Origin of the sequence: Pragia fontium (assembly GCF_900638655.1) — a bacterium.
Lineage (GTDB): Bacteria > Pseudomonadota > Gammaproteobacteria > Enterobacterales > Enterobacteriaceae > Pragia > Pragia fontium.
Genome location: NZ_LR134531.1, coordinates 2,941,247 through 2,998,917 on the forward strand (window position 1 = coordinate 2,941,247; position 57,671 = coordinate 2,998,917).

The 57,671-nt window shown below is 45.6% G+C and carries 54 protein-coding genes (2 of these 54 running past the window's edge); 16 read left to right on the forward strand and 38 right to left on the reverse strand.

Annotated features, from left to right (window positions below):
• A protein-coding gene (locus EL341_RS12765) for an ABC transporter permease (protein WP_047781679.1) crosses the window boundary here: on the reverse strand, positions 1 to 588 show its 5' portion. Its footprint begins 183 nt before the window's first position; the window shows 588 of its 771 coding nt (coding positions 1-588); its start codon is at positions 586 to 588; its stop codon lies beyond the left edge, outside the window.
• The gene (locus EL341_RS12770) at positions 585 to 1,511 is read right to left on the reverse strand and encodes an ABC transporter ATP-binding protein (protein WP_047781680.1); all 927 of its coding nucleotides are present in this window, start codon (positions 1,509 to 1,511) and stop codon (positions 585 to 587) included. Before EL341_RS12770 ends, EL341_RS12765 begins: the two co-directional genes overlap by 4 nt.
• 313 nt (positions 1,512 to 1,824) lie before the next feature.
• On the opposite strand from EL341_RS12770, the gene can reads away from it, so the two are divergent.
• A complete protein-coding gene (gene can / locus EL341_RS12775; RefSeq protein ID WP_047781681.1) occupies positions 1,825 to 2,478 on the forward strand; it encodes a carbonate dehydratase in 654 nt (217 codons plus the stop codon).
• A 73-nt stretch (positions 2,479 to 2,551) separates the two neighbouring features.
• Here can and hpt read toward each other — a convergent pair whose 3' ends face one another.
• Positions 2,552 to 3,088 carry a hypoxanthine phosphoribosyltransferase gene (hpt, locus tag EL341_RS12780; protein ID WP_047781682.1) on the reverse strand — a complete coding sequence of 179 codons (537 nt, stop codon included), beginning with the start codon at positions 3,086 to 3,088 and terminating at the stop codon, positions 2,552 to 2,554.
• A 177-nt stretch (positions 3,089 to 3,265) separates the two neighbouring features.
• Entirely contained in the window at positions 3,266 to 3,934 is a 669-nt protein-coding gene (locus EL341_RS12785) for a TetR/AcrR family transcriptional regulator (RefSeq protein WP_047781683.1), read from the reverse strand.
• Between the two features lie 117 nt (positions 3,935 to 4,051).
• Between EL341_RS12785 and EL341_RS12790 the strand changes: the two genes are divergently transcribed.
• Together EL341_RS12790 and EL341_RS12795 are read left to right on the forward strand one after the other, a co-directional pair.
• A complete protein-coding gene (locus tag EL341_RS12790; RefSeq protein WP_074823383.1) occupies positions 4,052 to 5,263 on the forward strand; it encodes a Tm-1-like ATP-binding domain-containing protein in 1,212 nt (403 codons plus the stop codon).
• A 157-nt stretch (positions 5,264 to 5,420) separates the two neighbouring features.
• Positions 5,421 to 5,741 carry a Dabb family protein gene (locus EL341_RS12795; protein ID WP_047781685.1) on the forward strand — a complete coding sequence of 107 codons (321 nt, stop codon included), beginning with the start codon at positions 5,421 to 5,423 and terminating at the stop codon, positions 5,739 to 5,741.
• Between the two features lie 94 nt (positions 5,742 to 5,835).
• On the opposite strand, the gene EL341_RS12800 is transcribed toward EL341_RS12795, so the two are convergent.
• Positions 5,836 to 6,117 carry a YdgH/BhsA/McbA family protein gene (locus EL341_RS12800; RefSeq protein ID WP_074823386.1) on the reverse strand — a complete coding sequence of 94 codons (282 nt, stop codon included), beginning with the start codon at positions 6,115 to 6,117 and terminating at the stop codon, positions 5,836 to 5,838.
• A gap of 129 nt (positions 6,118 to 6,246) precedes the next feature.
• Entirely contained in the window at positions 6,247 to 6,516 is a 270-nt protein-coding gene (locus EL341_RS12805; protein ID WP_047781687.1) for a YdgH/BhsA/McbA-like domain containing protein, read from the reverse strand.
• A 474-nt stretch (positions 6,517 to 6,990) separates the two neighbouring features.
• Here EL341_RS12805 and EL341_RS12810 point away from each other — a divergent pair, with 474 nt between their 5' ends.
• The 4 genes from EL341_RS12810 to speD all read left to right on the forward strand — a co-directional run bounded on the left by EL341_RS12810 (position 6,991) and on the right by speD (position 9,748).
• The gene (locus EL341_RS12810; protein WP_053007640.1) at positions 6,991 to 7,314 is read left to right on the forward strand and encodes a helix-turn-helix domain-containing protein; all 324 of its coding nucleotides are present in this window, start codon (positions 6,991 to 6,993) and stop codon (positions 7,312 to 7,314) included.
• Positions 7,315 to 7,528: 214 nt separating this feature from the next.
• The gene (locus EL341_RS12815; RefSeq protein WP_047781688.1) at positions 7,529 to 7,879 is read left to right on the forward strand and encodes a YacC family pilotin-like protein; all 351 of its coding nucleotides are present in this window, start codon (positions 7,529 to 7,531) and stop codon (positions 7,877 to 7,879) included.
• 166 nt (positions 7,880 to 8,045) lie between these two features.
• The gene (speE, locus tag EL341_RS12820) at positions 8,046 to 8,903 is read left to right on the forward strand and encodes a polyamine aminopropyltransferase (RefSeq protein WP_047781689.1); all 858 of its coding nucleotides are present in this window, start codon (positions 8,046 to 8,048) and stop codon (positions 8,901 to 8,903) included.
• A gap of 44 nt (positions 8,904 to 8,947) precedes the next feature.
• Complete coding sequence (speD, locus tag EL341_RS12825; protein WP_047781690.1) at positions 8,948 to 9,748, forward strand: adenosylmethionine decarboxylase; 801 nt, start codon at positions 8,948 to 8,950, stop codon at positions 9,746 to 9,748.
• Positions 9,749 to 9,794: 46 nt separating this feature from the next.
• On the opposite strand, the gene tyrA is transcribed toward speD, so the two are convergent.
• Together tyrA and EL341_RS12835 are read right to left on the reverse strand one after the other, a co-directional pair.
• Complete coding sequence (gene tyrA / locus EL341_RS12830) at positions 9,795 to 10,916, reverse strand: bifunctional chorismate mutase/prephenate dehydrogenase (protein WP_074823389.1); 1,122 nt, start codon at positions 10,914 to 10,916, stop codon at positions 9,795 to 9,797.
• A 113-nt stretch (positions 10,917 to 11,029) separates the two neighbouring features.
• Entirely contained in the window at positions 11,030 to 12,097 is a 1,068-nt protein-coding gene (locus EL341_RS12835; protein WP_047782733.1) for a 3-deoxy-7-phosphoheptulonate synthase, read from the reverse strand.
• A gap of 252 nt (positions 12,098 to 12,349) precedes the next feature.
• On the opposite strand from EL341_RS12835, the gene btsR reads away from it, so the two are divergent.
• Both btsR and EL341_RS12845 read left to right on the forward strand, forming a co-directional pair.
• Entirely contained in the window at positions 12,350 to 13,066 is a 717-nt protein-coding gene (btsR, locus tag EL341_RS12840; RefSeq protein WP_126467931.1) for a two-component system response regulator BtsR, read from the forward strand.
• 60 nt (positions 13,067 to 13,126) lie between these two features.
• Positions 13,127 to 13,486 carry a DUF2799 domain-containing protein gene (locus tag EL341_RS12845; protein ID WP_047781693.1) on the forward strand — a complete coding sequence of 120 codons (360 nt, stop codon included), beginning with the start codon at positions 13,127 to 13,129 and terminating at the stop codon, positions 13,484 to 13,486.
• Between the two features lie 50 nt (positions 13,487 to 13,536).
• Here the strand turns inward: EL341_RS12845 and pspE are convergent, their stop codons facing one another.
• Positions 13,537 to 13,851: a thiosulfate sulfurtransferase PspE gene (gene pspE / locus EL341_RS12850; RefSeq protein WP_047781694.1), complete on the reverse strand. Its 315-nt coding sequence runs from the start codon at positions 13,849 to 13,851 to the stop codon at positions 13,537 to 13,539.
• 547 nt (positions 13,852 to 14,398) lie between these two features.
• Between pspE and EL341_RS12855 the strand changes: the two genes are divergently transcribed.
• From EL341_RS12855 to EL341_RS12865, 3 genes are all read left to right on the forward strand, one after another.
• Positions 14,399 to 15,625, forward strand: coding sequence for an MFS transporter (locus EL341_RS12855; RefSeq protein ID WP_126467933.1), 1,227 nt, complete (start codon positions 14,399 to 14,401; stop codon positions 15,623 to 15,625).
• Between the two features lie 246 nt (positions 15,626 to 15,871).
• A complete protein-coding gene (locus tag EL341_RS12860) occupies positions 15,872 to 16,213 on the forward strand; it encodes a hypothetical protein (protein WP_126467935.1) in 342 nt (113 codons plus the stop codon).
• Between the two features lie 901 nt (positions 16,214 to 17,114).
• A complete protein-coding gene (locus tag EL341_RS12865) occupies positions 17,115 to 18,227 on the forward strand; it encodes a fimbrial protein (protein ID WP_053007641.1) in 1,113 nt (370 codons plus the stop codon).
• A gap of 130 nt (positions 18,228 to 18,357) precedes the next feature.
• Here EL341_RS12865 and guaA read toward each other — a convergent pair whose 3' ends face one another.
• Both guaA and guaB read right to left on the reverse strand, forming a co-directional pair.
• Positions 18,358 to 19,935: a glutamine-hydrolyzing GMP synthase gene (guaA, locus tag EL341_RS12870; RefSeq protein ID WP_047781697.1), complete on the reverse strand. Its 1,578-nt coding sequence runs from the start codon at positions 19,933 to 19,935 to the stop codon at positions 18,358 to 18,360.
• Between the two features lie 158 nt (positions 19,936 to 20,093).
• The gene (guaB, locus tag EL341_RS12875; RefSeq protein ID WP_074823397.1) at positions 20,094 to 21,563 is read right to left on the reverse strand and encodes an IMP dehydrogenase; all 1,470 of its coding nucleotides are present in this window, start codon (positions 21,561 to 21,563) and stop codon (positions 20,094 to 20,096) included.
• A gap of 171 nt (positions 21,564 to 21,734) precedes the next feature.
• Here guaB and xseA point away from each other — a divergent pair, with 171 nt between their 5' ends.
• Positions 21,735 to 23,090: an exodeoxyribonuclease VII large subunit gene (gene xseA / locus EL341_RS12880; RefSeq protein ID WP_074823400.1), complete on the forward strand. Its 1,356-nt coding sequence runs from the start codon at positions 21,735 to 21,737 to the stop codon at positions 23,088 to 23,090.
• Between the two features lie 23 nt (positions 23,091 to 23,113).
• On the opposite strand, the gene EL341_RS12885 is transcribed toward xseA, so the two are convergent.
• From EL341_RS12885 to EL341_RS12895, 3 genes are read right to left on the reverse strand one after another with little or no spacing between them, the layout of a single operon-like run.
• Positions 23,114 to 23,920 (reverse strand): aminoglycoside phosphotransferase family protein, encoded by an 807-nt coding sequence (locus EL341_RS12885; RefSeq protein WP_126467937.1) that lies wholly within the window; start codon positions 23,918 to 23,920, stop codon positions 23,114 to 23,116.
• Entirely contained in the window at positions 23,917 to 24,144 is a 228-nt protein-coding gene (locus EL341_RS12890; protein ID WP_047781701.1) for a zinc ribbon domain-containing protein, read from the reverse strand. The genes EL341_RS12885 and EL341_RS12890 overlap by 4 nt, the downstream gene beginning before the upstream one ends.
• 12 nt (positions 24,145 to 24,156) lie before the next feature.
• Positions 24,157 to 25,113, reverse strand: coding sequence for an AEC family transporter (locus EL341_RS12895; RefSeq protein WP_126467939.1), 957 nt, complete (start codon positions 25,111 to 25,113; stop codon positions 24,157 to 24,159).
• A 405-nt stretch (positions 25,114 to 25,518) separates the two neighbouring features.
• Between EL341_RS12895 and EL341_RS12900 the strand changes: the two genes are divergently transcribed.
• A complete protein-coding gene (locus EL341_RS12900) occupies positions 25,519 to 27,327 on the forward strand; it encodes a monovalent cation:proton antiporter-2 (CPA2) family protein (protein ID WP_071845497.1) in 1,809 nt (602 codons plus the stop codon).
• Between the two features lie 300 nt (positions 27,328 to 27,627).
• On the opposite strand, the gene der is transcribed toward EL341_RS12900, so the two are convergent.
• The 11 genes from der to EL341_RS12955 all read right to left on the reverse strand — a co-directional run bounded on the left by der (position 27,628) and on the right by EL341_RS12955 (position 45,237).
• Positions 27,628 to 29,115, reverse strand: coding sequence for a ribosome biogenesis GTPase Der (gene der / locus EL341_RS12905; RefSeq protein ID WP_074823410.1), 1,488 nt, complete (start codon positions 29,113 to 29,115; stop codon positions 27,628 to 27,630).
• Positions 29,116 to 29,267: 152 nt separating this feature from the next.
• Positions 29,268 to 30,449, reverse strand: coding sequence for an outer membrane protein assembly factor BamB (bamB, locus tag EL341_RS12910; protein ID WP_047781704.1), 1,182 nt, complete (start codon positions 30,447 to 30,449; stop codon positions 29,268 to 29,270).
• 10 nt (positions 30,450 to 30,459) lie between these two features.
• Complete coding sequence (locus EL341_RS12915) at positions 30,460 to 31,065, reverse strand: YfgM family protein (RefSeq protein WP_047781705.1); 606 nt, start codon at positions 31,063 to 31,065, stop codon at positions 30,460 to 30,462.
• 14 nt (positions 31,066 to 31,079) lie between these two features.
• Positions 31,080 to 32,354, reverse strand: a complete 1,275-nt coding sequence (gene hisS / locus EL341_RS12920; RefSeq protein WP_047781706.1) for a histidine--tRNA ligase — start codon at positions 32,352 to 32,354, stop codon at positions 31,080 to 31,082.
• 146 nt (positions 32,355 to 32,500) lie between these two features.
• Positions 32,501 to 33,616 (reverse strand): flavodoxin-dependent (E)-4-hydroxy-3-methylbut-2-enyl-diphosphate synthase, encoded by a 1,116-nt coding sequence (ispG, locus tag EL341_RS12925; RefSeq protein WP_047781707.1) that lies wholly within the window; start codon positions 33,614 to 33,616, stop codon positions 32,501 to 32,503.
• Positions 33,617 to 33,662: 46 nt separating this feature from the next.
• On the reverse strand, positions 33,663 to 34,616 hold the full coding sequence (gene rodZ, locus EL341_RS12930) for a cytoskeleton protein RodZ (RefSeq protein WP_126467941.1): 954 nt from the start codon (positions 34,614 to 34,616) through the stop codon (positions 33,663 to 33,665).
• Positions 34,606 to 35,358, reverse strand: coding sequence for a type IV pilus biogenesis/stability protein PilW (gene pilW / locus EL341_RS12935; protein ID WP_114986948.1), 753 nt, complete (start codon positions 35,356 to 35,358; stop codon positions 34,606 to 34,608). The genes rodZ and pilW overlap by 11 nt, the downstream gene beginning before the upstream one ends.
• Positions 35,359 to 35,439: 81 nt before the next feature.
• The gene (locus EL341_RS12940) at positions 35,440 to 36,606 is read right to left on the reverse strand and encodes a bifunctional tRNA (adenosine(37)-C2)-methyltransferase TrmG/ribosomal RNA large subunit methyltransferase RlmN (RefSeq protein WP_047781709.1); all 1,167 of its coding nucleotides are present in this window, start codon (positions 36,604 to 36,606) and stop codon (positions 35,440 to 35,442) included.
• A 333-nt stretch (positions 36,607 to 36,939) separates the two neighbouring features.
• Positions 36,940 to 37,371: a nucleoside-diphosphate kinase gene (gene ndk / locus EL341_RS12945; protein WP_047782737.1), complete on the reverse strand. Its 432-nt coding sequence runs from the start codon at positions 37,369 to 37,371 to the stop codon at positions 36,940 to 36,942.
• A gap of 301 nt (positions 37,372 to 37,672) precedes the next feature.
• Positions 37,673 to 40,024 (reverse strand): peptidoglycan glycosyltransferase PbpC, encoded by a 2,352-nt coding sequence (gene pbpC / locus EL341_RS12950; RefSeq protein WP_408634861.1) that lies wholly within the window; start codon positions 40,022 to 40,024, stop codon positions 37,673 to 37,675.
• Between the two features lie 260 nt (positions 40,025 to 40,284).
• Positions 40,285 to 45,237 carry an alpha-2-macroglobulin family protein gene (locus tag EL341_RS12955; RefSeq protein ID WP_074823421.1) on the reverse strand — a complete coding sequence of 1,651 codons (4,953 nt, stop codon included), beginning with the start codon at positions 45,235 to 45,237 and terminating at the stop codon, positions 40,285 to 40,287.
• 485 nt (positions 45,238 to 45,722) lie between these two features.
• On the opposite strand from EL341_RS12955, the gene EL341_RS12960 reads away from it, so the two are divergent.
• The gene (locus EL341_RS12960; RefSeq protein ID WP_074823426.1) at positions 45,723 to 46,160 is read left to right on the forward strand and encodes a DcrB-related protein; all 438 of its coding nucleotides are present in this window, start codon (positions 45,723 to 45,725) and stop codon (positions 46,158 to 46,160) included.
• Between the two features lie 194 nt (positions 46,161 to 46,354).
• Here the strand turns inward: EL341_RS12960 and pepB are convergent, their stop codons facing one another.
• From pepB to trmJ, 10 genes are all read right to left on the reverse strand, one after another.
• Positions 46,355 to 47,650 (reverse strand): aminopeptidase PepB, encoded by a 1,296-nt coding sequence (pepB, locus tag EL341_RS12965; RefSeq protein ID WP_164720464.1) that lies wholly within the window; start codon positions 47,648 to 47,650, stop codon positions 46,355 to 46,357.
• A gap of 103 nt (positions 47,651 to 47,753) precedes the next feature.
• A complete protein-coding gene (gene iscX, locus EL341_RS12970) occupies positions 47,754 to 47,954 on the reverse strand; it encodes a Fe-S cluster assembly protein IscX (RefSeq protein WP_074823432.1) in 201 nt (66 codons plus the stop codon).
• A gap of 21 nt (positions 47,955 to 47,975) precedes the next feature.
• Positions 47,976 to 48,311 (reverse strand): ISC system 2Fe-2S type ferredoxin, encoded by a 336-nt coding sequence (gene fdx, locus EL341_RS12975; RefSeq protein WP_047781715.1) that lies wholly within the window; start codon positions 48,309 to 48,311, stop codon positions 47,976 to 47,978.
• 2 nt (positions 48,312 to 48,313) lie between these two features.
• Positions 48,314 to 50,164, reverse strand: a complete 1,851-nt coding sequence (gene hscA, locus EL341_RS12980; RefSeq protein ID WP_126467943.1) for a Fe-S protein assembly chaperone HscA — start codon at positions 50,162 to 50,164, stop codon at positions 48,314 to 48,316.
• Positions 50,165 to 50,176: 12 nt separating this feature from the next.
• A complete protein-coding gene (gene hscB, locus EL341_RS12985) occupies positions 50,177 to 50,695 on the reverse strand; it encodes a co-chaperone HscB (RefSeq protein ID WP_074823437.1) in 519 nt (172 codons plus the stop codon).
• Positions 50,696 to 50,821: 126 nt separating this feature from the next.
• A complete protein-coding gene (iscA, locus tag EL341_RS12990; RefSeq protein ID WP_047781718.1) occupies positions 50,822 to 51,145 on the reverse strand; it encodes an iron-sulfur cluster assembly protein IscA in 324 nt (107 codons plus the stop codon).
• Positions 51,146 to 51,170: 25 nt separating this feature from the next.
• Entirely contained in the window at positions 51,171 to 51,557 is a 387-nt protein-coding gene (iscU, locus tag EL341_RS12995) for a Fe-S cluster assembly scaffold IscU (RefSeq protein WP_047781719.1), read from the reverse strand.
• Between the two features lie 54 nt (positions 51,558 to 51,611).
• A complete protein-coding gene (locus tag EL341_RS13000; protein ID WP_114986952.1) occupies positions 51,612 to 52,826 on the reverse strand; it encodes an IscS subfamily cysteine desulfurase in 1,215 nt (404 codons plus the stop codon).
• A gap of 47 nt (positions 52,827 to 52,873) precedes the next feature.
• A complete protein-coding gene (gene iscR, locus EL341_RS13005; RefSeq protein WP_047781721.1) occupies positions 52,874 to 53,377 on the reverse strand; it encodes a Fe-S cluster assembly transcriptional regulator IscR in 504 nt (167 codons plus the stop codon).
• A 203-nt stretch (positions 53,378 to 53,580) separates the two neighbouring features.
• Positions 53,581 to 54,357, reverse strand: a complete 777-nt coding sequence (gene trmJ, locus EL341_RS13010) for a tRNA (cytosine(32)/uridine(32)-2'-O)-methyltransferase TrmJ (RefSeq protein WP_074823440.1) — start codon at positions 54,355 to 54,357, stop codon at positions 53,581 to 53,583.
• A 169-nt stretch (positions 54,358 to 54,526) separates the two neighbouring features.
• Here trmJ and suhB point away from each other — a divergent pair, with 169 nt between their 5' ends.
• Entirely contained in the window at positions 54,527 to 55,330 is an 804-nt protein-coding gene (gene suhB, locus EL341_RS13015; RefSeq protein ID WP_047781723.1) for an inositol-1-monophosphatase, read from the forward strand.
• Between the two features lie 136 nt (positions 55,331 to 55,466).
• Here the strand turns inward: suhB and EL341_RS13020 are convergent, their stop codons facing one another.
• The 3 genes in view from EL341_RS13020 to EL341_RS13030 are tightly spaced (at most 25 nt apart) and all read right to left on the reverse strand, a layout consistent with a single transcriptional unit that may run on beyond the window.
• A complete protein-coding gene (locus EL341_RS13020) occupies positions 55,467 to 56,225 on the reverse strand; it encodes a glycerophosphodiester phosphodiesterase family protein (RefSeq protein ID WP_074823445.1) in 759 nt (252 codons plus the stop codon).
• A gap of 25 nt (positions 56,226 to 56,250) precedes the next feature.
• Positions 56,251 to 57,249, reverse strand: a complete 999-nt coding sequence (locus EL341_RS13025) for a nickel/cobalt transporter (protein ID WP_232036561.1) — start codon at positions 57,247 to 57,249, stop codon at positions 56,251 to 56,253.
• 11 nt (positions 57,250 to 57,260) lie between these two features.
• Positions 57,261 to 57,671: the 3' portion of a DUF1007 family protein gene (locus EL341_RS13030; RefSeq protein WP_047781726.1), read on the reverse strand. Its footprint extends 225 nt past the window's final position; 411 of the gene's 636 nt are visible here — the last part of the coding sequence; the start codon falls outside the window, past its right edge; its stop codon occupies positions 57,261 to 57,263.

Consider the following 57,671-nt stretch of genomic DNA (forward strand, 5'->3'; position numbering starts at 1 on the left):
TGGTGGCAACAGGGTTAACGAGTAAAATACGCCCCCCAGATAAGTCAGCGGTGTTAACACAAAGGTTGGCACAATACTGATGTCATCGAAAGTTTCAGCAAAAATGGCATTAACCAGCCCACCCAAAGAGAACAGCACCGACGTCAACAATAACGTCACGGCAATCACCCACCATGAGTGCACTTCCAGCGAAACAAAGAACAACGAAACCAAAGTTACCAAGACACCAACACAAACTCCCCTTGCCACCCCACCACCGACAAAGCCGAGAATGATAATGTGGGTCGGCACCGGCGCTACCAGCAATTCTTCAATACTATGCTGGTATTTAGCACCAAAGAATGACGACGCCACATTAGAGTAGGAATTGGTAATCACCGACATCATAATCAAACCAGGAACAATGAACTGCATATAGTCCACGCCCTGCATGTCACCAATACGAGATCCAATCAGATTACCGAAGATAATAAAATAAAGCGTCATGGTAATCACTGGCGGTACCAGCGTCTGAACCCAGATACGACCGAAACGGGTGACCTCTTTGACCCAGATACTTTTTAGCGCGACCCAGTACAAATGAATCATTCCGTCTCTTCCTTATAATCATTAACCAAATGAACGAACAGTTCTTCGAGTCGGTTGGCTTTATTACGCATACTCAGAACGGATACACCCTGGGCACTAAGCTGAGCAAATACACTATTTAACCCCTGCTCTCTCTCTACATCGACTTCCAGCGTCGCCGTGTCAATCAGGCGGCTAACGTAGCCATCCAGCTGAGGAATAGGGCTTTTAGGCGCTAAATCAAGAATAAAGGTTTCTGACTTCAGCTTAGACAGCAGTTCGCGCATTGAGGTATTTTCTACCAGCTCACCCTGACGAATAATGCCAATATTACGGCACAGCATCTCTGCTTCTTCTAAATAGTGAGTGGTCAGGATAATGGTAATCCCTTGCTGATTCAGCTCTTTCAGGAATTGCCACATCGAACGACGCAGTTCAATATCTACGCCTGCCGTCGGTTCATCAAGAATCAGCAATTTTGGCTGATGCATTAAAGCTCTGGCGATCATCAAACGGCGTTTCATACCGCCGGAAAGACGCATCGCTTTCTCGTTGCGCTTTTCCCAAAGCTCCAGTCGCTGCAGATAAGTTTTCGCTCGATTAAGCGCTTCCTGACGAGGAACGCCGTAGTAACCGGCCTGCGTCACCACAATCTGCATGACGGTTTCAAATGGATTAAAGTTGAATTCCTGTGGAACCAGACCGAGCTGGCGCTTGGCATTCACCAAATCATTATCAATATCATAGCCAAACACCCGAACCTGGCCGGACGTTTTGTTGACCAAAGAGCTGATAATACCGATGGTTGTGGACTTTCCTGCTCCGTTAGGACCAAGCAGCGCATAAAAATCGCCGGCTTCCACGTTCAGATTTATGCCTCGCAACGCTTTCACACCACCGGCGTAAACCTTACTCAATTGCGATAATTCCAAAGCGTATGTCATAAATTAGGGATTACCTTGTGTCAGATACTAAAAAAGACGATGAACTGAAATCTCTCTGACTTATATCGTAGTTCATCCGGTACATCTATACTTAATAGATTACAATTAGCACTATAGAAACATTTTTTTCAGGTATAAAATAAACTGATTATCGTTATCCCTCAACACCATAAAGGGACAACATCAGGTCCGCTTTCGAGCAAACAATCATCCGCAACTAACATCAGACTATAGTTAATCAGTGGTTCGGTTTTGAAAAACATGACCGTTACCTTATATTAACGCCATTGCAAACTGTGAGCTATTAAACTGTATGAAAGAAATTGAACGACTAATGCATAACAATGAGGTCTGGTCAGCCAGTATCAGTAACGATGATCCAGAGTTTTTTGAGCGTCTGGCATTGGCACAAAAACCACGTTTTCTATGGATTGGCTGCTCTGACAGCCGAGTGCCCGCCGAACGCTTAACCGGTCTGGAGCCGGGAGAACTGTTTGTTCATCGTAACGTTGCCAACCTGGTGATTCATACCGATCTTAACTGCCTGTCCGTTGTGCAATATGCCGTTGAAGTGCTGGAAGTAGAACACATTATTATTTGTGGGCACTATGATTGTGGCGGGGTTACCGCAGCAATTAATAATCCAGAACTAGGACTGATTAACAACTGGCTACTGCACATTCGCGACCTCTGGTACAAACACAGCTCATTAATTGGCGAATTTCCACCAGAAAAACGTGCCGATTTGCTCAGTGAAATTAACGTAGTTGAGCAAGTCTATAACCTGGGCCATTCCACTATTGTTCAGTCTGCCTGGAAAAGAGGTCAGAAAGTTCTGGTTCATGGTTGGGTATACGGTATGCAGGATGGAAAATTACGCGATTTGGAAGTCAGCGCTTCCAGCCGTGAATCACTTGAACTGTTATATCGCAAGGCTATTTCCACTCTGCTGGCAACAGATAAATAACCCACACTATCGTTAGTGGCTAAAATGGAACGTGATTAACATGCACGTTCCATTTTAATTATCTCAAGCGATCTTATTCGTCCAGCAATACCACTTTTCCGACATAAGGAAGATGGCGATAGCGTTGTGCATAGTCAATGCCGTAGCCCACAACAAACTCATCTTCAATAGAAAAACCGATATAATCAATCGGTACCTGAATTTCACGTCGGGAAGGTTTATCCAACAGAGTACATAGCGCGACTGAATTCGGCTCTCTCAGTTCCAGAATTTCCCGCACTTTAGTCAGCGTATAGCCGGTATCGATAATGTCTTCGACAATCAAGACATCTTTACCGCGGATATCTTCATCCAAATCTTTCAGAATTTTAACGTCACGGTTGCTACTCATGCTGCTGCCATAGCTGGATGCCGTAATAAAATCGACTTCATGATTAACCGTAATCATACGGCACAGATCGGCCATAAAAATAAAAGAACCACGCAGCAGACCGACCAAAACCAGCTCTCGACCGCTGTCACCATAACGTTCATTAATCTCTGAGGCGAGTTCAGCAATACGCGTTTTTACGTCTTGCTCGGTAAGCATAACTTCAACAATGTGTTTCATAGTGAAAAACCGATCAGGATCACCGATCGTATTATCCTTTTGGACGGAATAGAAAGCGCATGAGTTTAACACAACTCTGCTATTGGTGCGATGTGTTGCTTTAACAACAAATGAGGTAGGTAACTATTTGTAATGCTAGACAAGATGGCCGGTTAGCGTGATTAACCGGCCATAAAATCAATTTTTGATTCCGGCATCTTCTTCAACCTGACGGACAATTGCTTTGCCCATCCATTGAACAACATCCTGAATTTGATCGGAATCCAGATTCCAAATGTCTTTAAACACCAGAAACACTTCGGAACCATAAATCAGAGAAAACGCGTGCTTCATACGTTCTAAATCATCTGAAGCCACTTTGTCTTTCATCGGTTCTGCGGCAAGCTCAACCAAGCGCTTGCGATTACCCCGAACAAATAACGTACTCTGGTCTTTCTCTTTATCCAGCTTCTGTGAGCGCAGGTCGGCCCACTGTTGTAAAGAAACCTGAAGCGCCGCGCGTAATGCCCCTTCATGTTTTTCCAACTGAGGATAAGCAAACTCCAACAGCGCTGAAATACGCTCACCAACGGTATTCTCTTGGGGAGCCCATTCCTGAATTGGCCCTAAACTTTCATCAACAATCGATGAAACCAAAACACTCTGGGTTGGAAAGTAGCGATAGGCCGTTGCACGTGAAACACCAGCTGCATTTGCCAATTCCGTGATCGAAGGAAACCACCCTTGTTCAAGCATATCCATCGCAGTGGAAATTAGCTTGTTAAGTGTACGAGCACGGGCACGCGTTAAAACCGGCTGCTGTTCATTTGAAGCGACTTTTTGTCCGTTCTGTAAGTCATTTCTCATTTTTTATACGATACCCCAGTCTCATTTTGGCTATTATGCATACATGCGTTAAAGTATGTAGCGTTCACTAGTTTTACACCCTCGTCTAAATAATTTCAGAGCCAAGGAAGTGTTACGATGAAAAAGAAATCGATTTATATTGCCACCACTTTTGATACAAAAAGTGAAGAGGCTTTGTACATTCGGGACCTGATTAATGCAACTGACCTTTTGGTCACTACCGTTGATTTATCTACAAAATCTGCAGAAAATGACTTTGACTCCACTATTTCAGCTCAAGAAGTGGCACGCTTTCATCCACTGGGTGAAAAAAGTGTGTTCTGCGGTGACCGCGGAAAATCAATGGTTGCCATGGCTCTAGCGTTCCAACACTTCCTGCTATCACGCGACGATGTTGCAGGTTTAATTGGTCTAGGGGGCTCCGGCGGTACCGCTTTAATTACCCCGGCAATGCAGGCTTTGCCTATTGGCATTCCCAAATTAATGGTTTCTACCATGGCTTCCGGTGACGTGGCTAACTATGTTGGTGCCAGCGATATCGCGATGCTCTATTCCGTTACCGATATTGCCGGATTAAACCGAATTTCTCGTCAAGTATTGGCTAATGCCGCTCATAGCATGGCTGGCGCGGTTAAATACTCAGTTCCTGAAGTCAAAAACGAAAAACCAGCGTTAGGATTAACCATGTTTGGCGTAACGACGCCTTGTATGCAAGCTATTTCGACACATCTGGCAGATAAATTTGACTGTCTAACCTTCCATGCCACCGGAACCGGCGGTATGGCAATGGAAAAACTGGCGGCCAGTCATCTACTCGACGGCATGCTGGACATCACCACCACCGAAATTTGTGATCACCTGTTCGGTGGCGTGTTGGCCTGTGGCCCAGATCGTCTGGATGTCGTAGCAGCCACTAAAATTCCTTATGTTGGCTCCTGCGGTGCACTGGACATGGTCAATTTCGGCAATCCTGAGACCATTCCCACCCACTATAAAGATCGCCTGTTTTATTCCCATAATGCACAGGTCACCCTGATGCGTACTACCAAAGAAGAGAATCAAAAGCTGGGCGAATGGATCGGTCATAAGCTGAACGCTTGTGAAGGTGAAGTGCGCTTTTTAATCCCTGAAGGTGGCGTATCAGCCTTGGATGCCCCAGGGCAGCTATTCTGGTCGCCGGAAAATGATGCCGCATTGTTTGAAGCATTGGAGAAAACGGTTATTCAAACCGAGCGTCGTCGCTTGATCCGCGTCCCTTACAATATTAACGAACCACAGTTTGCAGAAGCCGCCGTGGCCCAATTTAACGAAATTTGGCATAAGAAATAAGGTATTTTTAGAGTGCGAGTTCAATCGGGTGTTTACCAATAGAAATCGCACTGATAGCTCGCCGTCAATTCAGACGTATTGCACATTAATTTTATCAGGCTAAGCACCCGCGACCTGTTTGCGGGTTATAAATATTTAAGATCAAGGAATCGAGATTATGATGAAGCATATTGTGTTACTACAGTTCAAAGAAAGTCATACGCCAGAAGAAATCAAACATGCCTTTGCTCTGCTTGAAGGATTAGGCAAAACCATTCCTCAAATTAAGTCATTTAAATATGGTAAATACGACAGCAATGAAGGCATGAATCACGGTTTCGATTATGGCTTTGAAATTGAGTTTGATAATGCAGCAGACCGGGATATCTACCTATTCCACCCCGATCACGTTGCAGTGGCGGGCCAAGTCATCCCAATGTTAAGACATGGTACTGATTCACTGGTAGCCTTTGACTACGATCCTGCTAAAGGCCTGTAATAGCCGTTTGGCAAACGATAAAAATCCCCTCCGGTATTATCCGGTGGGGATTCAGATAGACTCATATAACTTGTTATATGTAACGTTTTATCTATTACTTTTTATATAGCTGTGCTGAAATCCGCCAATAGGGAGAGGTGTCGTAAGATCTTGCACCAATAATCCGATAATATAGCGCCCCCTGCTTTTCCGCTTTAGTCTCAATAGCCTTTACCGCTTCATCCAGCGTATCGGCCCTTACCGTCTCAGCAATCACTCCCATACTCTGGAGATTCATCTTTTCAACCTGATCGGTATTGATAACTTCGGTAATGGCATAAGCAGTATTGATGCAGAAAGTAAGAAACATGGCATACAGAATCGCGAACGCTTTCATTTTTCTGCCCCTTCAAGGATTCAAATACTGCTTATCATACGCCGGAAAAATCAACGGATAAAAATATTATTCCTCAGTGCTAGTTCTCATCTCCCCTGCGAACCTTATCACTGGATTTCACTAAAAATATTAACGATAGATTTCTGCTGATACATGCCAGCTATTCGAGTTATCAGGAGATTCTGCAGCAATAACGCGATAGTAAGAGGCATTTTCGCTTTCAGCCTGTTTAGCCAAGGCATTGACTGCATCATCAAGATCGATAGCCTGAACCGATTTTGAAATAGACCCCATACTTTGTAATTGGCTGGCCTGCTGGCTGGTAACCTGAGTTGCTGCATAAGCTGAACCGACGCTAAAGGTTAATAACAGAGCGGCTAGAGTTGTTGAAACTTTCATGATGTTTACCTTCGTTGCTTATTTAAAATATTTGAATATCATAATAAAAATAACTTAAATTACGATAGAAGAATAAATCAATGCATTGATTAAATTGATGAATTAATAAAAATCTAAGTCAATTTAATTCAATCTATGCAAGGATAATAAAACTAAAAATGTGATCCAGATTAGCTTTTAATGCTCATTTTTTTTAACATATGTACAAATAACCACCAAAAAAACCACGCTTTCCAGCCCTGCTGCCCCTCGGTATTCCTTTGACTTTTAATGCTGTTTAATTTGACTCTTTTCCTTGCTTAAAATACTGTACCGTACAGTACCAAATGTGAGAATGATAATAGAAGATTGGTAATAAATTAGGCTGCAACCGCCATCTGTATATGTTGAGTTATAGCCATCAGATGCCACTACAAGCTGAAATAATCTTAGCCAATCGACGCCGGTTCTAAAATCAACAAAAGGTAATGAGTTATGCTTCAAACCACCATTATTAAAGAGTTAGTCAATTGGATTGAAGGTCATCTGGAGGAGCCATTAACCGTTAAGCGGGTTGCAACTAAATCAGGTTATTCCCAATGGCATTTACAGCGGTTATTTAAAGACACTACCGGTGATTCTCTGGCTTACTATATTCGTAAAAAACGCTTACAAAATGCCGCTTCAGAGTTAAAACAAAGCAAAAGAACCATCGCTGATATTGCCTACCAATACCAGTTTGATTCTCAACAGAGTTTTACCCGAGCCTTTAAGAAAATGTTCTCTACAACGCCATCAGATTACCGTTATCACAGTTAAAGATAAACGAGGAAAAAATGATCGGTAAAATAGGAAAAGTCATGGTTCATCATCATCCGAAAAGATGAATCTGACTTTCCCAAGCTGACACATCTAACATCATCAGCCAAAGTAGACTAAAACTCCACCATTGGTAGATAGCCGAACAAAAAAGTTTTCTCAATGCATTACAATATGCTAACGTCATAACATTAATAAAATTAATGTCGATATAATGAATAATAAATCTATTTTTACCCTCCCATTACTACTGCTGTCACTTGTCGGGTTTTCATCAACCTGCCAAGCGCTAACAGAATCGGAAGCTGAAGAATTAGCCGACCTTACCGCAGTATTCTTCTATCTGAAAAGAGAGTGCGGGTACCAAGACCTGCCTATCCCCGAGATCAAGCGAGCGTTGATCTATTTTGCACAACAAAACCGTTGGGATTTAAGCAACTACAATCAAATCAATATGGAAGCTCTGGGGCAGTCCAGCTATAACGATTTAAAAAAAATCCCGATTCCTCAAGAGATTAAGTGTAAAGCCCTATCCAAAGATTCATTCGGTATCATGGCCCACTAACGGCCGACAGTGCTTTACTCTTTTGTCCTTACTCCACCGTGATCTTAAAAACCAGCCGATTAATTATCTGAGAAAACAAATGAATAGCCATTAATCGTGCATAACGACAGTGAGTCCGTTATTATAACGCGCTCACTTTTTTGTCCGATACAAAGGATTCGCGGTAATGTCTGATAAAGAGATCTGGTTTGAAACGCTACATAGCGGCTTTGGGCAGTTTTTTTCCATTAAGAAAACCTTATATCACAATAAAACCGACCATCAGGATCTGATCATTTTTGAAAATGATGTTATGGGTCGCGTTATGGCGCTGGATGGCGTCGTGCAAACGACAGAGCGCGATGAATTTATTTATCATGAAATGATGGCCCATATCCCCATTTTCGCTCACGGTAAAGCCAAGCGAATCCTGATTATTGGCGGTGGTGATGGAGGAATGCTACGCGAAGTCTGTCGTCACCAAGGCGTAGAGCACATCACCATGGTGGAAATCGATGCCAATGTGGTTGAATTCTGCCGTGAATACTTGCCACACCACAGCGCGGGTTCCTATGAAGATCCACGGTTTAATCTGGTAATTGAAGACGGCGTTAACTTCGTTAACCAAACCGAGCTGAAATTCGACGTGATCATCTCCGACTGTACCGACCCTATCGGCCCAGGAGAAAGCCTGTTTACCTCTGATTTCTATCAGGGCTGTGCCCGCTGCCTCAATGAAAATGGCATCTTTGTTGCCCAAAATGGTGTGTGTTTTTTACAACAGGATGAAGCCGTTAATAGTCACCAAAAGCTCGCCAATTACTTTGAAGACGTCAGCTTTTATCAAGCAGCCATTCCAACCTATTACGGTGGAATCATGACTTTTGCCTGGGCAAGCCAGAACCCTCAATTACGTCATCATCAGTTAACAACTATAGAATCCCGATTTACAGCATCAGGCATGCACTGTCGCTATTACAATCCGGCGATACACCTTGGTAGTTTTGCCTTACCGCAATATTTACAAGATGCATTATCCCAATAATAATATCTCTTTCTATCAACCTGAACATAAGGCGGTGACCCAAATTGCATAAGCTAAAACTGCACGGCTTCAATAACTTAACCAAAAGCCTGAGTTTTTGTATTTATGATATCTGTTATGCCAAAACGGCCCATGACAGAGAGCAATACATTGCTTACATCGATGAACAATATAACGCGAATCGGCTAACTGAAATCCTGAGCGAAACCTGTTCAATTATTGGCGCAAATATTCTCAATATTGCCCGTCAGGATTACGATCCTCAGGGCGCCAGCGTCACTATTTTGATTAGCGAAGAACCGATAGATCCCAGCCTGGTAGACCAGTCTGAACATCCCGGTCCGCTGCCTGATTCAGTCGTTGCCCACTTGGATAAAAGCCATATCTGTGTTCATACTTATCCTGAAAGCCATCCCCAAGGCGGGCTCTGTACTTTCCGGGCAGATATCGAAGTGTCGACCTGTGGTGTGATTTCTCCGTTAAAAGCGCTCAATTATCTGATTCATCAGCTTGAGTCCGATATTGTCACTCTGGACTACCGAGTACGCGGTTTTACTCGCGATATCAGTGGCGTAAAACACTATATCGACCATCAAATTAACTCCATCCAGAATTTTATGACGGCAGACATTACGTCGCTTTACCATATGGTGGACGTAAATGTTTATCAGGAGAATATCTTTCATACCAAGATGATGCTGAAAGAGTTCGACCTCGATCATTACCTGTTTAATGCTAAGCCGGAAGATTTGGATAAGAATGAACGCCAATATATCACGCGTTTGTTGCGTAAAGAGATGCAGGAAATTTACTACGGTAGAAACATGCCTGAAGTGACGATCTGACGCTACGCAGCGCCACGCCCGACGGGCGTGGCAACATTAACATCGTTTATTGTCGACTATCATTAGCCTGACGCAACAGCGTACGACTTTCATTTAAGAAGTGTGTCGCGTAATCCCCAAACCACGCTTTCACCTGATTAAAGTTATCGATAAACTCCGCTTTATCGCCATTCTCCAACCAACCAATAGCATCACCAAAGCAGGCATAATAACGTTTAATCAATGCCAGGTTATCTTTGGACGACATAATGATATCCGCATACAGCTCAGCATCTTGAGCAAACAGGCGGCCAATCATCGCCAGTTCCAAACGATAAATCGGTGAAGACAGCGCTAACAGCTGTTCAAGCTGCACCTTCTCATGGGAGAGGTTTAGCCCATAGGTAAAGGTAGCAAAGTGACGTAATGCCTGAATAAATGCCATATTTTTATCGTGTTCTACAGCATTGATCGCCTGTAGCTTGGCACCCCACACCTGAAGCTGCTGTAAAAACCACTGATACGCATCTGGCTGACGTCCATCACAATAAGCAATAACCTGCTTAGCCAAACTACCCACATCAGGGCCAAACATCGGGTGCAAACCGAGTACTGGTCCGCTATGGACGTCCAACATCGCCTGCAATGGCGGACTCTTCACCGATGCTAAATCCACCAGAATACACGCCTCTGGTAGCTTAGGCAGTCGCTGAATAACCTGTTCAGTAATATGAATCGGTACGCTGACCATCACCATTCCTGCTCCAGAGAGAATGCTTTCAGCATCAGGCCAGTCATTCTGCTCCAGCACGCGAACCTGATAGCCGGAGAGCTTAAGCAATTTACTGAACAGCTGTCCCATTTTGCCCTGACCACCAACAATCACGATCGGCCCCATCTCCGGCTTTAATGTCTTAAAGCCTTTATCGTTTTCACTGGTGTACGATTCACGCATAATGCGACGCAGCACATCTTCGATTAAATCAGGCGGCACACCAAGTTGCTGCGCTTCTTCACGTCGAGAAGCCAACATACTGATTTCACGTTCAGGAACATAAATAGGTAAACCATATTGGCTCTTTACCTCTCCGACTTCTGCAACCAGATCCAACCGTTTTGCCAGCAGTTTTAATAACGCTTTATCAACTTCGTCAATCTGATCGCGCAGGGTCGTCAGCTCAGCCACCATTTGTCTTATATCTCCTAAAACAGAACGCAGTATGCTCTTATTCTAATAAGCACTTCGTCGCCCAATGGCGACGAAGTTCGATAAGTTAATATATCAATAAATGTTGATAAAAATCACTGACAAACTAGCTCTCGCTGTTTTAACTCCTGATGTACACGACGCAGCAAAGTATCGGTGGTTTCCCAGTTGATACAGGCATCCGTCACGGAAACACCGTAACGCATATCGCTGCGCGGCTGTTCTGATGATTGATTACCTTCATGAATATTACTTTCTAACATCAGACCAATGATCGAGCGATTACCCGCTTTAATCTGTTCCAAACAGGAATAAACCACCTCTGACTGGCGACGGAAGTCTTTATTCGAATTACCGTGGCTACAGTCAATCATCAGTGCAGGATTCAAGCCCGCCTTTTTCATCTGCTCTTCACAGGCCTGAACATGTTCGGCCTCATAGTTAGGGGTTTTACCACCGCGCAGAATAACATGACCGTTTGGGTTACCCTGCGTTTGTAGCAGACAGACCTGACCGGACTGATTAATCCCCACAAAACGGTGGGGCATTGCAGCCGCTTTCATCGCATTAATGGCTGTACCCAAGCTGCCATCGGTGCCATTTTTAAAACCGACCGGCATAGAAAGACCTGATGCCATTTCACGGTGGGTCTGAGACTCGGTAGTACGTGCACCAATCGCTGACCAGCTAAACAGATCGCCCAAATATTGTGGACTGTTAGGATCCAGCGCCTCGGTGGCTAACGGTAATCCCATTGAAACCAGTTCAAGCAGGAGTTTGCGAGCCAAATGCAAACCATGTTCAACATCGAAAGAACCATCCATATGTGGATCGTTAATCAGCCCTTTCCAACCAACGGTAGTTCTTGGCTTCTCAAAATAGACGCGCATAACAATAAATAGTTGGTCTTTAGTTTCATCGGCTAATTTCTTTAATCGGTGAGCATACTCAATCGCCGCATCCGGGTCGTGAACCGAGCAAGGGCCACAAACCACCAACAAGCGCTTGTCACGCCCGTGTAAAATATCCGAAATAGTCTGACGAGAAGCAGAAATACTCCCTTCATCGATAGCGCTGAGTGGATACTTAGCTTTTAGCTCTTCTGGCGTAATCAAAACCTGCTCGTCACTAATATTGACGTTATTTAATTTATCTTTTTGCATGATCATTTTTTATTCCTTAAAACCATCCAACCCAACAAGGTTAAAACACCAGATATTGAAGAGAATATAACACTACCAGCCAAGTGTAAACTTTATAATCCATTAATGTAAACATATTTTTACTATCAATTTTACAGTAGGATAAAAATGAGAAAAAATCGCTAAACAAGCGGAGACAACATTTATCTTAACTGGCTGAAATGCACAGATAGAGACTCTCATGTTAAACTAGCCAAAATCGGTGGAGGAAATATGTTTAGAGCGCTTATTGTTGATGATGAACAACCGGCCAGAGAAGAATTGGCTGAATTACTTGCTGAAGTAGACGACCTCACTGTCGTAGGCGAGTGCAGCAATGCTCTGGAAGCTATTCAGGCGATTCATCGCCTACAGCCGGATGTGGTTTTTTTGGATATTCAAATGCCAAGAATTAGCGGATTAGAGATGACCGCAATGCTCGATCCTGCCACCATGCCACATATTGTGTTCACGACCGCTTATGATGAATATGCCATCAAAGCTTTCGAGCAAGATGCTTTTGATTACCTGCTGAAACCCATCGATTATCAAAGGCTATCTAAAACCATTGAGCGGTTAAAAAATGCCAAATCCGTAAATAATAGTTTACACATCATTAGTGATATGGCACTAAAACATATTCCTTGTTATGGGCACAATCGTATTTTTTTACTTCGTCTGGAAGAAGTTGAATATCTCAGTTCAGAAATCAGTGGGGTACATGTCGTTGGTATTCACCAAAGCGGCTATACTCAGCTCACATTGAAAATACTGGAAGAAAAAACGCCCTTTGCTCGTTGCCATCGTCAACATCTGGTTAATCTCGATCGAGTCAGCGAAATTCAACTATTGGATAATGGTGCTGCCGAAGTCATTACCCGGGCAGGTAAACATATTCCTGTCAGCCGGCGTTACTTAAAACCGCTAAAAGAACAGTTGGGTATTGTGTAAAATATGACGACCTGCTGCGCTGAATAGTTTTGCAAATAAAGGCTCACCAAAGGCTATAAGATGAAAGACATTATCGCATTGATCCTTACCCTAACCCTGACCGGTTGTTCTTCTGAAGGCACCATGCCTGGCGATCTAGAGACTCATGCCCCGACCTCTAAATGGTTTGATATTGGCTATCAGGAAGCCGCATCGGGCAACGATATAAAAGAGGATACGGTTCTGTCCGAATGGTATGGCGAAGAAGATATCAATCGCCAAGCCTATCTACAAGGCTATGCCAAAGGCCAGACAGTGTTGTGCAAATCAGAAAATATCATTGAACTGGCTAAAGCCGGAAAAGAATATCCTGCGAGTTGCAATAGCGTTTCTAACGCTGAACAGCTTAAGCAGGGCTGGCGGCAACTCGTAGAAAAATAATCGATATTAGTTACCGCAGCTCCCTATTAGGGCCACACCGAAAATCAGTATTATTGACTGATTTTCGGCTGCGCTATCTGGTTAATGCCGCCTTCATTAAGCACGTTGGTATAACCCATCTCTAACAACGCCTGTTGAGCCAATCCCGATTGGCGCCCGGAATTACAATAAAGATGAACCGTATCGTCTTTGTTTTTAACCTGACTAGCCACTTCAGCAGTTAACTGTTTGAGTGGAATATTAATCGCACCCTGAATATGTTCAGATTGATATTGTTCCGGTATACGAACATCAATCCAATACTCTGCGGCTAAAACAGAAGTGCTACACAAGAACACGATCAACAGTAAACCTTGTCTGAACATAAAATATCTCCCTGAAAAACAAACCCAAAACAAAAAAGTAATATAACGTCACCGATAGATTAAATAATATCATGACAAAAAAATGTGATCGGCGGCAGCCTCTATGACTGGCTTATTCCTTTATCGATTTACCCTGCCAATAAGGGAGGTAGGAAATGTTGTCTCTGCGATATAACCTTCTAAATACCAAAAAATTAATTTAATTCTGTATCGTTGATAAAATTTTTTGATAATTAAAAATTATTTTATTGATGAAGCAATATCAAATAAAATTAAAAAATCATTTAAATACATAAAGCTATAGAAAAACCAGCCATATAAGTCAATTATATTTAAAAATAGAGCGCTGACTGTCAAATTAAACTAACCAATAATCAGCAATTGATCCCCATCACACACGATCCGTGCTAAAAACATTACTTTCTCTATATACGCAATACTTTCCTCTCCCTTGAGTTTAGGAGAAATATGAAAAGGTTACATTTAGAACAATAAATATAATTCCATTAATTCCTACCTATTAAAACCTGCTATAAAGGAATGCCTTATGAATAATAATAGTAAAAATACATTGATGCCCTACTGGATTAGAATGGTCATTATATTCTTCCTCGGTTGGGTCGCCATCTACGCGGGAAGAACCGTTCTTAGCCCCATAATGCCGATGATCCAGACTGATTTCGGACTATCAAAAACAGAACTCGGCATGATCAGCAGTTTGTTCTTTCTGGCCTATACTGCACTACAAATTCCAGCGGGTATTCTTGGGGATAAAATCGGCCGTAAGAAAATTATGGTTCAGGGATTTGTACTATTTGCCATTTTCATCGCCTCTATCAGCATTTCCCCATCGTTTCTTATTTTTATCGTCTTATGGATGCTGACCGGTGCTTCACAGGGAGCCTATTATGGTCCGCAGTATGCCCTGTCATCTGAAGCTATTCCGAAAAAATGGATTACGCTGGGTAGCGCCATTATCGGTAGTGGTATGTCCTTTGGTATCGCCATCGGTTACTACTTATCCAGCACCATGATTCAGACGTTTAATACTTCATGGAAAATGCCGTTTTTGGTGATTGCCGTTCCTATTTTTGCTATCGCCATGCTAATGCTGTTTTTCATTAAAGAAAAAGCACCAGTGACCGAGCCCGTCGTCAATACCGCAAAAGCACAGGAACCCGCAGAACCCTTCAGCTTCTGGGATCTGTTTAAAAACCGCAACCTGCTGTTAGCCTACATCACCATATTCTGCTCGATCTACGGCTTCTTTGTAATTATTACCTGGCTACCCTACTACCTACAGCAAGAACGCGGTATGGATATCGTTAAAGCCGCTGGTATTGCTTCCATTGTTCCATGGATTTCTGTAATAGGAACGTTAATCTGTAGTTATGCCTCCGATAAGATGGGTAGAAGAAAGCCGGTTGTTCTGTTTATGCTACCGTTATCATTAGTCGCTATTTTTGGCATTGTTTATTCAACCTCAGAAGCTACACTGATTGCCGTTCTGATTCTGTATGGCTTTATCGGTAAAATCAGTCTGAACCCAGTATTGGTCGCACTGGTGGCCGATAATGCGCCAAAAGCCTCACTGAGTACCGCTTTCGGGCTGTATAACTTCTTCGGTATGGCATCGTCAATCGTCGCCCCAATTATGACGGGTTTTCTGGCGGACAAAACCGGCAGCCTAAACACCGGTTTCTATTGCGCTGCGGTCATAACCGTTGTGGGTATTGTTGCTATGTTGTTTGTGACAGAAAAACAAAAACAGTAAGCGCGATGACATGAATAACACAGCCAGTCAGCTAAATCAGCGACTGGCTGTTTTTTTAAGCTCAGCGATTCGAGCAATACTCTTTTCAGCCTCTCCCCTCTTTAATTAACAGCACAACACAAATCCCCAAATCTACAAATGGATAGTTAGACCTCAATAAAATCATCCTCACAAATCAATTGACTGACCGTCAGTCTAGTTAGTACTATCAATGCATATCAAGATATCAATCATATGGGGAGATTGATGTCACCGCTTAAAGCGCTCAGGCATACGCCAAACGGCGGTAAATCAATCGCCAACCTAATGGATAGCTCAAAGGTAAACAGAAGGAATAACAAAATGAGAAAATTAAAAGTTGAGAAGTATATTCACGATAAACTTGATGAATCCTTTATGGTTCCTGTGGCATTTATTCAGTTTTTAAATATAGCGGCACCCAATGCCGCGCTCTCTGAGCTCAAACAGGTTGGTTTTGATTTTCAACAAATCATAACGGCAAGTAAGCAAAATGAGCCGTATCAAACGTCGGTCGAAGTGGAAGAGAAAGGGATCATGAAAAGAATTGATATTAGCCTTGTTCAATAATATCTGCTGATAAAATGCAGCATCAAAAATGATGTGGGCAGTTGTTCATTTTTAGATTGCTCAAGATAAGAAGAACAAGGTTGTTATAATCAATCCCTGTTAATTTTACCTACTCCCCACATATATAAGGCCCAGTAATTAATATAGCTGTGTCTTATATATTTATATAGAAATACGTGAAGGGAAAACGCTATTCCCAATCAATTAGTTAAATTTATCTTTACATTAATATGGCTTAAAATAATATTTACACCACTAAACTCAACGCATGATGAAAAATTAAAATAACAAATAAAATCATATGGATAATCTAAAATTAAAACAATTTTTCAGCTTCTCTACACTATAAATAAAAATAAAGATTATTTGATTTTAAGTAGTTTCCATCATAATGATTTCAATAGAAATTCATACTCAATTACGCCCCAAATGACGACTTCAATATTTCAGCCAACCTTTCATCTCCGATAAGTACCATAATTATTTATTCATCGCTAATTGAATATAGTAGCATTCAGGTTTATGATATTATCAAACATGGAACATCACTGAATACAGACATTATATTTACCTCAACGAAACGCTCTAAACAGCCAGTTTCGGCGGTGATCTTATGCTTGTTTTTTGAAATACCCTACTTGTAAATGGCAATAGCCAATTTAAAAATAATTGAAGCTTAAACATGTTGCTATTTAATTGGTTAGCAAAAGTCATGCTGGTGTCGCTACGAGTTATTGTCTGGTATCAATAACGTTTACCTTGATAACCAACTAAACTGTAAAGTGCTAAATCATATACGAATAGCCTACCGTTTAATCATGTCATGTTGGCGTATTACCTTAATCAAGCACAAAGAAAACCCAGCTAACATAAATAGCTGTTCGACTCATTAGGATAGAGTATGATTTTTTTTAAATTAATAGATAAAGCAATGGATTATATTAATCCCATAACAAAATGGAAAGCAGCATTCTGTCTGCTAATGGCAATGTATACGCCTGTAACACTGTCTGCGACCATCATTCAGAATGGACGAGGATTAGTGGGCATTCTTGATTCAAACATTTCGGCGACGCTAACAGGAACATCAAATTACTGGGCAACTCAGCCATCTAGTTACGTCCTGTTAGCCTTTTTCCAAGATGGGGCCAGCTGTAATCAGTCACTAATGATGGATATTGACGGCGTTAAAGGAATTAAATTTAATACCGCAGGTACGCTGATGTTAGTTCCTGAAATCACCTATGTTGATAAGCGAACCTGGGGGGGTAACTCCGATACAGTGACCGGTATTTTTACTGGTTACGGTTCATCTACCAGTGATAATTTAGGTGAATATACCTCATGTATATTGCAACCCTACCAATCCTCGCCAAGTTCATCTGTTGATGTCATTATGACTCATAATGTAACCGCAACTGGCCGGATTTTGATTTATGGAACAGGTCAGCAAGTCACGTCCTCAACTGCTGGTTTGAGTTATCCTTTAAAAATGGTTATTCAAAATCCCAGAATTGCACCGGCACAATATGCAAAAAATATTTTAGTCAGTACCGGATCTTGGTCCACTGTCGTTAGCGATTTAGCATGTACCTTAACCACTCCCACATTGATTGATTTCGGTCCGCAACCTGCTAATGCCGCAGCAAACCAATTACTGGCGGCCAAAACCGTTAATTTATCCGTTGGTTGTCAACAATCACAAAATAAAATTGCAGCCACACTCTCATTAATGGCTCGTACAAATCTGGCGTATTACTCTGGTAATGACAATCAGGTCAATCTAAATAACAGCGCGGGGACTGCCGGAGCCTATGTAACAATGGATATCAATGTTAATGGCACATCCAAACCAGTCTCATTTAACCGTCAGTATATTGATATTGGTAGTATTGACAGTACGCAATCCGCAGCTAACTTTAATTATCCAGTAACCTATACACTGTATTCAAAAGGGACAGGCATGACAGGAAAAGTCAGCGGTAGTGCTGAATTGTCGATCGTCATGCGCTGAGTGAATAGCATAGAAAACATACTATTCCGTGTGACTAAACATGCCTATTTTACCAAACAAAAAACCCAGCCATCATAATGATAAAGCTGGGTTTTTTAGTCTTCCTGAGACTTAGTGGAACGCTATAAGCTTATTCCCATTCAATCGTCGCTGGCGGTTTCCCGGAAATATCATAAACCACACGAGAAATACCATTTACTTCATTGATAATGCGGTTAGATACCCGCCCCAAGAAGTCATATGGCAAATGCGCCCAGTGCGCGGTCATAAAGTCGATAGTCTCAACTGCACGCAGTGAAACCACCCAATCATATTTACGACCATCGCCCATCACGCCAACCGAACGCACAGGTAAGAACACGGTAAATGCCTGGCTCACCTTATTGTACAGATCCGCTTTATGCAGCTCTTCAATAAAGATAGCGTCAGCGCGACGCAACAGATCACAGTACTCTTTCTTCACTTCACCCAGAACACGAACGCCCAAGCCTGGGCCCGGGAATGGATGACGGAACAGCATGTCGTGAGGTAGACCCAGTTCTAAACCAATCTTACGAACTTCATCTTTGAACAGCTCTTTCAGCGGTTCTACCAGCCCCATCTTCATCTCTTCCGGTAAGCCACCGACGTTATGGTGAGACTTAATCACGTGAGCTTTACCGGTAGCCGATGCAGCAGACTCAATAACATCAGGATAGATCGTGCCCTGAGCCAGCCATTTTACGTTGGTCTGTTTAGAAGCTTCTTCATCAAAGACTTCAACGAATACTCGACCGATGGTTTTACGTTTAGCTTCTGGCTCGTCAATTCCCGCTAATGCGCTCAAGAAGCGCTGTTCAGCCGGAACATGCACAATATTCAGGCCAAAACGGTCACCAAACATTTCCATGACCTGCTCTGCTTCATTCAGACGCAGCAGGCCGTTATCCACAAATACGCAGGTTAAACGCTTGCCAATGGCACGGTGTAACAGCATCGCGGTAACGGAAGAGTCAACGCCACCAGACAGGCCAAGAATAACTTCATCCTCGCCCACTTGCTGGCGAATACGTTCAACCGCATCATCAATAATTGTCGCAGGAGTCCATAACGCCTCACAGCCACAAATATCCAGCACAAAGCGTTTTAACAGGCTTAAACCCTGATGGGTATGCGTCACTTCAGGATGGAATTGTAAACCGTAAAAGTGCTTCTCTTCGTTCGCCATAATGGCAAACGGGCAGGTATTAGTACTGGCAACGGCTTTAAAGCCGGCTGGAATCGCCGTCACTTTATCACCATGGCTCATCCACACATCAAGCTGTGGTTTACCGTCCGCAGAGAGAGCATCGCAGATATCGCGAACAAATTCGCTGTCATTGATAATATCAACTTTGGCATAACCAAATTCACGTTCGTCAGAACCCTGAACCTGACCACCAAGCTGCATTGCCATCGTCTGCATACCATAGCAAATGCCTAATACAGGAATACCTGCATTAAACACATACTCCGGAGCTCGCGGGCTACCGGCTTCAGTGGTGCTCTCCGGGCTACCGGACAGAATAATGCCTGTTGGATTGAATTCACGAATTTGCGCTTCGCTAACGTCCCACGCCCAAAGTTCACAATAAACGCCGATTTCACGTACGCGGCGGGCAATTAACTGGGTATATTGAGAACCAAAATCCAGAATCAGAATGCGGTGCTGATGAATGTTTTTTGACATGTATCGCTTTCCAAAAACGGTAATGTGAGGCCTGATAGCAGGCCGGACAAGAAGAAATTTCCCGGTATTATAGCCGTGTTGGCAGGGAGAATACGAGAGGTGAATTTTGCTAACTCACCCTCTCGTTTTACTTCATTGGGGTTCAGAATTTATCTGAATCAACCCATACGGTAGTTCGGCGACTCTTTAGTGATCGTCACATCATGTACGTGGCTTTCCTGAATACCGGCACCGGTAATACGCACAAACTCCGCTTTAGTACGCAGTTCATCAATCGTGCCACAGCCAGTCAGGCCCATACAAGAACGCAGTCCGCCCATTTGCTGATGAATAATCGCTTTCAGATAACCTTTGTAAGCTACGCGACCTTCAATACCTTCCGGTACCAGCTTATCAGCAGCATTATCCGTCTGGAAGTAACGATCTGAAGAGCCTTTGGACATCGCACCTAATGAGCCCATACCACGGTATGATTTAAATGAACGCCCTTGATACAGTTCAATCTCACCCGGAGATTCTTCAGTACCGGCTAACATTGAACCCACCATGACACAGGAAGCACCAGCAGCAATCGCTTTCGCAATATCACCGGAGAAGCGGATACCGCCGTCGGCAATAACCGGAATACCTAAGTGGCCAACGGCTTCAACCGCATCGGCAATCGCAGTAATTTGTGGCACACCAACACCGGTTACGATACGTGTGGTACAGATAGAGCCAGGACCAATACCGACTTTCACCGCGTTAACACCGGCCTGCGCCAGAGCCAATGCGCCTGCGGCCGTCGCCACGTTACCGCCAATGATTTGTAGATCAGGATAAGCTGCGCGGGTTTCACGAATACGTTGTAATACCCCTTCAGAATGACCATGGGACGAGTCGATAAGTAAAACGTCTACACCTGCTTCAACTAGCGCAGCTACACGTTCTTCGTTACCAGCACCGGCGCCTACCGCAGCACCGACGCGTAAGCGACCATGCTCATCTTTACACGCGTTAGGCTTACGCTCTGCTTTCTGGAAATCCTTAACCGTAATCATGCCGCGCAGGTGGAATTTGCTGTCAACAACCAACGCTTTCTCCACACGCTTTTCATGCATCTTTTGAAAAACCACATCGCGATCTTTAGCTTCGGTTTCATTGACCGTTACCAAACGCTCTTTTGGCGTCATCAGTCCGCTGACGGGTTGATCAAGGTCAGTTACAAAGCGCACATCACGCCCGGTAATAATACCAACCAGTTCATTATTTTTCGCCACCACCGGATAACCGGCAAATCCGTTAACCAGCGCCATTTCTTTCACTTCACGAACGGTGGTCTCAGGGCTAACGGCAATTGGATCGGTAACAATACCGCTTTCATGTCTTTTCACCCGACGGACTTCTTCCGCTTGGCGTTCAATAGACATATTTTTATGAATAAATCCGATACCGCCTTCCTGGGCTAAAGCGATAGCCAGGTTAGCTTCAGTCACGGTATCCATAGCGGCTGAAAGCATAGGAACATTCAAACGAATTGTTGAGGTCAACATCGTTGATAGTTCAGCAGTGTTAGGTAATACGGTCGAATGGGCAGGGACGAGTAGAACGTCGTCGAATGTTAGGGCTTCTTTAGCAATGCGTAGCATGGGCAATATCTCACCGGGTTAGGGGTTTAGAAACAGATAAAATATTGCCGTGGCATTATACAGAGCTATGTTGCTTGATACCACATTTTTTTCAAAAAATACTTGATTAGCCACGATAGCTATGTAGTATCGATAGATTAAGTCTTTGTTTTAGGGTTTGATCTCCATCACATGTTATTACCCTCTTCACCACCTATTTTTACCGTCAGCCGTTTAAACCAAACGGTCCGTCAGCTATTGGAAATGGAGATGGGGCAAATCTGGCTGTCTGCGGAAATATCCAATTTTTCCCAGCCCTCTTCCGGGCACTGGTATTTTACGCTAAAAGACGATCGTGCTCAGGTACGCTGCGCCATGTTCCGCACCGCTAACCGTAAAACCACGTTCCAGCCACAAAACGGCCAACAGGTTTTAGTTCGCGCCTCAATCACCCTGTATGAACCGCGCGGTGACTATCAGCTGATTGCAGAAAGCATGCAGCCTGCCGGAGATGGTCTATTACAGCAAAGGTTTGAACAGCTTAAACAGCGGCTGTCTGATGAAGGCCTGTTTGAACAGAGCCGTAAACGGCCGCTCCCTTCACCGGCAACCTGCATTGGTATTATTACGTCTAAATCCGGTGCCGCGCTGCACGATATTTTGCATATCCTACAGCGACGCGATCCCTCACTACCGGTGATTATCTACCCCACCATGGTTCAGGGTGCCGATGCGACATTACAGATTGCCCGTACCATTGAGTTGGCTAACCAGCGTAATGAATGCGACGTGCTAATCGTCGGTCGAGGCGGCGGTTCGCTGGAAGACTTGTGGTGTTTTAACGAAGAACTCGTGGCACGCGCCATTGCCAACAGTAACATTCCGGTGGTTAGCGCCGTTGGCCATGAAACGGACGTCACCATTGCTGACTTTGTCGCCGACCTGAGGGCACCCACGCCTTCCGCTGCAGCAGAAATGGTGAGCCGTAATCAACTTGAATTAGTTCGACAACTACAATCCCAGCAACAGCGGCTGGAAATGGCGATGGACTACTATTTTTCTCGCTTGCGCCAACGCTTGGCTCGTCAGGATAGTCGGTTACAGCAACAGCATCCTCAACTTAGGCTCTCCCGCCAACAGACGACGCTCTTGAAGTTACAAAATCGTCTGGAAGACGGCATCCAACTGCGGCTACGCCGACATTCGCGCCAAACCGAATTGTTGCAGCAACGTCTGATGCAAACTCAGCCACAAATGCGAGTACAGCGCAGCCAGCAGCAGCTACAGCAATTTAGCTATCAATTGCAGCAGGTGATGGAAAGGCAACTGAATCAGGCTAAACAGCGTTTCAGCGTTGGCTATTCTCAATTGGAAGCGGTTAGCCCTCTGGCAACCCTCGCGCGCGGCTATAGCGTTACCAGCACCAATGACGGTGCTACGCTGAAAAAAACCAGACAGGTAAAAGTAGGCGATAAATTAAAAACCCGCCTTAGCGATGGCTGGGTGGAAAGCAGCGTTAGCGAAATCAACAAGCTCGGAAAACAGTAGCCAGAGATATCCCACAGCCCCCGCTATGCTTGAGTCAATTTAGCCTGAGCCAATCGGGCAACTGCTAACGGTATTTTAGGATCTTCACCATCCTCAAGAAACCAACTGGCTGACAAACCACACCAGGCAAGAATCCACATCAGTAAGCGTCTCGGCTCCAGTCTGGCATAACGACTTATCAGCGCCAAGCGCTGGTGGAATTGTTCTGCTGAAGGCTCACAGCCCAACGGGTTGCAAAAGATATTGGCATAATCAAAACCGCGTTCTCCGATTAATCCCTTGGGATCAATCGCCCGCCATCCCAACTCACCAAAATCGAGAATATTCTCATGATGAATATCCCCGTGTAGTACCACTTCCCCTTGCGGAGTTGTCAGCAGTTGATTGGCAACGCTCAGCGCATCAATCAATATTCCACCGTGTTGCTTCGCCGCAGGGGCTAATCCAGCAAACCATTGAGATAATGGCATCAATTCAGGTAACACTACGGCTTGTGGATAGTGAAGTTCATCGATAACCGCACAAATAATTTGGCAGGCTCGATCATCATCGTCGTTCAGGGACATTTCACTAAGAGAAATCGGGTTTAGTGCCCGAAGTAACAAAATAGCCTGTCGATCATAAGCTAATACCTGAGCGGCCCCCTTACCATTCCACCACGACATCAAACCATTACCCCGAATCTCCTCAGCTGAAACAGCCACTTTCAACATGGCTGGAATAGCACCAAAACGCACCGGCATTAAATAGCTACTCTCCGTGATTCGCGGGACACCATCCGGCTTAAGCCCCCAGCCTTTTAGGTAACGCTCAAACATCACGTCGTTCAAGCTTGCTCCGTATAGCGTAATGAGATGCGCTTTTTAGAGATAAGGCCATGACCGTGCTGGCAGAAATAATCAACGGCACCACAGGCCTGCATTTTTTCTAGTGGCTTATTACAGTCCGGGCAAAGAGCAACTTGTTGGTAAGTCTTATGACATGCTTCACAATGATAAAGATTACCCTGCTGCCAAAGCAGAGCCTGGTGACAATGGGGACAATAAGCTTCCATATGACATCCTCTCTAAATCAGTCCGCTTCCTCTCAGGAACAGCAAACCGAGTGCCGTAGTAAAAAACGATCCTAACGTTGTCATCGCAATAATATTGGCGGCTAGCGTTGCATTACCGCCCATAGCACGGGTCATCACATAACTGGCAGCAGCGGTTGGCGTTGCCGACAATAAAAATATAACCCCTAATGAAACACCCCGAAAGCCAAATAGCCATCCGCCTAAAAACAGCAGCCCGGGGATGACCACAATGCGCGCAATACAGGCTAATACCGCAACGTTAGATGCCCTGAACATAGCGTGAAAATCCAGACTGGCACCGGTACACAACAACGCCAACGGTAAAGCCAAGCCTGAAATATACTGCCCGGTATGTACCAACACTTCTGGTAATGAAACTGAAAACAGGGAAAAAGGTAATCCCAATAGAATACCAATAATCAGAGGGTTAGTGATAACGCCGCGCATCACGCTGAGGAAATCAGGTCGACCATTGCTCCCAGTGGATAAACTGCGCGTTAGCGTGACCACCGATAACACATTAAAAAGTATTACCGTTATCACAATATAAAATGAAGCAATAGCCACACCTTCACTACCAAAGGCCATTGAACAATAGGCAACGCCTAAAATCGCCGCATTTCCCCGAAATCCTCCCTGAACAAAAATACCTCGCTCACGTGGGTTTTTTACCAAAAATGGCGCGGCAAACTCCAGCAACAAATATGTCGCAATGGTGCTCAATACACCATAAAGCATTAACGGGGCGTATTGCTGAAAGCTGCTATGGTTAGTGGCGATACTAAAAAACAGCAGGCAGGGTAAGGCTAGATTGAACACCAGTCGGCTGGCGGCATCGCAGAAATTATCATCGATAAGGCGAAAACCACGCATTAAGATGCCAATAATCAGCATGAGTAAATTAGGTACGGTGACGCTGAAAGCAAAACTCCATGTTTCCCACGACATTATTTACAACTACACCTTTAGACCCCAACCGTTGAATATGAATAGTATGCTGATATATCCGTAAAAGTCACGCAATCACCCGCTATCTGGTGGAATTTGACGGTTTTTTTAGTCATTCTGAATTAAGCATCAAAACGGCAAACCCGCGTGAATAAAACGCTTACCGGCACCTGTTAGCGATCCAATGAATAATTTATAAAATTTTTCTAAAAATCGCCTGCACGAAACAGCCACATTTGAGTATAATATCCAACACAAAGTCAGTAACCATGCCCGTTATTAACCTGAGGCTGAACACTGTAACTCATCAATTTCCATCATCACGCGATAAGGAACATTACGCCATGGATAGCTATTCCCTGAAAACAGGAACTACCCTTTCAGTAACCAAAGGAAGACCTCCATATGAATGATCTTCTTCTGTTACTTGCCATTATTTTATTTGTTGCTGCTGTCACGGTTACATTATCAAAAAAGATCGGTCTGGGTTCCATTCTCGGCCTACTGATTACCGGCGTTATCATTGGCCCTTACACGCCAGGTAAGATTATTGTTAAAGAACACGTCGATAATATTCTGCACGTTTCCGAATTTGGTATTGTTTTGCTCCTGTTTATCATTGGACTGGAAATGCAGCCAAAACGGTTATGGGCCATGCGCCGCGTGGTATTCGGCTTAGGTTCGCTACAAATTTTGCTTTGCGGTGCCGGAATTGGCGCTTATTTCTATTTACTGGGTAACCCGATCAATGCTGCCGTTATTATCGGCTTAACGTTGGCCCTTTCCTCAACGGCATTTGTTATTCAGATATTACAAGAACACAATGAATTCTCCAGTGAGCACGGCAGGATTGGTTTTGCTATTCTGTTGATGCAGGATTTAGCCATCGTCCCCTTGTTGGCTTTGGTACCACTACTTTCGGATAAAATCGCCGTACTGCCTGATGACTCGCCAATGTGGATGCAGACCATCTCGGTTATCGGCGCCCTGTTAGTGGTTATCGTGTTTGGCCGCTGGGTTGTGCCGTGGATTTTGAATCGGATGGCCAGAAAAGGCTATCGCGAGAGTTTTTCACTGTTTGTGATGTTTGCCGTGGTACTGGCTTCCTATGTAATGGATCACTTCGGTTTATCCATGGCGCTGGGTGCATTTATCATGGGTATGATGCTCTCCACCTCGAAATATGGCTTCCAGATCCATGCCAGCGTAGAGTCAGCTAAAAGCCTGCTGATGAGCATCTTCTTTATCTCGGTTGGTATGTCGATCGATTTCGCCACGCTGGCTCAAACGCCGTTCCTGTTCGTCAGTAATGTTGCGGTGATCCTGCTGGTCAAAATCATTATTCTATTCCTGCTATCTATGTTGTTTGGTACCTCCAAAGAGGCTTCTACCAAAGTGGCCTTCCTGCTATGTCAGGGTGGCGAGTTCGGTTTTGTCCTGTTCGGTGTAGCTAAAGCCTTTGGCGTCATTGATGACACCATGTTTATCATGGGCATCGGCGTTATTTCGGTCAGTATGGCATTTACCCCAAGCCTCTATGCCTTTGGCTGTCGTCTAACCCGAAGAAATGTGCAGGCTGAAATTGATAATGCGCTAACGCCACAAGAGACTGCCAATAATGCCAAAGTGGTGGTGGCAGGCTACGGAGATACCGGTCATGTATTAGCGCAAATGCTGCTGGATTCATCTATCCCGCATATCGTGATTGATAAAAATCCGGAAGTAGTGAAAAAAGCGCAGAAAGAGAATATTCCAGCCTACTTTGGCGATATTACCGATCCTAAGCTGCTAAACGTCATTGGCGTGGAACAGGCGCAAATGGTGATAGTTTCTATCGACCATAACGCCAGCGCGCTAAAAGCAGTATCTACCCTGCGCTCTCTTTATCCAATGCTGAAAATATTGGCTCGGGTACTGGATAGAGATCTCAAAGATAAACTGCTGGAAGCCGGTGCTAACTGGGTTGTGGTTGAAACCCTGGAAAGCAGCCTGCATATCGGTGCGGAAGCCCTGAAAGTTCTTGGCGTAGCGGATGAGGAAGTGTCTGAACTGGTCGATTCTCTACGTAAAGATGAGATGATGACAATAACCGAAGAAACCGACACCGAGTCAGAACTGACGGATGATCCGATTCAAACCGATACGGATTTTGAATTATCGCCGACTGATACTGACAACAACCTCACGCCGCATCATCGGCCTGAAGCCAGTTAATCGGTAACATTGAAATTAAGTCAGTATTAAAAAAGGCGCCATTGGCGCCTTTTAACTAACTGATTCTTTTAAATTAACTTCAATGGACATTCCGGCTGTAAAAACAATGCACGAATATCACTATTGTGCTTAGCCGGCAGACCATTAGTACTCAGCTATAGAGAGCGACAGGCCTACATTTCCTACGGGCACTCCGGCAGCTTTCGCTGCTACGACCCCCACGGAAATCTCTCCTGTCGTTTGACTATTTATATTTCTGTTATCAATCTAGCTAAAAATATTTTTTTACTCTCTTAAACCTTATTTACCACGACTCTTAATATGCTGCATCAAACGACGGCGTTTACGCTGTTGGGTGGCTGTTAGCTTATTACGGCGTCCGGCAAACGGGTTATCACCCTCTTTAAACTGGATACGAATTGGCGTGCCCATCACTTCCAGCGAACGGCGGAAGTAATTCATCAAATAGCGTTTATAGGAATCCGGTAGATCTTTCACCTGATTACCATGAATCACCACAATTGGTGGGTTATAACCACCGGCGTGAGCATATTTCAGCTTCACACGACGTCCGCCCACTAGAGGTGGCTGATGGTCATCCTGAGCCATTTGCATAATACGCGTAAGTAAGGAGGTACTCACTCGGCGTGTTGCACAGCGATAAGCTTCCTGCACCGATTCAAACAGATTACCCACGCCGCTACCGTGTAGGGCAGAGATAAAATGAACCCGGGCGAAATCAACAAAGCCAAGACGCAGATCCAAGACTTCTTTTACCTGTTCTTTAACTTCTTGTGACAAACCATCCCACTTATTGACCGCAATGACCAACGAACGGCCACTATTGATAATAAAGCCCAACAGGGACAGGTCCTGATCGGAAATGCCTTCACGCGCATCAATAACCAGTAAAACAACGTTGGCATCTTCAATCGCCTTCAGGGTTTTAATCACGGAAAACTTCTCAACGGTTTCCGTGACCTTCGCCCGCTTACGCACCCCGGCAGTATCGATAAGTATGTACTCACGCTCATCACGCACCATCGGAATATAGATACTATCGCGAGTGGTACCCGGCATATCGTATACAACGACTCGCTCTTCACCCAGAATCCGGTTGGTCAGCGTTGATTTACCCACGTTTGGTCGACCAACAATTGCCAGTTTGATTGGCAGGTTTTCCAAATAAGAGGAATCTGACTCCTCTTCTTGCCCTTCTTCATCAAACTCTTCATCCCAAACGTCATCACCGATATCGGCAAACTCAGGGTCTTCATCTTCAGCAGGGACGACTTCCTCAACGCTTGGGCCTAATACCTGCTCAATCAGTGAAGTTACGCCTCGGCCATGAGAAGCGGCAATCGGATAAATCTCACCTAAACCCAATGCATAGAAATCGCCTACTGCGCTATCAGGATCCAGACCATCTGTTTTATTGGCGACCAAAAATGTGGCTTTTTCACGCATACGCAGATGCTGAGCAATCCCCTGATCCGCCGGCATTAATCCAGCACGGGCATCAACCATAAACAGAACAACATCCGCCTCTTCTATCGCCAGCAAGGATTGTTCTGCCATATGGGTTTCAACCCCATCCTCGGTGCCATCAATACCACCGGTATCAATAACGATAAACTCATGTCCGGCAGCCTCAGCCTTACCGTATTTACGGTCGCGGGTTAAGCCTGGGAAATCAGCGACCAATGCATCACGAGTACGCGTTAAGCGGTTAAATAGCGTGGACTTACCCACGTTGGGACGCCCGACCAGCGCGATAACAGGGATCATGATTAAAGCCTCTTTCTTTATAACTCTATGATTCTTAGCTAATAACTTTAAATTCGCCATTAGCTTTATATAAGACGAAACGGCCCCTGATGTCAGGAGCCGTTTGCTACGGGCATGATATAAACTGTCTCATGCCGATCGATAAATAATACTCAGCGGCTAAATGAGTAAACGTCACCACCGCGAGCCTGAATCACTAACCGATCGCCGGCAGCAAGTGGCGCGGAGAGGAAACCGTCACTATCAACTTTATTCTGAGCCACAAACTGTCCGTTATTGCTGTCCATCCAGTGTAAGTAACCTTCTGAATCACCAACCACAACATAACCGTTAAACAGCGCAGCAGGAGTAAGTCCACGGTGCAGTAAATCATTCTGCTTCCACAGAATAGTTCCGCCGTTCAAGCTCAGGGCAGCAACACGGTCATCTTGATCGACCAGATAAACCCGATCGCCCTCGATAACAAAATCATTCACTGAACCCATCTCTCTCTGCCACATCAGTTGGCCTGAGCGCAGATCCAGAGCAACAAAGCTACCGTTATAACTCTGAGCATAAACCGCATTGCCGACAATAACCGGAGAACTATCAACATCGGCTAAACGGTCAATTTCCGTTGCACCACTTGGCTGAGAAATACTTTGTTGCCAAATCAGTTGCCCTTGTTCCAACAGTACCGCATTCACTCGGCCATTGTCGCCACCAACCAGTGCTGCGCCATGAGCGACAGCCGGAGAAGACTCACCGCGTAAAGAAAGCAGTGGCATACCCAAGTTAGCCGTCCACTTGATGCTACCATCAGCTTCATTCAGCGCCTGCAACAAACCGTTAGTGGTATGAATTAATACCACGCCATTGCTAACTACCGGACGGGACATCGCTTCCCCACCGACGATCGTTCTCCATGCAACAGCACCATCTTCGCTATTCAGAGAATATACAACCGCATTTTCGCTACCAATAAACAGGTGGCCATTCGCTGCCGTGACCCCGCCGGATAACATCGGAGACTTGGACGAAGAGAAAAAGCCGGTTTTATCGGTCAAATCTGTCTTCCAAATCTGCTTGCCGCTATCGGCATCCATAGCTTTAACCACGCCATCGCGCGCAGCCGCATAAATACGACCGTCTTGCCATGTTGGACGCAAATGAGAATAGTATTCGCCAATACCATTACCGACAGAGGAACTCCACATTTTCTTCGGAGAGAATTGATTTTCCACTTTTGGTAATGGAGACATTTTTACTGCATCATCATCGCCACCAAACAGTGAACAACCACTCAGCATGGTTACAGACAGCAATCCTACGCAAAAAATTCTACGTAACTTCATTCACATCCCCTTACGCGGCCAGATTGTTCAGTTTAATACGCAGCAGTTCTTTCAGTACCGGCGAAGGATTAGATTCTAATGCTTGGCTATACGCCTCACGAGCAGTTTTCTCATCACCTTTTTCGACTAAAACATCACCACGAATTGCCTGAGCCTGTGCAAACCATCCACCTTTTTGTACGGTGCCCAGCGTTTTCAGTGCATCGTCAAACTGCTTATCCTGCAGTTGAATACGCGCTAAACGCAGATTGATGGCTGACAATAAATTATCGTCTTTAGTATGACCTTGTGCCCACAGCAATTGTTGCTTGGCTTTGGCAAAATCACCTTTATCAACCAAATCCTGAACCAGTTTCATGGCGGCAAAAACACCATAGGTGTTATCATTTGCCTGAATAAATGACTCCAGATTGGCAATATTATCACTGTGCAACATCGCCTGATCGAAAGAGATCGAGGCCGTGGTTAAGCTTTGATGCTGATGAGATTGCCAGTAACGCCATCCCAACAGACCACCGATACCCAAAACGACACCAACAACGATCGCTTTTCCGTTTTCACGGAAGAAGTTGCGTACCGCATCTAGCTGTTCATCTTCATTGTTATAGATTTCCACGGTGTCCCTCTTGATTAACCGATCAATGTTGCTAAATATGCTGCGACTTCAGTTTGCGCCAGCGTTTGTTGTTCACCATTACGCAGATCTTTCACTACCACCTGCCCAGCCGCAACTTCATTCTCACCCAATACCAGAGCAACCTGTGCGCCCCACTTATCAGCACGAGCAAACTGCTTCTTGAAGTTACCGCCGCCGTAATTGGTCATCAGACGCAGCTGCGGAGCAGTATCGCGCACAACCTCAGCCAAACTCATGGCGGCCATTTGCGTACCTTCGCCAGATGAAATCAGATAAACGTCTACGGCTTTATCTGCCTTAAAGTCAGGATTCACCGCCTGAACCAGCAGCACTAAGCGCTCCATGCCCATAGCGAAACCGACACCCGGCGTCGCATGACCACCCATCTGTTCAACCAGACCATCGTAGCGACCACCACCACACACTGTACCTTGAGCACCTAGACTGCTGGTTACCCATTCAAATACGGTGCGATTATAGTAATCCAGACCACGAACCAAACGCGGATTGATTTTATAACCAATCCCAGCGTTATCTAAAAATGCACACAAACCGCTGAAGTGCTGTTTTGACTCTTCATCCAAATAATCGTGCAACGCAGGAGCATCATTCAACAGCGCCTGAACATCAGGATTTTTAGAGTCCAGAACGCGCATAGGATTGGTATACATACGTCTCTGGCAATCTTCATCCAGCTTATCTTTAAACTGCTCCAGATAGGCTGTTAAGGCTTCTTTATAGCGGCTACGCGCTTCCAGTGAACCGATAGAGTTTAGCTCCAGCGTGACATGCTCGGAGATACCCAATTCGCGCCACCAACGGGCGGTAAGCATAATCAGCTCAGCATCAATATCCGGCCCCTGTAGACCAAAAACCTCAGCACCTATCTGATGAAACTGACGATAGCGTCCTTTCTGTGGACGCTCATGGCGGAACATTGGCCCAATATACCAAACACGCTGTTCCTGATTATAAAGCAGGCCATGCTCAATACCGGCACGTACGCAACTTGCGGTATTTTCAGGCCGCAACGTCAAAGAATCCCCATTACGATCGTCAAAGGTATACATCTCTTTTTCAACGACATCGGTCACTTCACCAATTGCGCGTTGAAATAAATGGGTTTGCTCTACAATCGGAGTACGGATCTCACCGTAGCCATAGCTCGCAAGAACCTGCTTAAGAATACGCTCGATAGGATGCCAGAGCGCCGTTTCTTCAGGCAGATAGTCGTTCATTCCGCGGATGGCTTGAATTTTCTTGGCCACGTCAGTTTCTCTATATCTTTAAAATTTTGATGATTATAGGAGGTATACCCACTCCACATCAATGCAAACAGGCGGTTATTACACAGTAATACCGCCCTCTAAGTCTATCTTTTTACTGATTACCGCTCATATCGTGTTGAATCTTTTTAATCCTCACGAATGTCTATACGCTTGGATTTATCCAGCACGCTGGCTCTGGCGCGGATTTTCGCTTCCAGTTGGTCGATCATATTATCGTTATCAAAACGTTCTTTCTGACGTTCACCATTTTCATAGTAACCGCTCTTATTATGACCACCGGTGACACCGATATCCGATACCAGCGCTTCGCCAGGACCGTTAACCACACAGCCAATAATTGACACATCCATCGGCGTCAAAATATCTTCCAGACGCTGTTCCAGCGCGTTTACCGTGCCGATAACATCAAACTCTTGACGGGAACAGGTGGGGCAAGCAATAAAATTGATGCCACGAGAACGAATACGCAGCGCCTTTAAGATATCAAAGCCAACCTTCACTTCTTCGATTGGATCGGCAGCCAATGAAATACGCAGCGTATCACCAATACCTTCAGCCAACAGCATACCAAGGCCAATGGCCGATTTAACTGAACCGCTTCGCGCACCACCAGCTTCGGTAATCCCTAAATGCAAAGGCTGCACAATCTGTTTAGCCAGCAGTCGGTATGATTGAACCGCCAAAAAAACATCCGAGGCTTTAACGCTGACTTTGAAGTTGTCGAAATTCATGCGATCCAGAATTTCAACGTGGCGTAATGCGGATTCAACCAACGCTTCAGCCGTTGGTTCACCATATTTTTCCTGAATATCTTTTTCCAGCGATCCGCCGTTAATACCGATGCGAATAGGAATATTTTTATCGCGAGCACAGTCAACTACCGCACGAATGCGGTCTTCACGACCAATATTTCCGGGATTAATACGCAAACAGTCAACGCCGTATTCTGCTACCTGTAGCGCAATACGATAGTCAAAGTGGATATCCGCCACCAAAGGAACGGATACCCGCTGCTTAATAAGTTTAAACGCTTCTGCCGCGTCCATAGTTGGAACAGAAACTCTGACAATATCTACGCCAACACGCTGAAGTGACTCGATTTGTTGAACCGTCGCATCAACATCCGTTGTGCGCGTGTTCGTCATTGACTGCACCGCAATCGGAGCCCCATCACCGATAGGAACATTACCAACATAAATACGTTTTGACTGACGACGAACTATCGGCGTTTCATTATGCATTATAAGCTCTCCACGAAAACAACCACGGCTGTGTGAACATTGTTGATTATTCAGCCGCTAACGTTAGGCGAGCAGTACGATTAGAATTTCTGTATTGACTCAAATCTACTTGTTTGCCTTTGTATATAATATCGATTCCAGCCGGCGCTCCCAGCTTCACACGATAAGGAGCCTGACCCGTCAGCGATAGTTTTCCACCTTTACGCTGCAAACCGCTGTACAAATTCTTACCGCGGCTATCAATCACTTCAACCCAACAATCGGCGGTGAAGGTCATATAAATATCATTACCATCCTGCACTTGAGGTGCCATGCCCCCTGTCGCTGCCTGAGACTCAGCAACCTGCGCCGCTACCGCCTGTTCTAATGTTGGCGTGACGCTTTGATTGGCTGTCTGGTTGGAATTAACCGTAGAAGGCGTAGCCGCCGTCGCGTCAGGCGCTGCGATAGTACTCGTTTGAGTTTGGCTAGCGCTGTTAGCGGTCGGTGTCGGCACCGGAGCTGGGGTGGTTTCCGGCTGCGTAGTAGGGATTAAAATTTGATTTACTGACCCATTGCTGGACGCAGTGATATCACTCTGCTGTGCCTTGTGACTCTCCCACCACCAGGCCCCGGTCAGTCCAAGCACCACAAAAATAATCAACCAGGTAAATAGCGTGAGCCAACGATCCAGCTTTTTACGCCCCTTACTCAGGGTAAAACCTTTAATGCGGTTTGACTCAACAATATTCTTTTCTACCTGGGCCTTAGGTAGCAATGCAATCAACTCATCTTCCGGGATGTGAACCAGCCTGGCATAAGAACGAATATACCCCCGGATAAACGTAGGGGCGAGATCGAGAGGATTTAACCCCGCTTCCAGCTCCCGAACCGTGGTCACTTTCAAACGTAGTTGCTCAGCCACAACTTGTTGGCTGAGGTTCAACGCATTTCTGGCTTCACTGAGTCGGAGACCGATTTCAGCTAGCGGAGTCTGTTCTTTTGGTGCATCAGTATTCATGAGCTAAGAATAATTGGTATTGTTTTGACTGTGAAAAATCTCGCGCCAGTTGCTTGCCATAACGTTGTACGTCATCCAAGCGGTTATCTGACGCCGCAAATTGAATCTGTATCCATATACTTTCAGCACTGGCGGGCAAAGCCTGCCGATAAACGCTTAACAAAGCTAACGATTCTGCTCGCTTTTTTAGCTGAAAGTATTGTTCTGATACTTTTAATAAACGTTCACCCTTCTTTGAATCCTGTTTTAATGCACGGCTCAGCTTTTTTTGGGCTTCATCTATCTGACCGGCCTGTAATAAACAATAGCCTGATTGTTCCAGACTCGCGACATTACCGGCCAAACCATCTACCCTTTCAGCACGTTCAAAATACTGCTGAGCTGCATCATACTGCCCTAAACCACAGAGAAACGCACCGTAATTATTCAGTACTTCGCCATTATCAGGAGCCAATTGTAGCGCCTGTTGATAACGTAACTCTGCCAGTTCAGTCTCACCTGCGCTCTGTAAATAGAGCGCCATTCCTAACTGGGGACGATAGTCCTGTGGAGCATACTGCATGGCTCGTTCAATATTTGTTCGAGCCGCAGGTAAATCACCCATTTCTAAATAAGCCATACCTAAAGTTAGTCGAATATGCGCCGCCTGCTGTTTATCTATTACATTTTTATCTAAATTTTTGGGACTACAGCCCCCTAATAATCCAATAAAAAGCAACATAGATAACAACATTTTCCGCATTGTAATCACTCTCCCTGTTATTACAGCCTTTAGTATGACCTCAATACTTCAATGATATATATATTTGTAAGATATCACATTTTAGACAGATTTTACCGAAATTGGTTCGCCGTTCATTCGCTTTTTTAATGTGCGCTTGGTGCGATCAATCACATCACCGGCTAATTGACCACAGGCTGCATCAATATCTTCACCGCGAGTTTTACGCACAATCACGGTAAAACCGTATTCCATCAATACCTTAGAGAATCGGTCAACTCGGCTATTGGAGCTGCGACCATAAGGTGCACCCGGGAACGGGTTCCACGGAATCAGGTTAATTTTCGACGGCGTATCTTTTAAACACTCGGCTAATTGATGCGCATGCTCTGTACCATCATTAATATGATCCAGCATCACGTACTCAACGGTCACCCTGCCCTGATTAGCATTGGATTTATCTAAGTACCGACGAACGGCAGCTAAAAAGGTCTCAATATTATATTTGCGATTGATCGGTACAATATCATCACGAATTTGATCGTTCGGCGCATGCAAAGAAATCGCCAATGCCACATCAATCATTTCACCCAGCTTATCAAGCGCCGGAACCACACCGGAGGTTGATAACGTCACCCGACGTTTAGATAAACCAAAGCCAAAGTCATCCAGCATAATGTCCATCGCTGGCACCACATTCGTCAAATTCAGCAGGGGTTCGCCCATGCCCATCATCACCACATTGGTAATCGGGCGCTGGCCAGCTACTCTGGCCGGACCAATGATTTTAGCCGCACGCCATACTTGACCAATAATTTCAGAAACCCGAAGGTTACGGTTAAATCCCTGTTGAGCCGTTGAACAGAATTTACACTCCAGAGCACACCCAACCTGAGATGACACACAAAGCGTTGCTCTATCTTCCTCTGGGATATATACCGTTTCAACCTGCTGATCGCCGACGGCAATGGCCCACTTAATCGTACCATCAGATGAGCGTTGTTCTGTTACCACTTCTGGGGCGCGAATTTCTGCGATTTGTTGCAGCTTGGCACGTAAGACTTTATTAATATCCGTCATCTGCTCAAAATCGTCATAACCAAACTGATAAATCCATTTCATTATTTGGTCGGCACGAAACGGCTTTTCACCAATGGAAGCAAAAAACTCGCGCATTGCCTGACGATTAAGATCCAGTAAATTAATTTTTTCTGATGGATTAGTCGCGCTGATGCGCTCTTCAGATGACGTAGAAATAGTTGCGGACATATTAACAAAGGCCTCGTTATTACACTTTATGGCGCTAGAAAATCTAGAGAAATTAAAGAATGTTAAAATTATACCCTGAAAAGATAAACCCAACAGGGCGTTGTGCCGACGTATTGTAATGCTTTTAGTTAAAAGTTTCTATGAACATCAGTAGATGTAAAAATCAAATCCACGGCCTGACGAAAACGGTTGCCCAACTTACAACGGTACAAACACTGATAACCAATGATTTTTACCCATATCATCACCGCTGCCGCATCACCGATACCCCATGAATCTTTACATTAAAAAAGGCCAGTAACCTACATTACTGACCTTTTATTCAGTGCAGAATTAACCAACCCGTGGGCAAATCTCATCATCACTGAAAAAATAAGCAATTTCACGTGCAGCTGAAGCGGCTGAGTCTGAACCGTGTACCGCATTAGCCGTCATGCTATCCGCATAGTCTGCGCGTAATGTACCCGCTAATGCGTTTGCTGGGTTAGTTGCTCCCATCAAATCACGATAGCGCTGTACCGCATTTTCACTTTCTAAAACTTGCACAACGACTGGCCCTGATGTCATAAAGTCTAACAGACCATCAAAGAAAGGCTTACCATCATGCTCCGCATAGAAACCAGCGGCTTGCTCTCTGCTCAGGTGTAACATTTTTGCTGCAACAATCGTGAATCCCGCATTTTCAAAGCGTGAATAAATAGAGCCAATCACATTTTTCGCTACTGCATTGGGTTTTAGGATTGAAAAAGTACGTTCAGTAGACATATTCACCTCTGAGTGATAAATCACCGTTTTATTGTAGTTAAATTTATTCGCTAAATAATTGTAGGAGTACATAATTCGCGGCTGATTATACGAGCTGATATTGCACTTGCCTATCTCGGAAGTAACATTTTTTTAAAATAAATCCAACCTAATACACACTTTTGAATAAAGCCCGCATTTACACTAAAAATTGTGCTAAAAAATAACCAGTTCGTACAAGATTGATCGCACTATAATATTACTGAAAACAGCGCGGCCCAATCATAAGATCGCGCCGCTAAACAGTGTTAACCGTAGATAATTAATCAAGAATAAAGCTAACGCTGCTGACCTGCCCACTCTCATCCAGTACGCTAATCTGATATCGACCAGATGACGTGAGGGTTTTCACCATAGGTTTATCTGCTTCCGTTTCCATCAGCGTTTCACCATTGATAAACCACCAACGCTTACCTCGCCCACCCTGAGTATCTAAACGCAGATCGAGAGATTGAGTTCCCGGCAGTTTTTTAAGAATTGCGCCTTCTTTCAACCCCAATATCAATAATGGCGGGCTGGTATCATAGCCAATTGGTGGACAGGTTTCGTCCCTTTCCGGCAGCCGACTAGCCCTACGTTCTGATAACGGTAGCCAAGTCTCCAGCGCGATCGGCCACAAAGCCAGCCGCTTACTTATCGCACCATGGCAATCCGATGCAACCCGTTTCCCCTGATCATTAACCCAAAGATTGAGCCAACCACCTATTCCGGTATCCTGCCCGATAGAAGGCAATGTTGGAGGAATGGTACCATCTAAAATCCATGCCTGACGACGCTGACGGCAGTTAGGATCGCCGGCGGGTAAACTCTGCCCCTGAGGCCAGCAAATTACCGCTCTACTGACCGTCGGTGGACGTGGATCTTTCGGCCAATTTTGTATGGTCTGACTATTACGATTAATCAATAAGTGATTAATCTGATGCAAAATAGGTACCGCGGTAGCATAGCCGAACTGCCCTGCAACCGGAGTCCCATCCGGACGCCCTACCCAAATACCAATCAAATAACCGCCATTCATACCAATGGTCCACGCATCACGGTAACCGTAGCTGGTACCGGTTTTCCATGCCAACGGAGTAATATCGGAAATTTGATTATCCGGCACCGGACGTGCTTCTCCGGCCAAAGTACGTCGAACAATCCATGCGGCTCCACGGGAAATCAGTTGCCGTTCGATAAGCGGATCTTCTGGCCGATAACGCAATGCCGCCACTTTACCCTGACGAACAAAAGCACTATAACCACTCACCAATTGATCCATCCGCATACCGGTTCCTCCCAAAATCAGCGATAAATTGGGATCGCTGTTGAGAGGAAAACGCAGCACGATACCTGCATTACGCATATTACCGGTAAATCGTTTAGGCCCGTAGGCCTCCAAAACTTGAACCGCCGGTAAATTCAGGGAACGAACCAAAGCATCCGAAGCACTAACCGGCCCACTAAATCCGGTATCAAAATTGCCCGGGCGATAGTCACCAAACTGACGTGGAACATCCTGCAACAGTGATTCTGCATGAATCAGGCCATCATCCAGCGCCATGCCATAGGCAAAAGGCTTCAGCGTTGAGCCCGGAGAACGCCAAGCGGTAATCATATCAACGTGACCAAAACGGCTTTTATCATTGAGATCGGCAGAGCCTATATAGGCTTTTACTGCCATGGTTGAGTGCTCAACCACTAGAATCCCCATTGATGTACTGGGTGGCAACTGACTTTTCCAGCCCATCACCATATCTTCCAGCCGCCGCTGCAACGCGGCATCAATCGTGGTATGAATCACATCAGATGAACTTTCAACCAATAAACGACGAGCCAACAACGGAGCTAACTGAGGAGCTTGCCGTTCTGCCAGCCATACCGTTTCCTGTTTAATATCACTAACCCGCTCATGACTCCAGACGCCAAACTCTTCCAGGCGATCCAGTACTTTATCTCTGGCCTCTTGCGCTCGATCAGGATAGCGATCCGGCCGTAAGCGACTTGGTGCCTGAGGCAAAACCGCTAACAAAGCCGCTTCAGCACGGGTTAATTCAGACGGCGGTTTATCCAGATAGGCCCAACTGGCCGCGCCAATCCCCTGAAGCGTTCCACCATAAGGCGCCCGATTAATATAAATCGTCAGAATCTGATCTTTACTGTAATGCCATTCCAATTGCAGGGTTCGAAAAACCTGGCGCATTTTACCGAGCAAGGTTTTGTTATGGGGTTCAATCAGACGGGCAACCTGCATCGACAAGGTACTTCCACCAGAAATTACCCGTTGATTGGTCAGGTTTTGCCATACGGCTCGGCCAATAGAGAGTGGATTAATACCGGGATGCGAGTAAAACCAGCGGTCTTCATAAGTTAGTAATGCTTCAAGATAGTACGGCGAAACCTGATCCAGAGAAACGGAGTAACGCCACACGCCATCAGCATCGGCAAAACGCCACAACGGTGTACCGTCTTCTGCCACCACCACTTTCGCCATTTGCACATCCGGATCAGGCAAAGGCCAAAGCTTATCCGCCAACCATAAGCCTACCGCTGACACAGCAACCAATGCCACAACGACAACGGCCAACCTGCGCCAAAAACGTAATGTGAACAATCGAGAAAATAAACTACGCAATTCTATTTACTCATTTATCAGAGTGAATCTGAACGATTAAAAAGGGCGATCATATAGTCGCCCTTTTGATTGATAACAATCTAGACATATTCAGGCTTCCCATCGGAAGGCTAGGCCCGACGCTCACCAAGACCAAATACATCATATCCTCTAAAAACCGTCATTCCGGCTTTCGCTGGAATGACGGGATAGATGGAATAAATACATTTAACTGAACGGATTAGGTATAAAGGGGCGATATCTATCGCCCCATCTCAACCTTACTTAACCTCTAGCTTCGCCGGCGTTGAACCAATCGCATGCCACTCTGGCTTATACATCGATTCAACCTGCGGTGCCGGTACGCTATAACTACCCGGCGTGACTGCCCGCACCAAATAAAGCAGAGTCGCCGAACTATTTCTATAGCCGTTCACTTTCACCGCTGCAACATAGCGGTCGTCGCGATATTCCTGATACTGAATCTCTGTGCTCTGCATTTTACTTTGCAGTGACATCAACTCACCGGCGCTATCGCCCAGACTGGCGCTGCTGCTACCAAGATTTTGGTTTTCCAACTCAAACCCTGCCGGTAACAAATCAACCACCAACGCATCATTGACTGGTTCATCAGCCCAAACGTTAAGATGAACCACCAGCAACTGACCACTCTCAACGTGACTCAGCGACGCAACAGAACCATCCAAATTCAGGTACTGACGCTCAATGTGCAATTTATTGCTCATTGGCGCAGGTTGTTTCAATGGATAACCCATCACATCAATACGTGGATATACCGTAACGCTACCGGTATTCGCCAACGTGATACCCTTAGCTAACTGGTTAGCATCATAGGTATAAGAAACCGATTTCGTTTCTTCCAGAGATTTACTGTCGGCACCGGACACCTTCACTTCCCACTCCGCTGACTGGCGATTTTGCAGATCGCGGCCGGCCAGATAAACCGAATTACGTTCCTGTGTTGACAGATAACGGGTGGAAGACAGTGCATCAGATAATGCCAGTAAAGCGCTATCCTGCTGTTGAGGTAATAGATGATATTCATGTAATAGCGACAAAATTAACGCGTTATCACGCAAGTTACTGCCGTAATCGCCCAACCAAACCTTACGATTCGCGCCACCCATGGCCACACCTTGCTGAATAGCCTGCTCAGCCTTTGGCATATCCCCCATCAGTTGTAGCGCAATACCGAGCTGCACCAACGGCAATCCGGACATCGCCTCGCTACGGCGGTCATACAGTTGACGCAATGCACCTAATGAAGCCTGCTGCTGGCTCGCCAACACCAATCCGGCATAAGCCTGTACCGCAAACTTAGCACCATTAGTCGCTGCACTATTGTTGGTATAACGCACGTCGATCTGATTGCGATCCTGTAGATAACGCAGCAAACGCTGATTGGCTTTCTTCAGTGCATCTTCCTGTACTGAATACCCCTGCTCACGAGCACGAATCAGGAAGTCAGTAACATAAGCCGTCAACCAATACTCTTCATAGCCTTCACGCTCCCACAGAGAGAAGCTGCCATTATCTTTCTGCATACCCAACAGACGTTCAATACCAATATTGATATTGTGGCGACGTACTTCATCGGTATCGCTCTTAATACCCAATGCGGACAGTTGAGCCTGATTACTGTACAGCGACGGGAATAAACCACTGGTGGTTTGTTCTAAACAACCATACGGATAAGCAAACAGTTCACGAATATGCTGAGCCACGTTCAATGGCGGCGTGGCCGTCAAGGACATTTGGCCTTCAATTGTTGGCGTGGCCAAACCTTGCATCGCATCAGGTGGTAACACCCAATTTTGCCCAGAACGCAGTGCCAAAGCATAACTATTGGTTTGCGCTGGTGTCGCTGGTCGAACACCCAATGTCCAATGACGCTCAAAAGCGGTTGTCGGTTCACCAGGCAATACCAGACCATTGATCCTAACGGTAATATCCCCCTGACCAAAGCCCTGCTGTGCCTCAATCGGAATACTTAACGTTTGACGCTGGCCTTTAGTCAGCTTCACGCTTTGTTTAGCACTAGCGGTTAGCTTAACCAGCCCTTTGGTCTCAATCGTCACATCCAACGTTTGAGCGCCATCGGTCAGATTACTTAAATCCAACGCCAAAATACTGCGGTCACCGCCGGCAATAAAGCGCGGCATCGACAGTTCAGCAATCAATGGCGCCGCAACGATAATTTTTCTCTCAGCGCTACCGAACTCCTCATCACTCCAGGCCTGTGCCATTAAACGCAGCTCACCATTGAAGTCAGGGATCGGCATCTGGATTTCACCTTCGCCTTTATCATTGAGCACCACCGGCATGGCCTGTTGTGCCACAATTTTAACCACGGTTACCGGCTTTTTGCCCCCGCGGGAAAGACCATCATCTTCACCATCACCACCGAAGCTGAGTTTTGCCGTTTTACCTTTACCTTCAATCAATTGACCGTAAATATCCATCTGGTCAACGCTATAGCGCTTACGTCCAAAGAAGGCTTCATAAGGATCTGGCGTCACAAAGTTAGTAATATTCAGTACGCCACTATCAACCGCAGACATCAGTACATTAATCGATTTCGGCAGTTCACCATCCTTCACTGAGGCTTTTACCTTAACCGTTAACGTCTGGTTAGGACGCATACGATCCGGCGCATCCAGCGTTAATGCTATTTTGCGGTTTTCATCAACCAGAGGCAGATGCAATAAACCTACCGCACGTTTTGGCGTCGCCTGTTGGGTTTTATCCCCCGGACGAACCACCAACGCACTCAGATAAAGATCGTGACGGTTCCATTCCTCATTAATTGGCACCTCGAAATTAGCGCCACCAACCGGCACTTCAATTTCTTTCCACCACAGAGGGCCATCACTCGACTCCAGCATCAGGTAGCCTTTACCTGCGGTTGGCGCTTCAACGTGAAGTTTAACTTTATCACCCGGTTTATAAGCCGGTTTATCCAACTTCAGTTTGACCTGATCCGGACGCAGCGCACCGGTACCGTCGGTATTATCTTGCCAGCTATAGCCAGCCCAAAAACGCAGGCTACTGATCATCCCGCTGTGTGGATCTTCTACCTCAAGCCGATAAGAGCCCCACTCAACCAGATAATTGACTTTCGCTACCTGCTCCGCATTGATGTTGATCGTTTCTTGATTGATCACCAGATCTTTCTGATCGTAGCGAGAACTCCAACCGTCGCTGGATGACCATTCCCAATAGTAATCACGGCGTTCACGAATTAAACGCACGTTTAAATCCTTGGCCGCCAGCTTATGGCCTTGCACATCAGCATAGACAATATCAAATCCCGCTAAACTGTCGGCATCGACGGTAAACTGCGGCTTATAGCTATTGGTTTTATAATCGTAGGTTTCTTTTCTACTAAATAGCGGACGGATACCCGGCATAGTATCAGCAGGCCAGATAGCCTGTTCTGCACGACGGGTCACCGGACGACCGCCGGACTCCATCAGGCTAGCCTGGATAATCACCTTCATCGGTGATTTGCTCTCTTTCCAGACGCTTGGCACCGTAATACTGGTTAAGCCTTCTTCATCTAACTTAAGATCAAATTCATCCAGTGAACGACTCAGGTTAGTCTCCAGAATTGAGCCAAACTCGTAACCCGGCAGTTTAGCTACGGCGTCACGAGCCGGACGCAGGAACATTTGCCCTTGTAGGCGGTTACCGGCAGCCGGTGCACCGTAAAGATAACGTCCGGTAGCATCAAATGTGATTTCCTGAGTTGGTGCAACTGGCACCTCCTCAACGGACTTCAGCTCCAGCGCCATACGCTCAGGCAAGAAGTCTTCCACTTTGAATTTATAGAAGCGAGGTTGTTTATCACCCAAATTAAAACGCAATGACCATTCACCGGTTGGCGCATTATTTGAGATATCGTACTGGAACTGATAGAAACCATTTTTCTTTGGTTGCCAAACAAAGCTGCGCGTTACCTGATTATCCGGCTTCAGCACATCCACTTTAATAGGCTGATCTGGCAATGCGGCCCCATCGGAATCACGCAGCAGACCGTTAACAATCAGGGTTTCCCCGGGACGGTAAAGATCCCGTGGACCAAAAGCAAAAAACTGGGTGGCATAACCTTCTGGCCCGGCGATATCAAACTCGGACAGGTCGAGGGCAGCTTTACTCAAATCAATCAGGCTAGTTTGACCATCTTTAGTGGCCAACATGATTTTAGCTTTGTCATCTTTAATCAGCTGAGCATGACCGTCAGACGATGTTTTAGCCTGCGTTAATGAGTTACCTTTTTCGTCAAACAGCTCAACTTTTACACCTGAGATGCCTTCACCGCCTTCCAGGGCTTGGGTAAATACATCCAGACGATCGTGATAACGGTGTAAAGAAATACCAATATCACTCAAAGTGAACAGCGTAACTGGATTACTATATTGATAAGTACCGGCTTCCTGCATCATCGCGACGTATACGCCCGGCTGTTGCAGCTCTTTGATACTGTTTAGTGGCAGCAACACCTGCTCACGAGTATTACGCTGTGGATTCAGGTCAAAACGACCGGTATAAGCTAAATCGGTTTTCTTCAAAAACTGCTGAGACTCCCAGTACCCTTTGGCACCGGTACCTTCCCATTCAGCTAAAAAAGAAGAGAGGAATTCAGGTTTAATGCGGAAGAAATTAACGTCAACTTTATTAACGTTAAGGGCGATCACCGGCAATCCGGTAATCACCTTACTCGGTAATAACGAACCGCGGCTGGCAAAACCAATAGAAGGTTCAATATTACGCGTTGTCAGCTTTTGGCTTAACTCTTTATCCAGCTTGGTTCCATTTACACCAAGTAGATTTTTATCAACGTTAAGAATCAGTTTACGCGCAGGCTCCAGATGACGCAGGCGCAGTTCCATCATATTGTCAGAAAGCTCCCATGCCCCATCAACCTTACCGCTACTTTCATCGATTAAATTCAGTAGCGATGAGAAATTTTGGTTGGCCGCAACCGGAATAGAAAACGTCACCACCATCGCGCTGGCGCCGTCCAGTTGCACTTCCGATGCATCCAGAATAGTGAATGCCTTACCAGCATAACGGGCGGCTAATTGTTCATTAGTTTGAGGTGCCTGACCGTTCGAAGCCGGTGCCGCATAAAGTGGTAAAGATGCAAATCCAAGACATGAGGCTAAAAGTAAACCCTTTAACCCCCAAAAATCAGAACTTCCCTGACGCATAAGCGATTCTCTCTGAAATGATTGGAATAAATATTAAGCTATTTTAGCCGCTATACGATTTAAAAACATCCGCTAAATACTACACTAAGCCGTTAATAAGAACATTATCAAGGCTTAAAAAACACCCTTTCATCGTAAAAAAAACCTTAGAGTCCGTTTAATTCATATCTGCACGCCCAAAACAGGCCATTTGATAGCCATAAGCCATATCATAAGCGCCATACGAATATCTCGACCTTTAGACTAAGGCAGAAATAACAACCATTTTTCAAACCAGCTTAAGTAAATAAAAATAATCTATTACTAAAAATAAATAAACCAACAAGCCTATTTACCAAGGGAATGACTTATTTTAATAAATTTTACTTTCACCCTTTATCACGCCATGTTAAAAAACAAATAAAATCAATAGCTTTTATAAAAACAGTTACTCAAAGATGTCATTGAAGAAAAATTCATTCACGGAAAAATAAGGAAATAAATACATGGTAGATTATATTATTAATGAAGGTCAGTTTACTTTACCCAATAATATTATAGATAGAACAATCAATAACTTTATATTTCAAGACACCAATAATAATCAATTAAATTTTACTGTGTCACGAGATACGATGCAGATAAACGAAGAACTGAATAGTTTCCTCGATAAACAGATAAAGCTACTGCAAAATGCAATAGCACAATACCAAGTATTAGAGCAGAAAGACGTCACAATAGGCGCTGATATCAAAGCAATAGCCCTTTACAGCACCTGGAAAGATAGTCAGCGCAACCAAAATATTTACCAACGACAAGCGGTATTTGCTGTCAATAATCAACAGCAGCTACTGGTTTTCGGATTAACCTCTCTTCAGCCATTTGATGAAGCTACCGATAAATTATGGCAACAGTGGTTAACAAGCTACCAACCAGCAAGATAAAATAGTACAGAGAAATGAGTGGGTTAAAAAATGGTCTTTTTCAGGGAGAGTCAGGTAAAGTTGCCAGAAATATCCCAGCCGATATTGCAATCTTCGTTTACCACTTCCAGCCCATATGATAAGCAATAATAAAAAATAAAGCGGATAACCCGATCATAGGGTAATCCGCTTAGTTTTAAATATATAACATCGAATTACCGGGAATGATTCAACAATAGATTAGCTACCGCCCGTACTCCTAACCCCGTTGCTCCAGCCGACCATTGCTCAACCGCACCTTTGCGATAGGTTGCTGAACAGTCAATGTGTAACCACCCTTTCTGGTAGTTGTTAACAAAGTGAGACAAGAAAGCTGCCGCAGTGCTGGCACCCGCGGTATATGCCGCACCCGCCATATTATTGAGTTCAGCGAAATTAGAAGGCAATTGACTGCGGTGAAACTCTGCCAACGGTAAACGCCAGAATGGCTCATTTTCATTACCTGCACAGGCCAGCATTTCATCAGCTAATTGATCGTCAAAGCTAAACAATGCGTGGTAGTCATTGCCCAGCGCCATTTTCGCCGCCCCAGTCAACGTTGCGCAGTCGATGAGCATTTGTGGGTTTTGCGCTTCAGCATCAATCAAGCCATCCGCTAACACCAACCGCCCTTCTGCATCGGTATTCATCACTTCTACGGTTTTACCGTTGCGATAACGAATAATATCGCCTAGCTTAAAGGCATTACCGCTCACCAGATTATCGGCACAGCATAAGAACAGTTTTACCCGCTGTTTTAAACCACGGCTAATCGCTAATGCCAGCGCACCGGCGATGGTTGCCGCGCCGCCCATATCGGACTTCATAGAGTCCATAAATGCACTTTGCTTCATACTGTAACCACCGGAGTCAAAGGTAATGCCTTTGCCGACCAGACTGGCGAATACTGGCGCATCAGGATTGCCGGTTGGGTTATAGTCCAGCGTCAACAATGCCGGTTCACGCTCCGAGCCACGACCAACGGTATAAAGCCCCATATAGCCCTGCTCACGCAGTGTTTCACCTTTTATGATGCGATAGCTAACCGTGTCGCACGATAAGCTACAGAATAGATCCACCGTACGCTTAACCAATTGCTCTGGCCCCAGCTCTTCCGCTGGCATGTTAATGGTGTCACGAACCCAGTCGATAATCTGTAAGCGGCGTTCTAACTCCTGTTGGTCAGCCTGTTCCAGTGCGGCCCACTCAACCTTCCGCTCACCTTTAGGTCCGCGAAACCCTTGCCAGAAACTCCAACTGCGTTCTAAATCCCAACCTTCACCAGCCAACTTAACATTTTTAATCCCCTGACCATCGATCTTGCGGCCAGCGCGCTGAATAGCACCCAGTTTGCCGTTACCGGTCAGGTGAATCGTCATGCCATCATTGGCAGTACTCAACAAGGCTTTCTCACCCCAAACCGCATCGGCAGGTTCATGAGACAGATATACAGGCATAAATTGATTAGTCATGATTATTGCTCCCGCTATTTTTATATTTATACCCCAACTCACTCAATTTTCAGGTATAAAACAATAAAGCAGGGCCGCCCAACGGCGGCCCTGATAAATAACATTATTCGGCTTCATCCAGCCAGACTAACAGAATGGCTTCCAGAATTTTCTCATTAGAGCCATTCGGATCGTCATCAAACTCTTCCAGTTCGCAAACCCAACGATGTAAGTCGGTAAAACGCACGGTTTTAGGATCCAGATCGGGAAATTGATCGTACAACGCTTCACCAATTTCACGGCTGTCTTTCCAGGTTAAACTCATACAATGCCCCTGTTATTTGAATTAATGCTCGCGCGCATGGTTAACCGTATAGCGAGGTAGTTCAACCACCAGATCTTCATCGGTCACTTTAGCCTGACAGCTTAAACGACTTTCCGGCTCCAGCCCCCAGGCTTTATCCAGCATGTCATCTTCTAATTCACTGCTTTCTTCGAGGGAATCAAAACCTTCGCGCACAACGCAATGGCAGGTGGTGCAAGCACAGGACATTTCACAGGCGTGCTCCACTTCAATACCGTTACGTAATGCGACATCCAGTATGGTTTCACCTTCTTTTGCTTCAACAACCGCACCATCCGGACACAAATCCTGGTGGGGCAGGAAAACTATCTTAGGCATGCTTAAACCTCATCTACAGAATGACCCGCCAAAGCGCTGCGTATAGAGGAATCCATACGGCGGGCGGCAAAATCTTGCGTGGCAAAATCGACATTTTTAATCGCAGCTTCAATGGCCGAAGCATCGTTGCCTTGCGCGGACGTTTCCAGTTGACTGACGACACGATTAATCTCTGCCAGTTCAGCTCCACTTAATAAATCGCTGTCGCTGCTTAACGCAGCCTTCAGGCTCTCCAATACGCGTGCGGCTTCAACCTTCTGCTCAGCCAACATACGGGCGCTGATATCCTGTTGCGCATTCGCCATGGAGTCTTTAATCATGGTGGCAATTTCATCATCACTCAGGCCATAAGACGGTTTCACCTGTATGGATGCCTGTACGTTGGTGGATTTCTCCATCGCCGTGACGCTGAGTAAGCCATCTGCATCCACCTGATAGGTAATGCGAATATGTGCGCCACCGGCTGGCATCGGCGGCAGACCGCGTAAAGTAAAACGAGCCAAAGAGCGGCAATCATCCACCAGCTCACGCTCGCCCTGCAATACGTGCACCATCATGGCGGTCTGACCATCTTTAAAAGTGGTAAATTCTTGTGCTCTGGCTACCGGTATGGTGGTGTTTCGCGGAATAATTTTTTCCACCAACCCGCCCATAGTTTCAATCCCCAGCGAAAGCGGAATAACGTCAAGCAGCAGAAGATCTGAATCGGGCTTATTGCCCACCAGCACATCGGCTTGAATAGCGGCACCAATGGCCACAACGCGGTCAGGATCAATACTGGTTAACGGCGTACGGCCAAAAAACTCACCGACCATAGTACGCACTAGCGGGACACGAGTCGATCCCCCAACCATGACCACTTCCAGCACTTCATCAGCCGTAACACCGGCATCTTTCAGGGCGCGACGACAGGCAAGCAGCGTCTTTTTCACCAGAGAAGCAATCAAACTGTCGAACTGTTCACGGGTGACCGTTCCCTGCCAGCCATCAACGCTCACCTGCGTGCTATCGCTCATGCTGAGGGCAATTTTCGCGGCAATCGCGGCATCAAGCAGCTTGCGCTGTAATTGATGGTCGTGATGAGCACCGAATCCGGCCTGCTCACGTAACCAGTCGGCCAACAGATGGTCGAAATCATCACCACCAAGCGCTGAATCACCGCCGGTAGCCAGAACTTCAAACACACCGCGGCTCAAACGTAAAATAGAAATATCAAAGGTACCGCCGCCCAGATCATAAACGGCAATAATACCTTCCTGACCTGAATCCAAACCGTAGGCAATCGCGGCGGCTGTCGGTTCGTTCAGCAGACGTAATACATGCAAACCGGCAAGGCGAGCGGCGTCTTTTGTTCCCTGACGCTGGGCATCATCAAAATAGGCGGGAACGGTAATCACCACCCCTTCCAAGTCACCACTCAGGGTCTCCTGAGCTCGCTTAGCCAGAGCAGAAAGAATTTCGGCTGAAACCTGAACCGGATTCACCACGCCAACGCGGGTCGTGATGGTCGGTAAACCATTCTCGCTAGGGCTGAGCTGATAAGGCAAATTAGGGTAACGCTGAATGATGTCGTCTAAAGAGCGCCCCATCATCCGTTTGACCGAACTCAAGGTATTTGCAGGATCAACGGCGGCCTGTGCTCGCGCATTCCAACCCACATCGATACCATCTGTCTGATAGTGAACCACGGAAGGAAGTAAATGGCGCCCCTGTTCATCAGGTAACGTTTCGGCCTGTCCACTGCGAACTGTTGCGACCAAAGAGTTAGTGGTTCCCAGATCGATACCCGCAGCCAGCCGACGCTGATGCGGTGCCGCAGTCATCCCCGGTTCACTAATTTGTAATAAAGCCATGTTCAGTTTCCGTCAAGCGTCGAGCAGCTTTTCTTCCAGCTGTTCGATCTGCTGTTGAAGCTTATCCAGAAAGCGCAGTTTACGGACTGTATCAGCCGCTGTCTGCCAGTTCTGGCTATCTAATTGTTGAATTAACTGCTCACTGCGCTGCCGGGTCATTTTTTCTACTCGTTGGCTAAAGGCAGACAGTACAGATTCCGCGTCAGGCTTGCGCTCGATAGCGTCCAACTCCTCACGCAGTTCCAGCTGTTCCATCAAAAAAGCAGTATCGCGCATGGTTTGTTGTTCATTACGCACATCGATGTCATGCAACGACAGCAGGTATTCTGCACGACGCAGAGGATCTTTCAATGTTTGATATGCGTCGTTAATCGTTGCTGCCTGCTGTACTGATTTAAGGCGCTCGCTTTCCGCGGCGGTGGCATAACGATCCGGATGGTACTGACGCTGTAATTCCTGATAACGGGAGGAGAGTGTTGAGGTATCCACATTAAAGTGGACTGGCAGGTTAAATAGTGTGAAATAGTCCATGACGTGCTCTGGTGATAATCGTTAGGCGAAAGCTCCCTTACCAACATCATAAGCAAGGGAGCGTTTATGCAAAGTCAAAGTTTCGAATGCTGTATCTAAATGATAAAAATCAGGCTACGAAAGCGACTAGACGTTAAAACTTTCGCCACAACCACATTCACTGGAAACATTCGGGTTATTAAACTTAAACCCTTCGTTCAGACCTTCTTTAACAAAATCCAGTTCGGTGCCGTCTAAATAAACCAGACTTTTGGCATCAACGATAACCTTTACGCCTTTGTCTTCGAACACGGTATCTTCATCGTGCAGGTCGTCGACAAACTCAAGAACGTACGCCATTCCAGAGCATCCTGACGTTCTTACTCCCAGACGCAGGCCTAAACCTTTACCCCTGTTGGTTAAAAAAGTCTGAACACGCTTCGCAGCACTATCGCTCATGGTAATCGCCATAACCAAACCTCAATCGTTTTATTTCTTATTTGCCGCTATGTTTACTTTTGTAATCCGCAATAGCAGCTTTAATCGCATCTTCGGCCAGAATAGAGCAGTGAATTTTAACCGGCGGTAGCGCCAGTTCTTCTGCAATTTCAGTATTTTTAATCGCTTCTGCCTGATCTAAAGACTTACCTTTAACCCACTCGGTCACCAGTGAACTGGATGCAATAGCCGAGCCGCAACCGTAAGTTTTAAAACGGGCGTCTTCAATAATACCTTGATCGTTGACTTTTATCTGCAACTTCATCACATCGCCACACGCTGGTGCACCCACCATACCGCTGCCAATGCTTGGGTCTTCATTATCAAACGACCCGACATTACGAGGATTCTCATAATGTTCAATAACTTTTTCGCTGTAAGCCATGATATTACTCCTGCTTGTCACTGCGCCATCAAATATGGCGCAATATCAAATCAATTAATGATGAGACCACTCAATGGTGCTGATATCCACACCCTGCTTATACATATCCCACAGAGGAGATAATTCACGCAGTCGACCAATCGATTTACGAACCAAATCGATGGTGTAGTCAATTTCCTCTTCGGTAGTAAAACGACCCAGAGAGAAACGAATCGAGCTATGCGCCAATTCATCACTCATGCCCAGAGCACGTAATACATAAGAAGGTTCAAGACTTGCAGAAGTACAGGCTGAACCTGAAGAAACAGCCAAGTCTTTCAGTGCCATCATTAAAGATTCACCTTCAACATAGTTAAAACTAATGTTGAGAATGCTGGCAACGCCCTGCTCCAGACAGCCATTCAGATGAACTTCTTCGATATCTTTTAGACCATTCCACAGGCGATCCCGTAATGCCCGAATACGAGTCATTTCAGAATTCATCTCTTCTTTGGCAATACGATAGGCTTCACCCATACCGGCGATTTGGTGCACTGGCAAAGTGCCTGAACGCATACCGCGCTCATGACCACCACCGTGCATTTGAGCTTCAATTCTGATACGAGGTTTACGGCGAACGTACAGTCCACCGATACCTTTCGGTCCATAAATTTTATGGCCGGAGAAAGACATTAAATCCACTTTAAGCTGCGACAAATCAATCGGCAGTTTACCAACGCTTTGAGTGGCATCGACGTGGAAAATAATACCGCGGCTACGGCACATTTCACCAATGGTAGCAATATCCTGTACCACGCCAATTTCGTTATTCACATGCATGATAGAAACCACACAGGTATCATCACGCATGGCGGCTTCAAGCTCGCCTAAATCAATAATGCCGTTAGATTGCGGTGACAGATAAGTGACTTCGTAGCCTTCGCGCTCTAACTGACGACAGGTATCCAGCACCGCTTTATGCTCGGTCTTGCTGGTAATAATGTGCTTGCCTTTCTTTTGGTAAAAGTTAGCGGCACCTTTAATCGCCAAGTTATCCGCTTCTGTTGCGCCAGAAGTAAAGACGATCTCACGTGGATCGGCACCGACTAATTCAGCAATCTGGTTACGGGCAATATCAACCGCTTCTTCCGCCTGCCACCCAAAACGGTGCGAACGAGAGGCCGGGTTACCGAAAATGCCATCGGAGGTTAAATACTGCATCATTTTCTCAGCCACACGCGGATCGACCGGTGTTGTTGCTGAATAGTCCAGATAGATAGGTAATTTCATGCTTTGCTCCGTACACCACTTCTAAAAAATGCAATCATCACTGCGGATTACGCGCGCAGATTGATCTTTTTTGCCTCATCGAACATGCGATGAGTATTGGTAACCGTACCTTGAGTCTCGTTATTTTGACGGTCGGCTACTTCGAGTATGTCTTGATTTTTCACCAGCTCAGCCAGCGTGATTTCATTGAGAAAACTGCTGATTCTTTCGCTAAGATCGTGCCATAAAGTGTGAGTCAAACAACGGGTTCCGCCTTGGCATCCACCACTCCCCATACAACGGGTCGCATCGACTGATTCATCGACAGCACTGATCACTGAACCCACCGCAATATCACCGGCATCCTTACCCAACAGATATCCGCCGCCGGGGCCACGAACGCTGCTGACTAAACCATTCTTGCGCAAACGGGAAAATAGTTGCTCAAGATAAGACAAAGAAATCCCCTGACGTTCTGAAATATCAGCTAAGGGAACCGGTCCTTCTTGTGAATGCAAAGCCACGTCCAACATGGCGGTTACCGCATAACGACCTTTAGATGTCAGTCTCATTGTTAATGCCTATCTATTTACTGAAGATGCAGATAGTTTGGCATTCCCAACTATTTCAGTCAACTATTTAGTTGAGTAATTTAGTCAAGTATTATTCCGCTCGCTAAAACGACGGAAAAACGACGATTAGCCTAATACCATCAACGCTGAGGCGCGACTATTGTCGCGCGAATTGTAACAATTGAAAAGGCGTTAATAGAGGATTATTTATCCCTATTTCTTATATCGGGATTTTCTATAGCGCTTAAAATGCCCCGCAGAATATTTAATTCCTGACTTTCCGGGCGAGCGCGGTTAATTAAGCGGCGTAGCTTATTCATAACCTGCCCTGGATGAGCTGCGCGGATAAAGCCAATATTGAGCAATACCGTTTGCAGATGCTGATAAAAACGCTCCAGATCTTCCGCTAACGGATAAGCCTGCTCCGGCTCAGCAAGCTCCGGCACAGGTTGACTTTCTACCTGTCGGTCGAGCCACGCCACGCGGATTTCATAAGCCAGAATTTGTACCGCCATTGCCAGATTTAATGAACTGTAATCCGGATTAGCAGGAATCGCGACGTGATAGTGACACTTTTGCAGTTCATCATTGGTCAGGCCAACTCGCTCACGGCCAAATACTAATGCAACCGGCGCCTGCTGTGCTTCTTGCGTCATCTTCACGCCACACTCACGCGGCTCCAGCATCGGCCACTGTAAAGTACGGGAACGAGCGCTGGTACCAATCACCAGACGGCATCCAACCAAAGCCTCATCGAGGGTATCAACAATAGAGGCATGACCAATAATGTCGCTGGCACCTGCTGCCAATGCGATCGCCTGCGAGTCTGGTTTCACCAACGGATTGACCAAATACAAATTGGTCAGCCCCATGGTTTTCATGGCTCTGGCCGTCGATCCCATATTGCCGGTATGGGATGTTTCAACCAACACAATACGGACGTTATCTAACCCAACTTTCTCGGATATAAGCTCTGACATAGGAACAAAATTCTGTGTGCTAAAAATTGTAGGTCAGAATGGTAACACAGCCAAAGAGAGAGTGTCGCAAAGGTTTATTATTTCTTCGTAGCTATCATAAGCGATTATCTGGTATACTGCGTCCCGCTTTATATTTCTCTCGTTCTTTAACATTTAGTGGAAGATACTCATGCATCCTATGCTGAACATCGCCGTACGCGCTGCGCGTAAGGCTGGCAATCTGATCGCCAAGTTTTATGAAACACCTGACGCCGTTGAAGCAAGCCAAAAAGGCGATAACGATTTTGTGACTAACGTCGATCGTGAAGCTGAACATTTAATTATTGATGTGATCCGCAAGGCATATCCTCAACACACCATCATCAGCGAAGAACGCGGTGAAATCGTCGGGGAAGACCAAGATGTACAATGGGTTATCGATCCACTAGATGGCACCACCAACTTCCTAAAACGTTTTCCTCACTTCAGTGTCTCTATTGCTGTACGCATCAAAGGCCGTACTGAAGTTGCTGTGGTTTACGATCCAATGCGCAATGAACTGTTTACCGCGACCCGTGGTCAAGGTGCGCAGTTAAATGGCTATCGCTTGCGCGGCACCAATGCCAAAGATCTGTCAGGCACCATTCTGGCTACAGGTTTCCCATTCAAGCTTAAGCAACACTCGACGACCTATATCAATCTGGTCGGTAAACTGTTTACCCAGTGCGCTGATTTCCGTCGTACCGGTTCTGCCGCATTGGATTTAGCCTATGTTGCAGCTGGCCGCGTTGATGGCTTCTTTGAGATTGGCCTGAAGCCGTGGGATTTTGCTGCCGGTGAACTACTGGTGCGTGAATCAGGTGGTATCGTTACCGATTTCGTCGGTGGTCATAACTCATACGTTTCCGGCAACATTGTTGCAGGTAACCCACGAGTAGTGAAAGCGCTGCTGTCAACGATTCGTGATGACTTAAGTGATGCGTTAAAACGTTAATCTTAATACTATCGGGTAATATAATTGATATATTACCCGATAGAAATCAAGCTGCTGGCAATATCCTTCCCCGTTAGACACGTTTTTTAGCCGCTCTCCGTGCGTAATTTTTCCTCTGAAATATCAACCAGACAAATTATTTTGCCCCACCTTTACCAACCATCCGCCGCCCTTTGGGAAAACTCTGAGCCACATCAGTAAAGATCCCATCAACGCCCCAGTTAAATAGCTGGTTGGCCCGATCTTTGGCATTCACCGTCCAAACGTTAACTTTATAGCCGTGCGCTTTAAACATCTGCACCTGTTCACGGGTTAAGCCCTGATTCTGCGGGTGGATAAATTCAGCACCTACCCACTGCATAATCACATGCCAGTCATCGTTTAAGGTATGGGTTTCAAACAGACAGGCTACCCGTGCTTGTGGCCGAATCTTTTTAAACTCCGCTAATAACATCGGGTTAAAGCTGGAAATAATATATTCAACCTGACTATCTAACCCTTCCAGAGCCTTATCCAAACCAGATAGAAGGTCGCGGGCTGCATCGGCGTTTGAATCGCAGGACTTAATCTCAATATTGGCGTTCAAACGATATTGATTCATCAGATCAATCAGTTGGTCCAACGTAGGAATTCGCTCACCAATAAATTCATCGCTGAACCAACTACCGGCATCGATGGAATCCAACGCTTGTCGCTTAAGTTCAAACAATGAACCCGAGCGATCGGTACAACGATCCAAGGTTGAATCATGAGAAACCACGATGGTGCCGTCATGCAGGATATCAATATCACACTCAAACCAGTGAACCTGATGATCGACGCATAATTTAAAGGCCGATAGCGTATTTTCCGGTGCTAAGGATGACATGCCCCGATGGGCATAAAGAGTTTTCATCGAGTATTCCTAAGGTTACAGCAGATTACCCCGCCATAAAGCGTAATCCGCCAGAAGCGGCCGGTGTCGCAGCATAGTAGAGAATCAGACCAAATAGAATCAACAACACGCCCCCCATTAACGAGAGGGAAGATAATCCTACTCGACTCCAAATAGGATAATTAGCCGCTGAAAGCAGCTTTTCTGCCAGTCGTCTGGCAGAAAGCACAAACAGAGCCAACAGCGATATTGTAGTCGCAGTTCCCAATGCCATCACCATCGCAGCAACCATACCCCAGCTATAGATATCGATGACTTTAGAAAACAATAATACCAGTATTGCTCCAGAACAGGGACGTATACCGATAGAAACAATAATCGCCAGATTGGTTTTCCAACTACCGGAAGCGGAAAGTTCACTGTCCGTCGGTAAATGCCGATGACCACAGCCACAGCTGTCGCTATGAACATGATCGGCTGGCAACGGCGTTAACGACTTAATCTGTATTGTGGGCTTTTTCCGACTGGTTTTGACTATCGTCAGCAGTTTTCTAACCGCTCGATAACATAAGATGATGCCGACCAGCACAATCAGCAGATAGCTTCCCTTCTCCATCCAAAAGCTACTCTGGTGTATTGAACGAGTCGAAAGCTGAAACACGGATAACACTGAACTGACCAACAAAATAGCCACCAGCCCTTGTACCAACGATGCCGCCAGCGTCAGCATCAGGCTAGCTCTCACCTTCAGAGGATGCGTTGCCAAATAAGCCGCAATAATCACTTTTCCGTGTCCCGGACCGGCAGAATGCAACACGCCATAAATAAAGCTGAATAACATCAACATACCGCCACTTTCCAACGGATGTTGTTTGACCTGCTGTAATAAATTAACCAGTTGCTGATGCAACTCTTTTTGCCAAACGGAGCTTTGCAACAGGAAGTCAGGCCATTTGACATAAACCACTGCGGCAATCAGTAGTAAAACCACAACGCTGAGATAGAAAGGCCAAAAATAGCGCCACCCGCGTTTTTCCGACTGCATAAATGACCCCATTACTGGCATGTTAACGTTATAGTTTGCGCAAACTTGCTGCCTAACATCATATCCTCACCCGGTGAGTTGTTCTTATCTAACGAACGCGCATAGTCCAGCAGAGATGAGCTGGGTTTAGGGGTATTTAACTTGATGCTGCATATTTCAGCCACATTGGTTGGCAAATGAATTGATTTCTCGGAAGGGTAACGCATATCGACATAGTAACTTTGTTCATAGGTTGAAATGACAACCGCATTTTTTGCCAGCGGAATGGGCTTAGCCATCGGTAATACAAAGGTAAGCACCGCTTTATTACCGTGCCGATGCAGAGAATAATTGTTAGTCTTTTCAGCAAATTCAACCAACCTACCGTTGGCGCGAACTTCAGTGAAATAGAGCTGATTACGCGTGTTCTCTATCAGTTCGTC

Coding starts and splice junctions, on each gene's coding strand:
- EL341_RS12770 (WP_047781680.1), bottom strand. CDS start 1,511: ATGACATACGCTTTGGAATTATCGCAATTGAGTAAGGTTTACGCCGGT.
- can (WP_047781681.1), top strand. CDS start 1,825: ATGAAAGAAATTGAACGACTAATGCATAACAATGAGGTCTGGTCAGCC.
- hpt (WP_047781682.1), bottom strand. CDS start 3,088: ATGAAACACATTGTTGAAGTTATGCTTACCGAGCAAGACGTAAAAACG.
- EL341_RS12785 (WP_047781683.1), bottom strand. CDS start 3,934: ATGAGAAATGACTTACAGAACGGACAAAAAGTCGCTTCAAATGAACAG.
- EL341_RS12790 (WP_074823383.1), top strand. CDS start 4,052: ATGAAAAAGAAATCGATTTATATTGCCACCACTTTTGATACAAAAAGT.
- EL341_RS12795 (WP_047781685.1), top strand. CDS start 5,421: ATGATGAAGCATATTGTGTTACTACAGTTCAAAGAAAGTCATACGCCA.
- EL341_RS12800 (WP_074823386.1), bottom strand. CDS start 6,117: ATGAAAGCGTTCGCGATTCTGTATGCCATGTTTCTTACTTTCTGCATC.
- EL341_RS12805 (WP_047781687.1), bottom strand. CDS start 6,516: ATGAAAGTTTCAACAACTCTAGCCGCTCTGTTATTAACCTTTAGCGTC.
- EL341_RS12810 (WP_053007640.1), top strand. CDS start 6,991: ATGCTTCAAACCACCATTATTAAAGAGTTAGTCAATTGGATTGAAGGT.
- EL341_RS12815 (WP_047781688.1), top strand. CDS start 7,529: ATGAATAATAAATCTATTTTTACCCTCCCATTACTACTGCTGTCACTT.
- speE (WP_047781689.1), top strand. CDS start 8,046: ATGTCTGATAAAGAGATCTGGTTTGAAACGCTACATAGCGGCTTTGGG.
- tyrA (WP_074823389.1), bottom strand. CDS start 10,916: ATGGTGGCTGAGCTGACGACCCTGCGCGATCAGATTGACGAAGTTGAT.
- EL341_RS12835 (WP_047782733.1), bottom strand. CDS start 12,097: ATGCAAAAAGATAAATTAAATAACGTCAATATTAGTGACGAGCAGGTT.
- btsR (WP_126467931.1), top strand. CDS start 12,350: ATGTTTAGAGCGCTTATTGTTGATGATGAACAACCGGCCAGAGAAGAA.
- EL341_RS12845 (WP_047781693.1), top strand. CDS start 13,127: ATGAAAGACATTATCGCATTGATCCTTACCCTAACCCTGACCGGTTGT.
- pspE (WP_047781694.1), bottom strand. CDS start 13,851: ATGTTCAGACAAGGTTTACTGTTGATCGTGTTCTTGTGTAGCACTTCT.
- EL341_RS12855 (WP_126467933.1), top strand. CDS start 14,399: ATGAATAATAATAGTAAAAATACATTGATGCCCTACTGGATTAGAATG.
- EL341_RS12860 (WP_126467935.1), top strand. CDS start 15,872: ATGTCACCGCTTAAAGCGCTCAGGCATACGCCAAACGGCGGTAAATCA.
- EL341_RS12865 (WP_053007641.1), top strand. CDS start 17,115: ATGATTTTTTTTAAATTAATAGATAAAGCAATGGATTATATTAATCCC.
- guaA (WP_047781697.1), bottom strand. CDS start 19,935: ATGTCAAAAAACATTCATCAGCACCGCATTCTGATTCTGGATTTTGGT.
- guaB (WP_074823397.1), bottom strand. CDS start 21,563: ATGCTACGCATTGCTAAAGAAGCCCTAACATTCGACGACGTTCTACTC.
- xseA (WP_074823400.1), top strand. CDS start 21,735: ATGTTATTACCCTCTTCACCACCTATTTTTACCGTCAGCCGTTTAAAC.
- EL341_RS12890 (WP_047781701.1), bottom strand. CDS start 24,144: ATGGAAGCTTATTGTCCCCATTGTCACCAGGCTCTGCTTTGGCAGCAG.
- EL341_RS12895 (WP_126467939.1), bottom strand. CDS start 25,113: ATGTCGTGGGAAACATGGAGTTTTGCTTTCAGCGTCACCGTACCTAAT.
- EL341_RS12900 (WP_071845497.1), top strand. CDS start 25,519: ATGAATGATCTTCTTCTGTTACTTGCCATTATTTTATTTGTTGCTGCT.
- der (WP_074823410.1), bottom strand. CDS start 29,115: ATGATCCCTGTTATCGCGCTGGTCGGGCGTCCCAACGTGGGTAAGTCC.
- bamB (WP_047781704.1), bottom strand. CDS start 30,449: ATGAAGTTACGTAGAATTTTTTGCGTAGGATTGCTGTCTGTAACCATG.
- ispG (WP_047781707.1), bottom strand. CDS start 33,616: ATGCATAATGAAACGCCGATAGTTCGTCGTCAGTCAAAACGTATTTAT.
- rodZ (WP_126467941.1), bottom strand. CDS start 34,616: ATGAATACTGATGCACCAAAAGAACAGACTCCGCTAGCTGAAATCGGT.
- pilW (WP_114986948.1), bottom strand. CDS start 35,358: ATGCGGAAAATGTTGTTATCTATGTTGCTTTTTATTGGATTATTAGGG.
- EL341_RS12940 (WP_047781709.1), bottom strand. CDS start 36,606: ATGTCCGCAACTATTTCTACGTCATCTGAAGAGCGCATCAGCGCGACT.
- ndk (WP_047782737.1), bottom strand. CDS start 37,371: ATGTCTACTGAACGTACTTTTTCAATCCTAAAACCCAATGCAGTAGCG.
- EL341_RS12955 (WP_074823421.1), bottom strand. CDS start 45,237: ATGCGTCAGGGAAGTTCTGATTTTTGGGGGTTAAAGGGTTTACTTTTA.
- EL341_RS12960 (WP_074823426.1), top strand. CDS start 45,723: ATGGTAGATTATATTATTAATGAAGGTCAGTTTACTTTACCCAATAAT.
- pepB (WP_164720464.1), bottom strand. CDS start 47,650: ATGACTAATCAATTTATGCCTGTATATCTGTCTCATGAACCTGCCGAT.
- iscX (WP_074823432.1), bottom strand. CDS start 47,954: ATGAGTTTAACCTGGAAAGACAGCCGTGAAATTGGTGAAGCGTTGTAC.
- fdx (WP_047781715.1), bottom strand. CDS start 48,311: ATGCCTAAGATAGTTTTCCTGCCCCACCAGGATTTGTGTCCGGATGGT.
- hscA (WP_126467943.1), bottom strand. CDS start 50,164: ATGGCTTTATTACAAATTAGTGAACCGGGGATGACTGCGGCACCGCAT.
- hscB (WP_074823437.1), bottom strand. CDS start 50,695: ATGGACTATTTCACACTATTTAACCTGCCAGTCCACTTTAATGTGGAT.
- iscA (WP_047781718.1), bottom strand. CDS start 51,145: ATGGCGATTACCATGAGCGATAGTGCTGCGAAGCGTGTTCAGACTTTT.
- iscU (WP_047781719.1), bottom strand. CDS start 51,557: ATGGCTTACAGCGAAAAAGTTATTGAACATTATGAGAATCCTCGTAAT.
- EL341_RS13000 (WP_114986952.1), bottom strand. CDS start 52,826: ATGAAATTACCTATCTATCTGGACTATTCAGCAACAACACCGGTCGAT.
- iscR (WP_047781721.1), bottom strand. CDS start 53,377: ATGAGACTGACATCTAAAGGTCGTTATGCGGTAACCGCCATGTTGGAC.
- trmJ (WP_074823440.1), bottom strand. CDS start 54,357: ATGTCAGAGCTTATATCCGAGAAAGTTGGGTTAGATAACGTCCGTATT.
- suhB (WP_047781723.1), top strand. CDS start 54,527: ATGCATCCTATGCTGAACATCGCCGTACGCGCTGCGCGTAAGGCTGGC.
- EL341_RS13020 (WP_074823445.1), bottom strand. CDS start 56,225: ATGAAAACTCTTTATGCCCATCGGGGCATGTCATCCTTAGCACCGGAA.
- EL341_RS13025 (WP_232036561.1), bottom strand. CDS start 57,249: ATGCAGTCGGAAAAACGCGGGTGGCGCTATTTTTGGCCTTTCTATCTC.